The organism is Persicobacter diffluens (genome assembly GCF_036244895.1).
Taxonomy (GTDB): domain Bacteria; phylum Bacteroidota; class Bacteroidia; order Cytophagales; family Cyclobacteriaceae; genus Persicobacter; species Persicobacter diffluens.
On the sequence record NZ_BQKE01000001.1, the window covers coordinates 2,883,572 to 2,941,242 of the forward strand.

53 protein-coding genes and 1 pseudogene (1 of these 54 cut by a window edge) are annotated in these 57,671 nt (G+C 42.9%); 19 read left to right on the forward strand and 35 right to left on the reverse strand.

Going from position 1 to position 57,671, the window contains the following annotated elements:
* Positions 1-937 precede the first annotated feature (937 nt).
* Positions 938-1,816: an RDD family protein gene (locus AAA970_RS11620; RefSeq protein WP_338237240.1), complete on the forward strand. Its 879-nt coding sequence runs from the start codon at positions 938-940 to the stop codon at positions 1,814-1,816.
* Between the two features lie 175 nt (positions 1,817-1,991).
* Here AAA970_RS11620 and AAA970_RS11625 read toward each other — a convergent pair whose 3' ends face one another.
* From AAA970_RS11625 to AAA970_RS11680, 12 genes are all read right to left on the reverse strand, one after another.
* On the reverse strand, positions 1,992-3,263 hold the full coding sequence (locus tag AAA970_RS11625; protein ID WP_338237241.1) for a sensor histidine kinase: 1,272 nt from the start codon (positions 3,261-3,263) through the stop codon (positions 1,992-1,994).
* Complete coding sequence (locus AAA970_RS11630; protein WP_053405779.1) at positions 3,260-3,937, reverse strand: response regulator transcription factor; 678 nt, start codon at positions 3,935-3,937, stop codon at positions 3,260-3,262. The genes AAA970_RS11625 and AAA970_RS11630 overlap by 4 nt, the downstream gene beginning before the upstream one ends.
* A gap of 1,107 nt (positions 3,938-5,044) precedes the next feature.
* Positions 5,045-5,227, reverse strand: a complete 183-nt coding sequence (locus AAA970_RS11635; protein WP_338237243.1) for a DUF6952 family protein — start codon at positions 5,225-5,227, stop codon at positions 5,045-5,047.
* A 52-nt stretch (positions 5,228-5,279) separates the two neighbouring features.
* A complete protein-coding gene (locus AAA970_RS11640) occupies positions 5,280-5,594 on the reverse strand; it encodes a thioredoxin family protein (RefSeq protein ID WP_338237244.1) in 315 nt (104 codons plus the stop codon).
* Between the two features lie 90 nt (positions 5,595-5,684).
* Positions 5,685-6,323, reverse strand: coding sequence for a peroxiredoxin (locus AAA970_RS11645; protein WP_053405781.1), 639 nt, complete (start codon positions 6,321-6,323; stop codon positions 5,685-5,687).
* Between the two features lie 457 nt (positions 6,324-6,780).
* Positions 6,781-7,035 carry a DUF6952 family protein gene (locus tag AAA970_RS11650; protein WP_053405786.1) on the reverse strand — a complete coding sequence of 85 codons (255 nt, stop codon included), beginning with the start codon at positions 7,033-7,035 and terminating at the stop codon, positions 6,781-6,783.
* Positions 7,016-7,330 (reverse strand): thioredoxin family protein, encoded by a 315-nt coding sequence (locus tag AAA970_RS11655; RefSeq protein ID WP_338237245.1) that lies wholly within the window; start codon positions 7,328-7,330, stop codon positions 7,016-7,018. The genes AAA970_RS11650 and AAA970_RS11655 overlap by 20 nt, the downstream gene beginning before the upstream one ends.
* Before the next feature lie 90 nt (positions 7,331-7,420).
* Complete coding sequence (locus AAA970_RS11660) at positions 7,421-8,059, reverse strand: peroxiredoxin (protein WP_338237246.1); 639 nt, start codon at positions 8,057-8,059, stop codon at positions 7,421-7,423.
* A gap of 110 nt (positions 8,060-8,169) precedes the next feature.
* On the reverse strand, positions 8,170-8,409 hold the full coding sequence (locus AAA970_RS11665) for a hypothetical protein (RefSeq protein ID WP_338237247.1): 240 nt from the start codon (positions 8,407-8,409) through the stop codon (positions 8,170-8,172).
* Between the two features lie 122 nt (positions 8,410-8,531).
* Positions 8,532-8,786, reverse strand: coding sequence for a DUF6952 family protein (locus tag AAA970_RS11670; RefSeq protein ID WP_053405786.1), 255 nt, complete (start codon positions 8,784-8,786; stop codon positions 8,532-8,534).
* Positions 8,767-9,081 carry a thioredoxin family protein gene (locus AAA970_RS11675; RefSeq protein ID WP_338237245.1) on the reverse strand — a complete coding sequence of 105 codons (315 nt, stop codon included), beginning with the start codon at positions 9,079-9,081 and terminating at the stop codon, positions 8,767-8,769. The genes AAA970_RS11670 and AAA970_RS11675 overlap by 20 nt, the downstream gene beginning before the upstream one ends.
* A 90-nt stretch (positions 9,082-9,171) precedes the next feature.
* Complete coding sequence (locus AAA970_RS11680; protein WP_338237248.1) at positions 9,172-9,810, reverse strand: peroxiredoxin; 639 nt, start codon at positions 9,808-9,810, stop codon at positions 9,172-9,174.
* 191 nt (positions 9,811-10,001) lie between these two features.
* Between AAA970_RS11680 and AAA970_RS11685 the strand changes: the two genes are divergently transcribed.
* From AAA970_RS11685 to AAA970_RS11695, 3 genes are all read left to right on the forward strand, one after another.
* Entirely contained in the window at positions 10,002-10,940 is a 939-nt protein-coding gene (locus AAA970_RS11685) for a hydrogen peroxide-inducible genes activator (protein ID WP_053405789.1), read from the forward strand.
* Positions 10,941-11,421: 481 nt separating this feature from the next.
* Positions 11,422-11,637 (forward strand): hypothetical protein, encoded by a 216-nt coding sequence (locus AAA970_RS11690; RefSeq protein WP_053405790.1) that lies wholly within the window; start codon positions 11,422-11,424, stop codon positions 11,635-11,637.
* Between the two features lie 868 nt (positions 11,638-12,505).
* Entirely contained in the window at positions 12,506-14,032 is a 1,527-nt protein-coding gene (locus AAA970_RS11695) for a Dabb family protein (protein WP_338237249.1), read from the forward strand.
* A gap of 645 nt (positions 14,033-14,677) precedes the next feature.
* On the opposite strand, the gene AAA970_RS11700 is transcribed toward AAA970_RS11695, so the two are convergent.
* From AAA970_RS11700 to AAA970_RS11710, 3 genes are all read right to left on the reverse strand, one after another.
* A complete protein-coding gene (locus tag AAA970_RS11700) occupies positions 14,678-15,115 on the reverse strand; it encodes an Hsp20 family protein (protein ID WP_338237250.1) in 438 nt (145 codons plus the stop codon).
* A gap of 41 nt (positions 15,116-15,156) precedes the next feature.
* The gene (locus tag AAA970_RS11705) at positions 15,157-15,591 is read right to left on the reverse strand and encodes an Hsp20/alpha crystallin family protein (protein ID WP_338237251.1); all 435 of its coding nucleotides are present in this window, start codon (positions 15,589-15,591) and stop codon (positions 15,157-15,159) included.
* Between the two features lie 631 nt (positions 15,592-16,222).
* Entirely contained in the window at positions 16,223-16,594 is a 372-nt protein-coding gene (locus AAA970_RS11710) for a DUF805 domain-containing protein (protein ID WP_338237252.1), read from the reverse strand.
* Positions 16,595-16,818: 224 nt separating this feature from the next.
* Between AAA970_RS11710 and AAA970_RS11715 the strand changes: the two genes are divergently transcribed.
* Positions 16,819-17,433, forward strand: coding sequence for a fumarylacetoacetate hydrolase family protein (locus AAA970_RS11715; RefSeq protein WP_053405796.1), 615 nt, complete (start codon positions 16,819-16,821; stop codon positions 17,431-17,433).
* 428 nt (positions 17,434-17,861) lie between these two features.
* Here AAA970_RS11715 and AAA970_RS11720 read toward each other — a convergent pair whose 3' ends face one another.
* Together AAA970_RS11720 and AAA970_RS27820 are read right to left on the reverse strand one after the other, a co-directional pair.
* Positions 17,862-18,260, reverse strand: coding sequence for a helix-turn-helix domain-containing protein (locus AAA970_RS11720; protein ID WP_338237253.1), 399 nt, complete (start codon positions 18,258-18,260; stop codon positions 17,862-17,864).
* Between the two features lie 149 nt (positions 18,261-18,409).
* Positions 18,410-18,460: pseudogene (locus AAA970_RS27820) on the reverse strand (hypothetical protein); the annotation flags it as partial.
* 323 nt (positions 18,461-18,783) lie between these two features.
* Here AAA970_RS27820 and AAA970_RS11725 point away from each other — a divergent pair.
* On the forward strand, positions 18,784-19,083 hold the full coding sequence (locus tag AAA970_RS11725) for a putative quinol monooxygenase (protein WP_338237720.1): 300 nt from the start codon (positions 18,784-18,786) through the stop codon (positions 19,081-19,083).
* Between the two features lie 39 nt (positions 19,084-19,122).
* On the opposite strand, the gene AAA970_RS11730 is transcribed toward AAA970_RS11725, so the two are convergent.
* A complete protein-coding gene (locus AAA970_RS11730) occupies positions 19,123-20,220 on the reverse strand; it encodes an ISAs1 family transposase (RefSeq protein ID WP_053404476.1) in 1,098 nt (365 codons plus the stop codon).
* A gap of 443 nt (positions 20,221-20,663) precedes the next feature.
* On the opposite strand from AAA970_RS11730, the gene AAA970_RS11735 reads away from it, so the two are divergent.
* A complete protein-coding gene (locus AAA970_RS11735; protein ID WP_338237254.1) occupies positions 20,664-21,485 on the forward strand; it encodes an SDR family NAD(P)-dependent oxidoreductase in 822 nt (273 codons plus the stop codon).
* Between the two features lie 8 nt (positions 21,486-21,493).
* On the opposite strand, the gene AAA970_RS11740 is transcribed toward AAA970_RS11735, so the two are convergent.
* From AAA970_RS11740 to AAA970_RS11795, 12 genes are all read right to left on the reverse strand, one after another.
* On the reverse strand, positions 21,494-22,300 hold the full coding sequence (locus AAA970_RS11740; protein WP_338237256.1) for a hypothetical protein: 807 nt from the start codon (positions 22,298-22,300) through the stop codon (positions 21,494-21,496).
* Positions 22,301-22,382: 82 nt separating this feature from the next.
* Positions 22,383-23,333: a DUF4249 family protein gene (locus AAA970_RS11745; RefSeq protein WP_338237257.1), complete on the reverse strand. Its 951-nt coding sequence runs from the start codon at positions 23,331-23,333 to the stop codon at positions 22,383-22,385.
* A 2-nt stretch (positions 23,334-23,335) separates the two neighbouring features.
* On the reverse strand, positions 23,336-25,648 hold the full coding sequence (locus tag AAA970_RS11750) for a TonB-dependent receptor (protein WP_338237258.1): 2,313 nt from the start codon (positions 25,646-25,648) through the stop codon (positions 23,336-23,338).
* Between the two features lie 986 nt (positions 25,649-26,634).
* Entirely contained in the window at positions 26,635-27,501 is an 867-nt protein-coding gene (locus AAA970_RS11755; RefSeq protein ID WP_053405803.1) for an RnfABCDGE type electron transport complex subunit B, read from the reverse strand.
* A 67-nt stretch (positions 27,502-27,568) separates the two neighbouring features.
* Positions 27,569-28,426 carry a ferredoxin reductase domain-containing protein gene (locus AAA970_RS11760; RefSeq protein ID WP_338237260.1) on the reverse strand — a complete coding sequence of 286 codons (858 nt, stop codon included), beginning with the start codon at positions 28,424-28,426 and terminating at the stop codon, positions 27,569-27,571.
* A 12-nt stretch (positions 28,427-28,438) separates the two neighbouring features.
* Positions 28,439-28,633: a hypothetical protein gene (locus AAA970_RS11765; protein ID WP_157601020.1), complete on the reverse strand. Its 195-nt coding sequence runs from the start codon at positions 28,631-28,633 to the stop codon at positions 28,439-28,441.
* Between the two features lie 12 nt (positions 28,634-28,645).
* Positions 28,646-29,218 (reverse strand): electron transport complex protein RnfA, encoded by a 573-nt coding sequence (locus tag AAA970_RS11770; protein ID WP_053405805.1) that lies wholly within the window; start codon positions 29,216-29,218, stop codon positions 28,646-28,648.
* On the reverse strand, positions 29,215-29,868 hold the full coding sequence (locus AAA970_RS11775) for an electron transport complex subunit RsxE (RefSeq protein ID WP_338237261.1): 654 nt from the start codon (positions 29,866-29,868) through the stop codon (positions 29,215-29,217). Before AAA970_RS11775 ends, AAA970_RS11770 begins: the two co-directional genes overlap by 4 nt.
* A gap of 9 nt (positions 29,869-29,877) precedes the next feature.
* Positions 29,878-30,591, reverse strand: a complete 714-nt coding sequence (locus tag AAA970_RS11780; RefSeq protein WP_338237263.1) for an RnfABCDGE type electron transport complex subunit G — start codon at positions 30,589-30,591, stop codon at positions 29,878-29,880.
* Between the two features lie 8 nt (positions 30,592-30,599).
* Positions 30,600-31,613, reverse strand: coding sequence for an RnfABCDGE type electron transport complex subunit D (locus tag AAA970_RS11785; protein ID WP_053405806.1), 1,014 nt, complete (start codon positions 31,611-31,613; stop codon positions 30,600-30,602).
* Positions 31,603-32,964 (reverse strand): electron transport complex subunit RsxC, encoded by a 1,362-nt coding sequence (gene rsxC, locus AAA970_RS11790; protein WP_053405807.1) that lies wholly within the window; start codon positions 32,962-32,964, stop codon positions 31,603-31,605. Before rsxC ends, AAA970_RS11785 begins: the two co-directional genes overlap by 11 nt.
* 10 nt (positions 32,965-32,974) lie before the next feature.
* Complete coding sequence (locus tag AAA970_RS11795; protein WP_338237266.1) at positions 32,975-37,861, reverse strand: 2-oxoacid:acceptor oxidoreductase family protein; 4,887 nt, start codon at positions 37,859-37,861, stop codon at positions 32,975-32,977.
* A 970-nt stretch (positions 37,862-38,831) separates the two neighbouring features.
* Here AAA970_RS11795 and AAA970_RS11800 point away from each other — a divergent pair.
* The 12 genes from AAA970_RS11800 to AAA970_RS11855 all read left to right on the forward strand — a co-directional run bounded on the left by AAA970_RS11800 (position 38,832) and on the right by AAA970_RS11855 (position 52,417).
* Positions 38,832-39,134 carry a hypothetical protein gene (locus AAA970_RS11800; protein WP_338237267.1) on the forward strand — a complete coding sequence of 101 codons (303 nt, stop codon included), beginning with the start codon at positions 38,832-38,834 and terminating at the stop codon, positions 39,132-39,134.
* A 41-nt stretch (positions 39,135-39,175) separates the two neighbouring features.
* Positions 39,176-39,625 carry a hypothetical protein gene (locus tag AAA970_RS11805; protein WP_338237268.1) on the forward strand — a complete coding sequence of 150 codons (450 nt, stop codon included), beginning with the start codon at positions 39,176-39,178 and terminating at the stop codon, positions 39,623-39,625.
* Positions 39,626-39,823: 198 nt separating this feature from the next.
* Complete coding sequence (locus AAA970_RS11810; RefSeq protein WP_338237269.1) at positions 39,824-40,162, forward strand: hypothetical protein; 339 nt, start codon at positions 39,824-39,826, stop codon at positions 40,160-40,162.
* Between the two features lie 509 nt (positions 40,163-40,671).
* Positions 40,672-41,220, forward strand: coding sequence for a GNAT family N-acetyltransferase (locus AAA970_RS11815; protein ID WP_338237270.1), 549 nt, complete (start codon positions 40,672-40,674; stop codon positions 41,218-41,220).
* Between the two features lie 148 nt (positions 41,221-41,368).
* Entirely contained in the window at positions 41,369-42,229 is an 861-nt protein-coding gene (locus AAA970_RS11820; RefSeq protein WP_338237271.1) for a helix-turn-helix domain-containing protein, read from the forward strand.
* A gap of 86 nt (positions 42,230-42,315) precedes the next feature.
* Complete coding sequence (locus AAA970_RS11825) at positions 42,316-42,513, forward strand: hypothetical protein (protein ID WP_338237272.1); 198 nt, start codon at positions 42,316-42,318, stop codon at positions 42,511-42,513.
* Between the two features lies 1 nt (position 42,514).
* On the forward strand, positions 42,515-43,153 hold the full coding sequence (locus AAA970_RS11830) for a ferric reductase (RefSeq protein WP_338237273.1): 639 nt from the start codon (positions 42,515-42,517) through the stop codon (positions 43,151-43,153).
* 6 nt (positions 43,154-43,159) lie between these two features.
* Positions 43,160-44,008 (forward strand): SDR family oxidoreductase, encoded by an 849-nt coding sequence (locus AAA970_RS11835; protein ID WP_338237274.1) that lies wholly within the window; start codon positions 43,160-43,162, stop codon positions 44,006-44,008.
* Positions 44,009-44,470: 462 nt separating this feature from the next.
* A complete protein-coding gene (locus AAA970_RS11840; RefSeq protein WP_338237275.1) occupies positions 44,471-45,265 on the forward strand; it encodes a cation efflux transmembrane domain-containing protein in 795 nt (264 codons plus the stop codon).
* 419 nt (positions 45,266-45,684) lie between these two features.
* Positions 45,685-48,108: a T9SS type A sorting domain-containing protein gene (locus tag AAA970_RS11845; protein WP_338237276.1), complete on the forward strand. Its 2,424-nt coding sequence runs from the start codon at positions 45,685-45,687 to the stop codon at positions 48,106-48,108.
* A 428-nt stretch (positions 48,109-48,536) separates the two neighbouring features.
* The gene (locus AAA970_RS11850; RefSeq protein WP_338237047.1) at positions 48,537-49,592 is read left to right on the forward strand and encodes an IS110 family RNA-guided transposase; all 1,056 of its coding nucleotides are present in this window, start codon (positions 48,537-48,539) and stop codon (positions 49,590-49,592) included.
* Between the two features lie 761 nt (positions 49,593-50,353).
* A complete protein-coding gene (locus AAA970_RS11855) occupies positions 50,354-52,417 on the forward strand; it encodes a right-handed parallel beta-helix repeat-containing protein (protein ID WP_338237277.1) in 2,064 nt (687 codons plus the stop codon).
* Between the two features lie 240 nt (positions 52,418-52,657).
* On the opposite strand, the gene AAA970_RS11860 is transcribed toward AAA970_RS11855, so the two are convergent.
* The 5 genes from AAA970_RS11860 to AAA970_RS11880 form a co-directional block, all read right to left on the reverse strand.
* The gene (locus AAA970_RS11860; RefSeq protein ID WP_338237278.1) at positions 52,658-53,023 is read right to left on the reverse strand and encodes a DUF6678 family protein; all 366 of its coding nucleotides are present in this window, start codon (positions 53,021-53,023) and stop codon (positions 52,658-52,660) included.
* A gap of 39 nt (positions 53,024-53,062) precedes the next feature.
* Positions 53,063-53,332, reverse strand: a complete 270-nt coding sequence (locus AAA970_RS11865; RefSeq protein WP_338237279.1) for a hypothetical protein — start codon at positions 53,330-53,332, stop codon at positions 53,063-53,065.
* A 74-nt stretch (positions 53,333-53,406) separates the two neighbouring features.
* On the reverse strand, positions 53,407-53,940 hold the full coding sequence (locus tag AAA970_RS11870) for a GNAT family N-acetyltransferase (protein ID WP_338237280.1): 534 nt from the start codon (positions 53,938-53,940) through the stop codon (positions 53,407-53,409).
* A gap of 105 nt (positions 53,941-54,045) precedes the next feature.
* A complete protein-coding gene (locus tag AAA970_RS11875; RefSeq protein ID WP_338237282.1) occupies positions 54,046-55,077 on the reverse strand; it encodes a tyrosine-protein phosphatase in 1,032 nt (343 codons plus the stop codon).
* A gap of 124 nt (positions 55,078-55,201) precedes the next feature.
* Positions 55,202-57,671: the 3' portion of a TonB-dependent receptor gene (locus tag AAA970_RS11880; protein WP_338237283.1), read on the reverse strand. The gene runs 386 nt beyond the window's last position; only the last 2,470 of its 2,856 coding nucleotides appear in the window; the start codon falls outside the window, past its right edge; the stop codon is at positions 55,202-55,204.

Consider the following 57,671-nt stretch of genomic DNA (forward strand, 5'->3'; position numbering starts at 1 on the left):
ACTTTGTCTATCCTTCCTCTTCCTGGCTGCCTGCAATTCCACCCCTAAGCAGCCAGAACACAGTCTCCTGCTAGGTCAGAGCCAACAGCTCAACGGAACTTTTAAGTTAAATAATCCGGGAGCCCCTACCCTATTGTTCCACTTTTACAGTGAAAATCAACTCGCGCAAATCATGATAACGCCAACGGAAAGGGACACCCTGTATAAAAGGTATAAGATAATTGGGAACAAACTATTTATACAGCATGATATGGAACATATTAACTCGGCGATCAAACAAGAAAGGGAAATGGGCAACGAAATTAATGCCTTATGGGCTGAAAAGTTAACCTCGAAAAATCAGACTTCAGATGTTTATGAAGTCATATCCCTCCAAAATGACTCAATTATTCTTAAAAAAAAGAACCGACCTTACATCTTTTTCAAAACCCACAAATCAGCAAAAAATCAACCCAATCTCTAATAATAATTAATGACTTTCTCAAAGCCCTATAAAACCCTCGCTTGGCTACAAAACGGACAAAATGAAGGAATATCCCAATCTTGGGCCATTTTTTAAGGAAGTAGAAGAATGAAAAGAAAACAAGTCTAGCCCCATTTGGGCAATTAGAAAATCAGCTAAATTAACCTCATTGATCTGCCCACATAGTGAATCACACTACATCTAGCGGGGAATAAATTCGTGCTATATTTGGGTTATTTAAATCGCTGAAACAACCTAATAACAAACCCCTTGCTTGGACATATTGAAGCTGACAGGCCATCATTCGGCTGTTATAAAAGCAGAAAGGTTTTCCCTTTTCTCTTGTGATTTAGGTACATTCCTATTATTTATGTACCACCAAAATAGACCACAAAACTTACATACTATACTTTCACAAGCAGAGCAACCCCTATCCATATTTTGGATAATTGTTTTTTTTGTTCCTTGATAATTATGGGAAAGGTTATTTCACTTCTTAATAAAAGGCTTAGCTGGAAACTTGAGGAAATCAGTGGCATTCCGGTCCCTACTGCCGACATATGGCTCAGACTCATCAACTTTGGCATTGACGCCTTTGTTGTACAGTCTTCTTTATCCCTTTTCAGTTATTTTTACAAACTAGAAACCGGTTGGTTTTTAAACATCACGCTTTTCCTGTTTTATTACATCTTCTTTGAATACCATTTTCAATGGACCCTCGGCAAATTCATTACCGAAACCAGGGTAGTGGATCAACATGGAGACGCTCCTAGCTTGGAAATGATAACCATTAGAAACCTGGCACGATGGATCCCCATTGGCTGGCTTCGAATTTTTCAAAAAGACAATCGCTGTTGGCATGACACCAAAAGCCAAACCTACATTGTTAAGAAAGTAGATGCCCTGAAGCTCAAAGCTCAACATCAAAACAGTATGGAGGATGAATCCTACATTTCCTTCGGTTGGCCCGGCAGTCTGATGATCCTTTTCTTATTTCTTTCCTACGAAATGGATTATTTGGTACGGGCGCATTTCATCCCAAAACCTGAGGCGCCATTGAGTGAAAAAGTTATTCAAAATGACCTACTCATCCAAAATACCCTGATCGGTGACTGGCGATTTGATCAGGAGGGAACACCAATCCTTTTTACCTTTGAAAATGATTCCATTGCCAAACAGCATTCCGAAGCAGGACAGGTGCAGGAATTCAAATATGTGGTCAGAGACGGGAATTTAAAGCTCCGGAACGCGAACCGTCCCGAGACGAAATATCAGGTATTATACCGTTCAGATTCCGTTTTAAAGCTGTATTCCTTTCAAAAGGGCAAAACCATCCGGGCAAGGAAATATTAAAAAAAGCCTCTTGAAGTTTATTATCAGGAGGCTTTTTTCTAATTCAGTCCTTGCCTCCATAATTTAGCAAAGGATGGCTCCATAAGCCGCTGAAGATTAAAAAAACGAAGAAAGCCATCTGCTCTTATATTGCTTACTTTTGTTAGGCAGCCTCCCTGAAGAGATAAATGGACACTTACTTCCTCCCAATAAAAAAACCATGCAATCCGCATTCGTATCGATACTCAATTTTCAATTGATTCAAATCACAAATGCGCTTTACCAAAGCCAAACCTAAGCCCAAAGAATTCTTGGTCTGATTACCGGAAGCAAAACGCTTGAAAATATTCTCCGGGCTCACCTTTGGCGCAGGGCCGGCATTTCGAATACCAAAGCTATTCTCCGTGGTTTCAATTTCGATAATGGTCCCTTTGGAGGCATAGGAAATGGCATTCCGAAAAAGGTTTTTCAGAATAATCTCAAACAGGAACGGGTCCATCATCAGATAATGTGTTTCCGATAAAACTGCGTTTATCTGAAGGTCTTTCAGGCCTGCCAGCTCGGACACACTGTCAATATGGTTTTCAATAAATGGCTTAGTAAATAACTTTTCTGTATTGCGGTATTCGTGGTTTTCAATCTTAGTCAAAAGATTGAGGGTTGATCCCAGACGCGTTAAATGGTTGGTCTCATCAAAGATCGTTTTCACTACCTCGGCCTGCGCTTCCAGTACTCTTTCATCAGCAATCAGTCGTTCGGTTTTATTGCGGATAATAGCCAGAGGCGTCTTAATTTCATGAGACATATTTTCCGTATACTCCTTCAGATTGCGATAATCTTCCTCAATCCGGTCCACCATGGCGATGAATAATTCCTGCATACGGGCAAACTCCTGAGTGGATGTCTTCACCGGCTTGATCTCCGCTTTATCCCCCAGCTTAAAATCCTCCATCTTCCGCATAATGGAATAAAAAGGACGAAAGACCACCCCCGAAAGGAAAATACTGAATATTAGCACAATACCTGCCAGCAAAATAAAGGAAGGTATCAGCGTATTCCGCACATCGGCTTTCAAGCTGGCAAAATCATCAATATTCCGATTCAACACCAGATGATATTGCACACTATCTACCCAAATATTGGTTTCCTTTATCCGGAAAAGATAAATTTCATCAAAATATTTAGAGAACATCAGCGTATCGTAAGTGGCCTCCCGCAAGCCGGATTCCGGCAAACTATCCGCATAAGCCACCCAGGCTCCCCGCACCAGTGCCGGATCCTTCCCCTCTTTCAGGTGCTCAATGATTTGTTTTTCGCGTAATTTAAAGGCATAACTCACATTACCTTCAATATGCTTTTTGGTCTGATTAATCAAATACTGTCCATTGATAAAAAAGGCAATGACCACGAAAAACAAAAAAAGCACCGCAATTTTGGGCATCAGGTGCATGGACCGCTTTTTACTCATCCCTCCGTTAGTTTATAACCCATGCCGTAGACGGATTTGATGGAGTTTTCCCCTCCGGCCGCAGTGATCTTCTTGCGAACGTTTTTGATGTGGTTATAAATGAAATCGAAGTTTTCGGCCTGATCAATATGATCTCCCCAAAGGTGTTCTGCTATCCCTTCCTTGGTCAGGACGCGATTTTTGTTGTACATGAAATACAGAAGCAATTCATACTCCTTGCGAGTAAGGTCCAAAGTTTTCCCGCCCACCTTTACCTCTCCGGCAACGGTATTCACCATCAAATCACCTACCCGTAATTCATTATTGCCCTGGGCATTTTTTCTCCGGATTAAAGATTTGATACGGGCATTCAATTCTGCCTGATGGAAAGGTTTGGTAATATAATCATCTGCGCCCAACTCCAGACCTTTCACCTTATCCTCAACAGTGTCATTGGCCGTTACGATCAGAATACCGGTCTTACTTTCCTTCTCCTTCAATACTCGGATTACATCCAGGCCATTACCATCCGGCAATCCCAAATCCAGAATAATGACCTCATAACTATAAACCCCAATTTTCTCTTTGGCGTCCGCAACAGTGGCAGCCCTTTCAATCAGGTATCCATTTTCCATGAGATGGTCTTGCATGTCTGCAGCCAAAAGGTCATTATCCTCTACAATTAATAACTTCATAAAAATATCTTTATTGAGATTCCTTTTTGGGATATCGGATTTAATTCCAATTCAAAGATTGTTCCGTTGATTCAAAAATCCACCACCAAAGCTCAATTCTAATTCAATTCTCATTTCAGGGATGATCTCAAAACCTTTAGCCGGTGAGGAATTTCTCCCTGCCGAGCCATAAACCTGCAAAATGCTTATCAAATCTGTTTAAAATCTGTAGGCATTCCCCATAAACATAAAGCCTCCAATAAAAGAAAAGAAAGCCCCTAAAACCATCCTCTTCCCCTCTGAATACCAGCCATTTTCAAAAAAAGAAAATTTTCAAATGACGATATGACAAAAAACCACTTTAAAATCAGCTTTACACTATCCGTCATAGCGGCCATAGGTGGCTTTCTTTCCTAAATAAATGAACCCATTCATTTCCATATTTTAGAAATCAAGATAGGAAAACGTATAATAGCGCAGCATCCGGAACAAATTCGAATTACTGGAAGTGGAATTGGATAATTCCTCAACGATAGCGATACTACTCGCTCAAAATAATCGACCATCGCTTCTGCCCTTACCAAATTTTGGTTACGAATTTTAGCGTTTAAACACGTCTTTACAAATACGGCACACTCAGGAACGTAAGCCTTAAACTGGTTTAGTCCTACTTAAATCCTCGTTTTGCTGCAAGGCAGGAAACAGGAAGGAATGTTTCCATTTGGAGTTTTCTACAAGGAAGCAGATGAATGAGGAAAAAGCAAGCTTGCCAAATTTGGGCTATTAAAAAATCAGCCAACCAGCATGTAACGCTATGATAATAATTCAGTTATAGTAAATCACTTAACCTGACTGTGAATAATTTGGGCTAAGCGGATAACTTCAATCCGGTTCTCCTCGCAAAAAAAGCACCGCCATCTTATCATAAGGAATGATAATAAACAAAAAAAACCGAAGTGATGGGTTTCACTTCGGCCTCCAATTTATTGATTGTTGATTATTATATCAGGCATTGCAGCCTTGGGTTTTAGTCTAGCGACAAAATTTTCCGGTTATTGTCTGCTATTGTTTGTTTTGGGTACTGTTGATTTAGGGTTCCGGTTATGGTTTGGTACTGATTTGTTTGATTTAGCTGATGGATTCCATCATGCGTTTCATAAATTCATTCAGGGCTTCCTTTTCAGTCTTCCCCTCCTCGGTTAACTTTTTAACGGCTAAAGCACCTGACATGTTACTAATTAATTCTCCAATGACATCCAGTTCTTCATCTTTTAAATTTTCACTCTCGGTAAGGTGTTCTAAAACCTCCAATGCTTCTAAGACAAAGTCCTAATCATTCTCCTTGATAAAGGAGTGAATGTGCTTAATTATTGGTAATCTCATGGATGAAGGATTGTAAAGATTCTGCTTTATTCGTCTGAATTTGGTTCACCAGGGCGCCATTTCTAAAAGCGGCGAAAGTTGGTAAGTTATTCACATTGGCCAGCTTTCTGGATTCCGGGAATTTTTCCGCATCTACCATCACGAAAGGGGTACCATCATGCTCTCCGGCGAACCTTTTAAATTTTGGCTTCATAATGCGACAGTTACCACACCAACCGGCAGAGAATTGAACAAATACGGTATCATTAGTGGAGACTACTTCAGCTAATTTATCTTCTTTTAATTCTTCAAACATGATCTTTCTAATTAAGGAAATATATAAAAATGGTGAATACACTGGGGAATCTATTGGAGCACCGACTCCCCGGTGGAAAGCTCAGGAGGATTAGTGAGCGGCTAAATATTCTGCTACGCCATCACGGTTAGCAGACATCGCTTCTTTTCCTTCTTCCCAGTTTGCAGGGCAAACTTCACCATGCTGCTGAACGTGCGCATAAGCATCGATCATTCTTAGGAACTCCTGTACATTACGCCCCAACGGCATGTGGTTGATGCCTTCATGGAATACAGTACCTTCCTCATCGATCAGGTAAGTGGCACGGTAGGTCACATTGTCTCCTACTAATAAGTCCACACCTAACTCTTCGTGGTGTACGGTTTCCTGTGCATCCAAAATTCCTAATACAGAAGAAAGATTACGATTACTATCAGCTAAGATATTGTAAGTCACACCTTCAATACCACCTTGATCTTTTGGCGTATTCAACCATGCAAAGTGAACTTCAGCAGTATCTACGGATGCACCGATAACCACGGTATTACGTTTTTCAAACTCTGCTAAAGCTTCCTGAAAAGCATGTAGCTCTGTTGGGCACACAAAGGTGAAATCCTTAGGGTACCAGAACAACAACACTTTTTTATTATTCTTTACTGCTTCCTCCAAAACGTTGATCTGAATGGTCTCACCCATTTCGTTCATAGCGTTAACAGCAATAGAAGGGAATTTTTTACCAGTGAATGACATATCGTATAATTTTTTATTGTTTCTGATTGATTACATGACAAAAGTAGGGGGGATTTTTGTTAGATGAAAACTGATTAATTCTATCATTGCATTAGATAAAATCTATCAGTTAAAATCCACTGATAACCAACAACTTACCACAAGCCAACCCAAAAACGATGAAACGACTCACTTCTTTATTTTCAACAAGTACGTTTTAGCACTACCTCCGCAGCAAGCAAAGGGTGAAAAATAAGGGGTATTCCTCGACGCCCAAACCAAATACTTTAGCGCCGCCTCTTCAAACAAAAAAACCGAAGCGATGGGTTTCGCTTCGGTCTCTAAAAGATGTTTGATTATTCATTTGGGATGGTCATCCCTGGTTTTAGTTTGACGGCAACATTTTTCAGGTATTGCCCGGTATTGTTTGTTTAGGTATTCTGAGGTCAGGTTTGATTTTTGCTCTTGCTTTGTTTGATTAGTTGATGGATCCCATCACGCGTTTCATAAATTCATTCAGGGCTTCCTTCTCACTTTTCCCTTCCTGAACCATATCTCTTACGGCTAATGCACCGGACATATTACTAATTAATTCACCAATGACATCCAGTTCTTCATCCTTCAGGTTTTCACTTTCTGTCAAATGCTCCAGCACTTCCATTGCTTCAATGACAAAGTCCTGATCATTCTCCTTGATAAAGGAGTGAATGTGCTTAATTATTGGTAATCTCATGGATGAAGGATTGTAAAGATTCTGCTTTATTCGTCTGAATTTGGTTCACCAGGGCGCCATTTCTAAAAGCGGCGAAAGTTGGTAAGTTATTCACATTGGCCAGCTTTCTGGATTCCGGGAATTTTTCCGCATCTACCATCACGAAAGGGGTACCATCATGCTCTCCGGCGAACCTTTTAAATTTTGGCTTCATAATGCGGCAGTTACCACACCAACCGGCAGAGAATTGAACAAATACGGTATCATTAGTGGATACTACTTCAGCTAATCTATCTTCTTTTAATTCTTCAAACATGATCTTTCTAATTAAGGGAATATATAAAAATGGTGAATACACAGGGGAATCTATTGGAGCACCGACTCCCCGGTGGAAAGCTCAGGAGGATTAGTGAGCGGCTAAATATTCTGCTACGCCATCACGGTTAGCTGACATCGCTTCTTTTCCTTCTTCCCAGTTTGCAGGGCAAACTTCACCATGCTGCTGAACGTGCGCATAAGCATCGATCATTCTTAGGAACTCCTGTACATTACGCCCCAACGGCATGTGGTTGATGCCTTCATGGAATACAGTACCTTCCTCATCGATCAGGTAAGTGGCACGGTAGGTCACATTGTCTCCTACTAATAATTCCACACCTAACTCTTCGTGGTGTACGGTTTCCTGTGCATCCAAAATTCCTAATACAGAAGAAAGATTACGATTACTATCTGCTAAGATATTGTAAGTCACACCTTCAATACCACCCTGATCTTTTGGCGTATTCAACCAGGCGAAGTGAACTTCAGCGGTATCTACGGATGCTCCGATAACAATGGTATTACGTTTTTCAAACTCCGCTAAAGCTTCCTGAAAAGCATGTAGCTCTGTTGGGCACACAAAGGTGAAATCCTTAGGGTACCAGAACAACAACACTTTCTTATTTTGCTGTACCGCTTCTTCCAAAACGTTGATCTGAATGGTCTCGCCCATTTCGTTCATGGCGTTTACAGCAATAGAAGGGAATTTTTTACCAGTGAATGACATATCGTATAATTTTTTATTGTTTCTGATTGATTACATGACAAAAGTAGGGGGGATTTTCGTTAGATAAAAACTGATTAATTCTATCGTTGTGTTAGATAAAACCTATCGAATTACAACACGCTAACACACAGGAGCTTACGTTTGCTTCTAGGATTTAACTCCGGAAAAATCGCCATTTCTTTCTTCCACATCGCAATCAATACTTCCGATTCTCTTTCTGAAACGAAAGCAAAAACCCTTAGCTCCTCAGAAAAAATAAAGCTAAAAATGAAAGAAATAAAAAAAACCGAAGTGATGATCCTCACTTCGGCCTCTAATCGTTGATTGATGATAACTTCTGAAGGAATCATTTTCCTTCGCTAATGCAGCAGTTATAATTTCCGGTTATAGCCTGCTAGGGTTCGTCGGTTATTGTTACTTTAGGTTTGATTTTTTATCGAATGTTTGATGTTTCGGAGCCGTTTACTGCCCCTTAGTTGATGGATCCCATCACGCGTTTCATAAATTCATTCAGGGCTTCCTTCTCACTTTTCCCTTCCTGAACCATATCTCTCACGGCTAATGCACCGGACATATTACTAATTAATTCACCAATGACATCCAGTTCTTCATCCTTCAGGTTTTCACTTTCTGTCAAATGCTCCAGCACTTCCATTGCTTCAATGACAAAGTCCTGATCATTCTCCTTGATAAAGGAGTGAATGTGCTTAATTATTGGTAATCTCATGGATGAAGGATTGTAAAGATTCTGCTTTATTCGTCTGAATTTGGTTCACCAGGGCGCCATTTCTAAAAGCGGCGAAAGTTGGTAAGTTATTCACATTGGCCAGCTTTCTGGACTCCGGGAATTTTTCCGCATCTACCATCACGAAAGGGGTACCATCATGCTCTCCGGCGAACCTTTTAAATTTTGGCTTCATAATGCGGCAGTTACCACACCAACCGGCAGAGAATTGAACAAATACGGTATCATTAGTGGATACTACTTCAGCTAATCTATCTTCTTTTAATTCTTCAAACATGATCTTTCTAATTAAGGGAATATATAAAAATGGTGAATACACTGGGGAATCTATTTGCGCACCGACTCCCCGGTGGAAAACTTAGGAGGATTAGTGAGCGGCTAAATATTCTGCTACGCCATCACGGTTAGCAGACATCGCTTCTTTTCCTTCTTCCCAGTTTGCAGGGCAAACTTCACCATGCTGCTGAACGTGCGCATAAGCATCGATCATTCTTAGGAACTCCTGTACATTACGCCCCAACGGCATGTGGTTGATGCCTTCATGGAATACAGTACCTTCCTCATCGATCAGGTAAGTGGCACGGTAGGTCACATTGTCTCCTACTAATAATTCCACACCTAACTCTTCGTGGTGTACGGTTTCCTGTGCATCCAAAATTCCTAATACAGAAGAAAGATTACGATTACTATCAGCTAAGATATTGTAAGTCACACCTTCAATACCACCTTGATCTTTTGGCGTATTCAACCAGGCGAAGTGAACTTCAGCGGTATCTACGGATGCTCCGATAACAATGGTATTACGTTTTTCAAACTCCGCTAAAGCTTCCTGAAAAGCATGTAGCTCTGTTGGGCACACAAAGGTGAAATCCTTAGGGTACCAGAACAACAACACTTTTTTATTATTCTTTACTGCTTCCTCCAAAACGTTGATCTGAATGGTCTCGCCCATTTCGTTCATGGCGTTAACAGCAATAGAAGGGAATTTTTTACCAGTGAATGACATATCGTATAATTTTTTATTGTTTCTGATTGATTACATGACAAAAGTAGGGGGGATTTTTGTTAGATGAAAACTGATTAATTCTATCGTTGCATTAGATAAAATCTATAATTAACTTTACCGACTGATTATCAAGAATAAAAGTGAGCAACAGCCGACATTCCCGGCCTGATCTCCCCCCTAAAATATTTTCAATGAACTTTCAACAACTAGAATATATCATTGCCATTGACCAATTGGGCAACTTTGGAAAGGCTGCGGAAAGCTGCCATATTACCCAAGCCACCTTAAGTGCAATGGTCAAAAAGCTGGAAAACGAATTAAACACGGTATTATTTGATCGAAGCCGGCAGCCGGTACAAACCACCGATAGTGGCAAGGCGATCATTAAAGTTGCCAAAAGAATCCTTAAAGACCGCAGAGAGATTGTTGAACTGTGCGATCAGCAATCGGAAGAAGTAAAAGGAAAAATACGACTAGGCATTATTCCGACCATTGCCAGCTCTTTGCTACCCGTCATGCTTCCCCACTTTATGAAAGACTTTCCGGAACTGGAATTGGAGATTCATGAGATTACCACGGAAAACATCATCAAGCAATTGCATGAAGAAAAAATTGACATGGGCATTATGGCCACGCCGGTAGAGGGAGCGGTGCTGGAAGAAAACCTACTCTATTATGAAGCGATGATGGTTTATGGTATAGAGGGCAACAACAAGCAATATATTTCCCCACAAGAAATGCTCAATCAGAAAATCTGGTTATTAGAGGAGGGAAATTGCTTTCGCAATCAAACCATCACCCTTTGTGATTTAAAAGAGAAACCTTTGGAATCTGAAAGCCTTCAGTTTGAAGCCACCTCATTTGATACCTTACTCCATTTAACCGATCAATTTGGCGGCATCACCCTAGTTCCCGAATTATACCATCAACTGATGACTAAAGACCGACAGGTAAAAACCAAACGCTTCGAATCGCCTTTTCCGGTTAGAGAAGTCAGTATGGTTTACCTGCGTCCTTTTTTGAAAAAGCGCGCAATTGATCTGCTTTCGCAACGCATCAGTGACTTAGTACAGCCACAATTAACCACCTCCAACTTCAAGGCATCCGATATGCAGATCATCGGAATATAAACGACCTCCAACGATAAGTCAACAACAGCTGAGCAGTCCATCAATACTCAACTTTCCATGGTTTTCTCCGGTACCCCTCTACTGAGAGACCACCATGGAAACTTCACCGCCTTCCACTATTAGCCCCTCCATAAATTTATTCTCCAAATAATACAAATAAACCCATCTAACAGGACCTTATTTACTATGGGTAATCCATCATTAAACATCCGAATGCAACTTCCAATCTACCGATAAATTATAGCGCTTCTATTACGAGCAAACAATGCCTGCGCTGCAATCTTATTTTAAGCCCCTGATCAAAATTGAATTATTCAATTCTTAATTAAAACATGAAAAAGAAAGTAGTGGATAATTCAGACTTTTGAATAAAATTGAGCTTAAAATCCTCTAAAAACAGCCATATTTGAGCAAATCAAAAGCCATATCAATATTAGCCAAAGCAAGGTAATTTTTAGACACTCTTTACGCTCTCAGTAGTATGACTAAAGCATCAGATCAAAAAGACAAGCTTTTTAACAGTCTTAACTCAACACTTTTACTTTCCATTTTGGAAGAAAATCAAAATCTGCATTATGAAAAACGTAAGCTGATCAAAGAGATTCAATTCCTTAGCCATCAGAATGAACAACTACAAGAATCCATTAAAATAATACAAAAAGAAAAGAAGCAAACCACCGGTAGTAACAGTGTCTAAAATCGCAATCGGAAACCAATGACCAATCCATTGATTTATAAAAACATCTATTATTGTTTTAATTATAAAGGTGTAATAGAAGTTCAAAAAAACGACGAATAAGCATATCAGGTGGTAAATTCCCTCCTTTGCTTATACACAATATAAAGCTGGTCTTAACGGGCATCCCACCAAGTTGAGCGGTCTTTACTTTAGGGTCCCATACTTTCCTCAATAAACTCCACTTCACCACGTCTTTTGTATCGGCTCCACCCTCTGCGCTCCATATTAACCGTGATCACTTGGTTTAGCATAAATTTTAGAGAGTATTATTATGGCTCATAGCTATGTCCTTCCTTCTCAAGATTGAAAGACTTTACAACGAAGTCCGGAACATTATTTAGTCATTGCAATCTATACCCATTAATCAGAAGTGAATTATATAATTTCACTCAAAACAATCTTTTTGTTAATTATAGTTTTCAATATTCTAATTTCAAGCCCATTCCTTTACCTGAAAAGGCCGTATTTCCCTAAAAATACGGTTGATTCATCAACAAAGAAAATCAACCCAATACCCCCTTCCCTCCTTCACTCAGATTAGTTTCACTTGCTTCCAATTTCCAGCTTGAAAATACTCGATGGATATTGTTGATCGAAATGAATACTCAATGATTAAAAACCACCCACAAAATGTTTTTATCATCTTACGATTTAATGACTATTTCGGAAAGTATAAATTACATTTCGAATATGAACTAACTGCAATCGCCTAACAGATAAAACGATTACGAATTGGTAGCATTCCAACAATCATCTTATTTTGCGTATCTTTCCAAGACCGAGGCAATAGTCCTATTTTTTATTCATCTGCTTACGATTCATCAACATGAAAAACTACTTTTTTTTGATCTTATTATGCCTGTGCTTTTCCAGCATGGCGCAGACGCCCGATCAAATTTCCCTTTACCGAACAGACACCAAAGACATCTCCGGAAAGAACACCGTTTCTATCACCAGCTATGAAAAGAATGGAGCACACTATGTCTATGCGGGTGGATTTGAGGACATTGATGTATTCCGGCTTGATGCCCAAGGAAAGCTGACACATATTGAAAAGCAGGAGCAATACAAAAAGAAAGGCCCCGCCCGAGGGATGGTCGCGGATAATATCAAGGGCACTGATTTCTTGTTTGTGGCCAATAAATTGGGGGATGCGATTGAGGTGTATAAAATCCTCGACGACGGCGCATTAGAATCGGTATTTATTATTCACGACACCGAAGAAACACATATCGGTATCGGCATTACCCTGCAGGTGATTCATATGAAAAATGATGCCTACCTTTTCGCCGGAGGACTGGAAGAGACCCCGGGCTTGAGCTGTTTTAAAATCCATACCGATGGCCAACTCAGCCACGTGCAGTCCATGAAAGATACGGAGGAAATCCACACCGATGGTATCATCGGCATGTTCGTGCATCAAATAAAAGGCAAGACTTATTTGTTCACCGGTGGCTTTCAGGACAATGGCATCAGCGGATTTCAGGTATTTGAAAATGGTCATTTCAAACATGTCAACAGCATCAGCGACAATACCACCGACCGCTATCTGACCGGTACCTATCCGGTGACCGGTGCCAGCTTCGGGGATCAGCACTACCTGATCGTCGGACACCGACACCACCAGTATTATAAAAGAAAAGGCTTTATCAAAAACACTGACTTTGTCTATCATGGAGATGCCGTTTCCATTTTTAAGATCAATAAGAAAGGTGAGCTCGCCCCTCACAGCATTTTCAAAGACAATGAAAACACCAAACTCCAAGGACAAACCAGAATTGAAGTCGTTTCGGTCAATCAACAGGAAGCCATTATAGCGGTAGGAACGCGTGATGATGCGGCCATTCAATTATGCCGACTGGATGGACAAGGGCAGCTCAGCGCCATTACTTATTTGGAGACTGGTTTTCCTGTTTACTACGGATTGAATGCCCTGGAAATTGAAGGCACCTCCTTTCTCATTGCAGGTTCATTTGATTTCGGTACCCGAAAAATAGCGGCCTACCGAATAGGCCCTACAACTCCTGAAATGCAAGGCAGCTCCTTGAAACAGATTATCCACTTAAAGTTCAAAAAAGAGGCGGACCCCAATCGTATTCAGGAAGCCTTGGCCGAATTTGCCCATCAGCAGGAAGCCATCCCGCAAATCAGGGAATTGCAATGGGGAAAAAACAGTAGCACAGAAGGTTTGGACAAGGGCTTTGAATACTGCTTTTCGCTTTCCTTTGAAGATGTGCATGCCCGGGAAATCTACCAATTCCACAAGGTTCATCTCGCTGCAATGCGGAAAATATCCCCTTTATTAGAAGATCAGTTAGTAATGGATTATTGGGTGCAGGGTAAAATCCAATAATGCTGATGAGCACTAAAAAACACGGCCTTCCTTTCTTTAACCCGGATAATTCATGCTTTAATCCTCGTTTAGCTCTAAGGCGGAAAAAATGAGGGAATTTTTCCTATTTCGTTTTTTTTCCAACGAAACAAATGAATGAGGAGAAAGCAAGCTTGCCCAAATTTGGGCTATTATAATTCAATGAAAATAAGTTTTAAGGAATTTAAAATAAACCACTTACGATTGATTGACAAATATAGCGGTGAATAATTCGGCTTAAAATCAGAAGACAAAGAACTTGTTCTATATGTTGAATAAGGGAGCTACCTCCATCCAAAATGATTGATCAGCCCGTTTGATTTGCCTCTAATTTTATCTTGTCCTGCCGAAATGGCCATATGCTCTTAGTTCCCCTTCTACATATACTTGGAATATTACAAAACCATGCAAAGGCATTGGGCTCAAAAGATCACTCCACCTTATATTCTGAAAAACAAAAAAGAGGCCGTCTCAAAAGTAAAACCCAGGCTCGAAGAATCGCATATTTGAAAACGCTCCTGTGGGAGGGTACTTGCATTTTTGACAAAAAAAGAGGCTATCTCAAATTATGAGACAGCCTCTTTTTCATTTAGTAAATCCCCCTGACAGAAAAAAGGAAGTATCCAATCAGGCGATTTCTACCTTTTCTGCTTTGGACTGCGTCAAAGACTTAGCTCCCACGGCAACCTTTAAAATACCATTTTTAAGCTTGGCCTTCACCTTTTCGGAATCTGCATTTTCCGGCAAAGCAAAACGCTGCTGAAAGGCTGCATAAGAAGCATGATGTACTTGCCACACGCCCTCATTCTTTTGGGAAGCGATTCGCTTCATTGCCTTTACCACTAAATCATTCCCTTCTACCAACACCTCAATTTCGTCTCGCTTCAAATCTCCAACAGCCAATTCAATCTTAAATGCTGCCGGCACCAAAGCCTCCCGTACCCGGTTTGTGAATAAGGGTACCTCACGGTTCAAGGCACTTAGATCAATATCAGAAGTCCAAAAATCACGAACAGATTTTCCCACAACCTTCAGGAAACCTTTTATTTTTTCAAGCCATTTCATGGATACCTCCTTTCTTTAAGGGAACACCCCTCTACTTCATTTTACGAAATTTCAATTCGCTTCGCTTCAGGATTTTCGCCTTTATTTTTTTTGGGAAGCATTATTTTCAAAATACCATCTACATAATTAGCCTGAACCTCTTCCGCCAACACATTAGGATCTAATCGGAAGGTTCTGGTAAAGGAATGATAAGAATATTCCTTCCGGTGCACTTTTTCATTTTCCTCCTGCTTTTCTTCCTTTTCGGCGTGAACAGTTAACAGACCATTCTCCAATTTAAGGTTAAAATCCTCCTTGTCTAATCCCGGAGCAGCAAACTCCAGATGATAGGCCTCATCGGTTTCTTTAATGTTGACCTGAGGCATTTGCTGAGTGTTTGCTGGGAAACGCCCAAAGAAATCATTTTGGAAGAAATCATCCATCCAATTTCCAAAAATGGATGGGAAAGCGGTTTGATTTGATTTTACAAGTGTCATCTTTCCATTGATTTAGGTGAAACCATCCATACACTAAAAAATGATCAAATCCCGTTCCGTTTCGGTTTTCAGACGAAATGACTCAGAAATCCACCACACCTCCAAAAAACACAGACTATTTGACACATTACCAGTGACTTAACATCAAAAACAAGAAAAAACGACATCTTTTAATGTGTCAAAATTTCAGCTGATTCGCCTGCCATTTACCCTCTCTTTCTATTCTTCCTAATCCCGGATTATTCACCAACCCATAACGACGCTACAATTCAATTCATTACTGGTGATTTCTTCAGTTTTTAATTCCCCAAATTTGGGCAAATTGCCGTCTCCTCATTCACTTGCTTCCTAAGAAAAGCTTGGAGCGGGGAACTAATCCTTCATTTTTCCTGCCTGGCAGCTAAACGGGGATTTAAGCAGGAATATTCTGGCTTAATTTTAAATACCCTATAAAGCCATATAAAAAAAACCGACTTTTGGTCGGTTTTTCTTTTAGATCGAGAATGATGCAGAACATCATCATATAAATTCAAATTACTGGAAACCAAACAGGCTAATGCCAATAAAAGCAACCTAAATCTCGGCTGTAATAGTCAAATTTTCATAAGGATTCCAGCTTTTATACACGGACTTATTCTGCGGAGAACGCTTCGATCTCATTTCTCAAATTCATTTCCGGATTTTTTGGATCATCTCCATAGTCATTCGGTCCTTTATCCCCCTCCTTACACAATAGGTATAAGTTATAAAATGGAACAAATATAAATGCGCCACTTTTTCCTACATCATGCATTCTACGAAAGCCAACCGCAAAGGTAGGCACTAAAACTAATAGCCCGTAAACCAAGCTCAGGCCTGTTTCTAGGTTCAAAACCGCCACATCAAAAACATTAAGTAGGATTCTAATGACCATATTAATCAGGAAAAACATCCAATATTCCTGTCGCCTTGCACGTCCCTCAAAAACCGCATACTTTTTAAGTACCTCTAAATACCAATTCATCCACAATAAATTTAAATAAAAACAAGTTTAAATATAAAAAATAAATTAAATATTACTAGACCTTCAAGGTGAAATAATTGTACCTTACTCATGGAAAGGCTTCATGCTAATGACAAAAAGTAATGTGGCTCCAATTTGCCCCCCTGTTTTCACAATGAAAATCGCTATGGATGCATCTGCATTCTAATATTTTTGACTCATTAAAACATTAAACAGAAATCAAGATGAAGATTTTAGCAATTGGTAAAAATTACGTTAACAAAGCGGAAGAGAAACAAGCGGTTAAAACAGGTAAGCAGGTCATTTTCTCTAAACCCTCCTCAAGTTTAGTGAAAGAAAATCAGGATGTTGTGTTCCCGGCATTTACGCAAGACTTACGCTATGAAGTGGAGTTGGTCATCAAAATAGGAAAAAGTGGAAAAGATATTTCTTTAGATGATGCTCCTGCTCATATTGAAGCTTTAGCGGTGGGCATTGACTATACTGCCAAAGACATTCTAGATGATTGCCGTGCAGGAAAAGGCCCTTGGGATTTGGCCAAGGGATTTGATGGTGCAGCCCCGATCTCTTCCTTTAAGCCTATTGCCAATTTCCCGGACTTGAATGATATTAACTTCAGTCTGAAAATCAACGGAGAGGAAAAGCAAACCGGCAACACCGCGTTGATGATTTACAATATGGCGGAAATTATCGCTTATACTTCTCGTTTTATGACCCTGGAAGAAGGCGATATCATTTTCACCGGAACTCCGGCCTCTGGCGCCGGACAGATTCACCAAGGCGACCAACTACAAGCCTATGTGGAGGGGGAACTTTGGCTGGATTTTAAAATGGTATAAATAATTCCATGAACAGGCTACCCGATCAAGAAGAACAAGGATGAGCGGGTAGCCCGTTTTCCTACAAAAGTCAAAGCACTTGAACCCAAATGAGGCATACTCAAATCCTTGTTTAACTGCAAGTGGCGAAAAATGAAGGAATTTTCCCTATTTCCAGTGTTTTCCAACGAAACAGATGAATGAGGAGAAAGCAGGCTTATCCAAATCTGAGTAAATAAAGCCTACAAAAACGACTCAACAAGCTAAAAATAACCAGATTAAAGAAAACCAATCCCTATAGCGGCACTTCATTTGGGTTAAAATTCTTCGCAATTCACTTGGCCGGCTCCCCTCACTTCCATAATCGTTTTTCCATAAGCTTTCTTGAATGCTTTGGACAAATGAATACTATCCGTAAAATTCAGCTGCCAGGCCATCTCCTTTACGCATTAGTCCGTATGAATGGCATTCATCTGCACGATTCTCAACTTCGCCCGCATGGTATTTTCTGCCAAAGTTAGGCCTGTATGCTTTTTAAAATATTCGGAAAAATAGGTTTTCGAAATCCCGAAAAGATCCGCGATCAAGGTTAATTTCAACTGGTCATTATCGTGAAGGTGACCATTAATATACCGCAATATTTCCCAAAATTTTTCCTCTCGGTCATTCGCTGAATCTACATATTTTTTCTCAATACTCCGGGCCATCACATTCAAAACCGAGGCCAGTGCTCCGGATATAATCGCATCAGAAAAACCATCATTTTCATTGGCCTCCTGGTAGATAGACTTAATATTCTGAATAATAAATTCGCGTTCCCATACTGTTGGGATAATATCTCCCGGCACCTATTATAATTCGCTTCAATATAGGCGATTCGGTCAAACCACGCTTTGTAATCTGGCAGTACACCTTCCTTTAAAAAATAATGATCGGTGAACCAGACAAAGTAAAAACAATTGGGCTCCATTACCTTAAAAAAATGGTAATCCCTCGGGGGCAATAAAAATACATTCCCTTCCCGATAATCAAACTCACGCTCATTGATACATTGCCGCCCTCTTCCCCTTGCTACCTACACAATTTCAAAAAATTATGCTGATGAGATCTTTTCTCTCAGCTGCTGAGTTCCTCCCTGTGGATTTCAAATAACTACCCTGTTGATTCTCTAAGCATGGCATTTTTATTGGCTTATCCCCTGTAATTTAAGCAAAAGGAGTAAAAATCATCCGGATTACAAAGGGGCATTCTGGTAATCGATGGCATCTTTCCTTTCCTATTCCCATCAAACCTTTTTTCATTCCGCAGGACTGACTAGGAGTTCACTAAACTTTGTGATCAACAATACACTGATAAAATGATCAATTAAAAATTAACTATTGTAGTGCGAATCCGAGTAAAAGGGGTCAAAGAGCATTTATAAAAGAAGAGTTATTAAAATTAATTGAGGTGACCAGAGCTGAAAAAGCTTGTATCAATTACGACCTCCATCAGGACAATGAAAATCCGGATTTATTCCTCTTTTTTGAAAACCGGGAAAATAGGGAGCTATGTCAGACGCAAATGCAAAACGAACATCTTATAAGATATATGGAAGTTACTGAAGGTGCCGTGGAAGAGTTTGTTTTGCATGAAATGATGCACATAGCACAGACAAAATCTTTACTTTAATAGGATACTCAAATCCCAAATCCTTTTAGGGCAAACGCATCAGGAGATGATGGATATAAGGTAGTTATGATCCATTGAAGCCTTGTATCTCCTCTTTTTCTTACTGAGTTTATCATCCATTCTAGAAATTCTCTGCAGTGCGATTTTTCGGAGGATATTTAAGTTTTCAGCGGAATGATCCTTTCTGGCTCTACAAGCATCCTCATTAAATGTCACATCCAAATGCCAGTGCAGTTGATTCTCTATGCTCCAATGTCCTCTTGCCAATAAATTGTAGTATTTTGGATCTGAAATTTCTTCAGAACTCATGTAGAATCTAACCTGCTTACTTTCCTTCCCTTTAACATTTCGATTACTCTCAATCTTAACAATAGTTTTTAGCCCTTCCCAACCAGTTAATTGCTCCTCTTCCGGCAAAGATGCCATTGAAATTATAGTGCATTTACGTTCTTCTTTTCTTCCATGCCCTTCTTCAATCATTAAGTCAAATTTGCTAGGATTGTGGAAGCGGAATGCATCTTCAACAATCTGATAACTGTTCCTCTGGTTTTTTTTAAGCGAAAGAAAGTATTGAGCATCACAATCTTGTGTTATTTTTTGAGCAATCTCCCTTTGACACCCTATCGCATCAATACTCACCGTAGCGCCGGCCAATTCTATGCTATCAAGTAATTCAGGAATGGCTGTAATTTCGTTGCTTTTATTTTTAACCTTTTGTTGGCCTATGCAAATATTATTTTCACCAACCCAAGCACTTAATATGTATAAACCTTTATTCCCTTTTTGATTTGGAGAAACTCCCCTTAATTTTTTCCCATCTAAAATCACCTGCTTTTCATTTACAACGTCCAGTAATTGTTGCCCATCTTCTTTGAGACTATTCAGCAATGAGTCTGGTCGTAATCTTTGTAGAACTCGATTAAAGGTATCATGAGAGGGGATACCATTCGATAAATCAAGGCACTCGGCTAGCCATTCATAATTTTGCTCTCCGAAAATTACCATATCTTCAAAATCTTCGCCATTACAAATCATTGTTGCTAAGGCGATAAAAAGGATATTTTCTAATGGATGAAGACATCTCCACTCTTGGCGAGGGTCTTCTACTCCTGAAAAAATAGTCGTGGGTGTATTCATAGGGCAAAAATAAACCAATTTCTCAATAGTTTTTAACTTGATGCGTTTGCCCTAAAATCCTTTTGGCTATGTTTAATTATTCGGCATTGGATATTTCCTCATCAAGGAAGGCTGGCTTCCTACCGATTTTCCTCCTTCTAAAAAATTAGTGACTAAATATGGAGAAAAGCAGGTATCAGGGACAGCAGTCACGAACAAATTGATGGAAATTCTGAAGATATGGGCTTATGAATCATCATTTTGAGGCCTTCCATACAAACAGCCCTTGATTTCAGGAATAATCGGGATAATGATCCCTCATTGAAAAAAATGATTTGGCAGCAGCGATCACGGTTTTATTGAAGTCAAAAGTGAATAGGCTAAGCAAAATTTAAGGACAACCGAATACTTTATGAAAGATATTTGGTTATGTTTTTAATCAATACCTAAAAGGTGAAAAATTAATGAGCAAGACGATATTCATTACAGGAAGTACAGATGGCATTGGTAAAATGACGGCGGAACAATTGGCCCCAAAAGGGCATGAATTAATTATTCACGGGCGCAATGACCAAAAAGTGCAGGCTACGGTTGAATCCATTAAAACGACTAGCGGAAATGAAAATATCCACGGTGTTGTTGGAGATTTATCTGAATTTTCTACTATTCAAAACCTGATTTCAGATATCAAAAGTCGCTTTTCCAAAATAGATATTCTGATCAATAATGCCGGGGTTTTTAAGTCAATCAATCCGACCAATCACACGGGACAGGAATTACGCTTTATGGTAAATTATCTGGCTCCATATGCTTTAACCTATGGCCTGATGCCCTTACTGAAAAACGGAGAAGATGCCCGAATTATTAACCTCAGTTCTGCCGCTCAGGCACCGGTATCGCTGAAGGCGCTGGAGGGAAAAAGTCATCTTTCCCAAAAGGAAACTTATGCACAAAGTAAATTGGCCCTGACCATGTGGAGTTTTTATCTGGCGCAGCAGGAACCGGAACTCAATATAATTGCCGTAAATCCTGGTTCTTTGTTGAATACCAGAATGGCGCGGGAAGCTTATGAAACCTTCTGGTCCCCGGCAAATAAAGGAGCCGACATCCTTTATCAGCTTGCGCTTTCTACGGAAGTGAATGGTGCCAGTGGTCAGTATTTTGATAATGATATGGGAAATTTTAATCGAGCACATGGAGATGCTTATGCCTCAGAAAAAATCCGATTGCTTATAGACAGTACTCAAAAAATCATCAAGGAGTATATTCCCTCTCTTTCCTATTAGCAAGAATTTTACTGGATCCTTGGTTCAAGCAAAACATGTAAAACATGAACATAAGCATTCTGCCTCCCCGATAAATTGGCTTCATTAATTCTTAATAAATGATAAGCCCCCTGATGTTGAAAAAAATGCGTCATGCGATTGTCCACATGAAATAAATCTTTGGAGAAGTGATCAGAGTCAAAGATTACTTCTCCCTTATTTTCATTACGGATGATGTACTTTGTGCCTCCTTTATCATCCATAATCTCCAGCTTGAAAGGGGATAAATATTGTCCCTTATAGGTCCATGAGTCCTCACTTTTTCCTTTTTGCCATTTAATATATTGATGATGGCGGAAGGAAGATATCTGTTCTTCGTTTTTTATCACATTAAACAAGCCCAAAGCCTCCAGCTCTGCTGCCGAAAAACTCGCCAGAATTTCCCCTTTAATATTTTTCACCTTTAAACTCCCCTGCTCTAAACCCAACACCAGCCCCTTAAAAGCCTGCAACTGTTCATTCCCCAGGATCTCCCGATATTCTTTTTCCTCAAACTTGACACTCACTTCCGGCTGCACCAAACCTCCTTTTTCATCCAAGGCCACCCAATTCTCCACCGAGCAATTTAATATTGGCTTTGCCGGAGATTCGCCTGTGAAATTATTTTTAAACAGTAATAAAATTACAGCGACTACCTCCAGTATTAGCGCCGTAAAAATGCGCTTCCGGTACCATTCGTCCATTTTGGGCACCCAGCCCACAATGCTTAGCAAGCCAATAACGGCAGTCAGAAAAAAGATGACTAAAAATCCATATTGAAGAATAAGCAGGAACATCACAATTGGTTAAATGAATATCAAAAAACTTCACTAATGTAGTAATAATATTCATAAGCTCCATTTCCTGAATCACCCCTCATTATTCCCAAAAATCAGGTCCCCAGTAGTCAGGTTCTTCAGGATATTCCGGGGCTTCGGGAAGATTTTCAATTTCATAAATATCAATGACCGATCCTGTGAGAATTCCCGCCCCGCCCGGTACATTCGAATAAACATTCACAGGCTCTGCCAGGATATTATCTTTAGAGAAACTATAATTACGGAAAGACAAATCATAACGATAATGCGCTTCAGTGGTGGTGCGCAAAGCCAGACGGGTTTCTTCCTTAAAATGAGCCCCGGAGATCAATTGTTTAATCTCCAGGGTCACAATATCCTCCTCCCACATTTCCCGGGAAAAAACCGTGGCATGGTCCCGGTAGTCATCCACTCCAAACTCAAAGCCCGCCTGCCAATAAGCCGCCTTTGTCGTATATTTTCGTCTGGAACAAAATGGGGTTTCCCAAACTAGCTTTTCATCAGAACTCAAATTATGAAGAATTATTTCAAAATAAGCCGAGGTCTGGGGCAGCTGCATTTTAACGAAAAGGGAGCGCTCATTAGTTTCGGGAAATTCCTCTACCCAGGCCCTTAACACTTCCAGATTCCGCTCAGGCAACTCAAAAGGAATACGCAAAGACTTAAAGCCCTCCGCTGACACCTCTGCCTCATACCTTTCTCCTTCCTTAAGCAAGCTTTCTTCCAAACCTAAAAAAGAATACTCATTATAATATCCATCCGAATGACACCGGTCGCCCATTGGTAAGGCCCTGCCTTCATGAAATATTCGAACCTGTGGATTTTTCAAGTCCGGATAATCATTTTCCTGGGGGCGTTTAGATCCACTCACATTGATGACAAAAGGGTCACGATCCGACAAAACCCCGTTCACCACCAAAAGTGGCTCCATGGAGGAAATATCAATATGAATGACGGATTCACAGGCGACCATCATCACAGCCCCAAGTATAAAAAACAATATCTTTTTCATGATCAGAACTTAAAGTTATAGGAAATGGACGGAATGATTGGAAAAAGAGTCACGGCATCATATCCACCGGACCAGCTACTGTAAAAAGGGTCCACAAAAAACACATTTTTCCTATTGTAAACATTATAGACAGAGATCACCCAAGAACGCTCTCCCCACCTCTTCTGTTTGGTATGAGTCAAGGATAAATCCATTCGGTGATAAGCCGGCATTCTAAAACTGTTTCTACCCCCATATTCATTTATTTCACCACCGTAACCGGCATCTGCCGGAGGTTGCAACTGCCGAACGGGCAATGAAATCGCATTGCCGGTACCATAAACAAAGGTCCCGCTCAGGCTCCATTTCTTCCCCAGCTCATGATTTACCACCAGGGAAATATCGTGCCTGCGGTCATATTTATAAGGAAAAGCATCTCCGAGATTAATATCATCAAACTGCCGCATAGATTTGGACCAGGTATAGCCCAACCAGCCTGTCGTTTTTCCTACCTTCTTCTGAATTAAAAGCTCTAAACCGTAACTCCAAGCCTGACCGGAGGTCACTAAATCTTCCCAATTGCCATTAAAATTAAAAAAAGAAGCGCCCTCTCTGTACTCCACCACATTGTTCATTTTTTTATAATATCCTTCCAGAGAATATTCAAGTTTGCCTTTGGAAAAGGCGGTACCCAAAGCCCATTGGTGCCCCTCCTGTGGCTTTACCCGCTGGGTAACCGGCACCCACAAATCAGTAGGCAGGCCAAATGCTGAAGAGGTTAATAAATGAAGATTTTGATTCATTTGCGCATAAGAAGCCTTCCAGGACCAATCACGATTCACCAAATAGCGCGCAGAGACACGGGGCTGAATACTTGGGTACCAATGATCCTGTACATAATTGAAGGTGGCGTTTACTCCAAAATTTGCTGAAAATCGCTCATGAATCTTCCATTCGTCTTCCACATAAGCCGTATATTCCATGGAATTGACCTGATCACTGCCCTTAATATTAATTTCAGCAAGATCCTCATCCCCATCCAGATCAAACACGCCCGGACGAAACCGATGAAAGACAGACTGCATCCCAAAGCGGATGTAATGCTGAGGGGAAGGAATAAAATCAAAATCATATCGTAAAGTATAATCCTGTATTCCGGATAAATAAACCAAATTCATCTCTTGCTCTTCCCCACCATAACGGTCTTTGAGGAAAAAGCCCACCCGAAATTGATAGTCACTGACATTAAAAGATAAATTACTAAACAATCGATCATTGAACAGGTGATTCCAGCGCACCGTCCCTAAAACATTTCCCCAATAAAGTCCTAGATCAAAATCTTCATAGTCTGATTTCGTTCCTCCAAATCCTTTATCGCGACCAAAATAACCGGAAAAGTAAAGTCGATCTTTATCGCCCAGTTTAAAATTAAACTTCGCATTGGTATCGTAGAAATAATAACCCGCCTTATTATTCTTAGGCATAAAAGGTCTGGCAACCAGGTCCAAATAAGTTCTCCGACCGGAAATAATAAAACTGGATTGTTCTTTTTTGAGCGGGCCTTCCAAAGAGAATTTGGAGGAGATCAAGCCTACCGCTCCGGCTCCCTGAAACTCCTGGTCATTCCCTTCTTTCATTTTCACATCAATCACCGAAGAAATCCGACCTCCGTATCTTGCCGGAAAACCGCCTTTAATCAGGTCCACCTTATTGATCGCATCAGCATTGAAAACGCTGAAAAAGCCCAGCAAGTGAGAGGCATTATACAACGGAACACCATCCAGTAATATCAGATTCTGATCCGGCCCGCCGCCCCGAACATACAATCCCGAAGTCCCCTCTGTTCCGGATTGCACCCCGGGTAACAACTGAATCACTTTTAAAACATCCACCTCTCCGAAAAGCGCCGGCACCTGTTTGATATCCGCCAATGGTAATTCAATCGTACTCATTTGTACCTGACTGGGTAAATCTTCCCTTGGTGCTTCCACCGTTATCTCTTTCAACAATAAATCGCTGGATAGCCTTAAATTTAGGCGTTTACTTTCATTCGCAAGAAAATGCCTACGCTCATTCTGATAGCCCACATAGGAGAAATACAGATCTACAGAATCAGGAGCGATGGTCAGGCTGTAAAAGCCATAGGCGTTCGTTACGGCGCCATTTCCTGATTTCTGATCGTAGACCGAAGCCCCAATCAAATGTTCCCCGGTACGGGCATCTGACAGGTAACCACTAATCGTAATTTTAGATTGCGCAAAAACCCCTTTAAACAGGATAAAAAACGCAATAATAAAAACAAAAGAAAATCGAGCTATTAGAGGTGGTCTTAACATTATAAATTGCAGTAGGTAGATAGGACTCCCTGCTAAAATAACTCAAAATAATATAAATAATACCACTAAAAATATAGTTTAACTGAAATTAACGACAAATACGCAATAAATGCTATTCCAAACAAAAGACATTGAAATCACTATAATAAAACCAAGCCAAGGCTTAATATTATAAAAAACATAATCAACCGATTAAAACAAAAAATCCCCACTTGGTTAAAGTGAGGATTCTTATGAAAAGTATTTTTAAAATTCTAATCGAAAATTAGACTATTGCAGAAGTGATCCAGTATTAACCCGAATTATTCACCGCTAAATTTAGTAACTTATATTAACTGACTCATTATCCAATCTTTACATTCACGCCTGCAGTTTTTTTATAGCCCAAATTTGGGCAAGCTTGTTTTCTCCTCATTCATCTGCTTCGTTGGAAAAAACTCGAAATAGGAGACTATTCCATCATTTTTCCCGCCTTGCAACTAAAAAAGGATTGAAGCATGAATCATCTGGGTCAAAAAGCATCACCATCATTTAGAACATTGTTGTCATTACCCCCATTACTTCAAATCTATAGCCAGAGGGACTAAATTAAACCGAATATGGCACCACCAGATGCTCTACCTTAAGAGCATGTTTAGAAGCGCACCACAGGCTGCAAATTCGAATTATTGGAAGTGATTTTGGACAATTGCTCAACAGTTGCGCTGCTATTCTCTCAAAATAATCGGGTATCATTTCTGCAATAATCAAATTTTCGCTGCGAATTTCGGTTTTTGAACGCACTCTTAATTAAAGACAAACTGATTTGAAGGGTCTCTTCCAAATACCGGGCGAAAACGGACCGAAGCATTGGAGAAGCTTTCGCACTACCTGAAGCTTTTCTCTGTGAAGAATACGGCCCTTTTCTATTTTTCAGGCTTGTAATATGATCCCATAAAAAATCCCCGACCACAATGGCAGGGGATTTTTCATTATGAAATTTTTGCTTAACTCAAACCTACTCTCTTCTCTCCCTTTCGGATAATCTTCCGACTCTCCTTCCCTCTCTGCGGACCTTTGTCCTTATCCCACCAGACGATGGCTCCGGATGCACAACGGTCAATCGCTTCCCGGTTTTGAACCGCCTTGCCATATTGGATCACCGGCAACTGATGCTCCATGGCAATTAAACCATCACTGGCATCAACAGCACATTTACCACAAGCGGTACAGCCTACCTCGCAATCTTCCAACACCTGATCGCCAAATTCCAGATTCTTGCAGGCCACCCATAAATGGTGACTTAGCGGCTGAATACTTAGCAGTGCTTTCGGACAAGCCTCCACGCAATCCCCACAGGCCGTACATTTATCCACATCAATGACCGGTAAGCCATGTTCATTCAGGTGAATCGCATCAAAATCACAGACGACTTTACAATCTCCATGTCCCAGACATCCATAAAAACAACCCTTCTCTCCTCCAGAGATTAAAGCCGCTCCACGGCAGCTGTCCAAGCCATGATAATTTGCCCGATTGATGGCCACATTTTTCCCTCCGGCACAAGCCAGTCGGGCTACCTGCTTCTCCTCTGCCCCCAAACTAACGCCCAGATATTCTGCAATGGCCACTTGCCCTTCTTCCGAATTCACCGAACATTTACCTGGAAGGAGTTCTCCTGATACCAAAGCCTCTGCGAAGGGCCGACAACCCGGTTTCCCACAGGCCCCGCAATTGGCTTGCGGCAGTAAATCATTCACCACATCGATTCGTGGGTCTTCAAAAACATATAGCTTTTTATTGGCGACAATCAACATGATCACCAACAACAGCGTCAGGCCTCCCAATGCCGATAAAGCAATTATTATAGACATAAAAAAATGATTTTCTTTTCAAAAGATAGAAAGGCCGTGGACTGCTCCCGACCTTTCATGAATTGAGCTAGTAAATGACTTCAGCCCACTTGCCACCAGCCACCAGCTCGGCTTTTCTTGACTCCCAGGCTTCTTTACTGCCCAAAATTTCCGCAAAAGCTCTATTAAGATTATCCCTTACCTTCTCAAATCCCGCCACATATACATAAGTATTGTTCATCGACAGCATCTCCAGAATTTCTTCCGCCTGCTCCACCATGGCCGCATCTAAGGCTACGGGATCAGCCCAATGTGGGCGTGGACTAATGGCCTGAAAAGCTTTGAAGGTTTCCTCATCATAATAGTTTTTCAAGTCCCCGTTCTCCTCATTCATATAAGGCATTTCCAAGCCGGTTTTTGCCCCATAGAAAAGTCTTACTTTTCCTCTCCATCCCGTACGGGTATTGTAAATATGCTTAATAAACGCACGGAAAGGGGCTATTCCGGTTCCCATTCCAATGAGAATCATATTGGCACTATTGTCTTTGGGCACATTGAAAGCCAAATCAAATGGGCCGGTAATGGTAATTACTTCACCTTCTTTACGGTCGCAAAGGTAATTGGAACAAATCCCATTATACTCCTCACCACTGAACTCATCCAAGAATTTACAACGCTTCACCAACATGGTAATTCTCGTTTTGCCATTTTCCTTGGAAGGTAAATCCGAGACCGAATATAAGCGGTGATGAAAAGTGTTACCAAACATACCGGCACTGTTGACCAGCACTCCAAAGCTATTGTTAATGGCGCAGGTAAATTCATCATCCAAAACTTCGAGAATCAACTCCCGAATTTCATCCGTTCCTTCCGGAGTTAAACGCTGGCTGCTGATCACTTCAGCCTGATATTTCTGATCGGTGGGATAGTCTATAATATGTGTCATGCTTGTATGATTTTAGATTGATAAAAGGTTTTCATTTTTCTTCTTGCAAACTTTCTTACATCGGCAGCCAGCACATCGCCCTCTGGCTTCCAGCGCATCGGCCGTCTCCGGAGTGGCGAAAAATCGCTTCCAAAAATGCTGAATGGCGAGCCAGCAAAACATCATCCCAATGATGGCAGCACTGCTAATGATAAATGAAGTGAACATATTGACGTTTACTTAAAGTCCTGAAAATCCCATAAATGACAGAGACAAAATCCCTGCAATAAAAAGCGTGAGTACCGTGCCTTTGACCACCTTGGGCACATCGGCAAAGTCCAGTTGCTCTCTTAATCCGGCCATCAGCATCAGGGCGATGGTAAATCCGGCCCCTGCGCCTAAGGCATATACCAAGCTCTGCACAAAACTGTAATTCTTGGCAGTTTGGAAGAGCACCAAACCCAGAATCGCACAGTTGGTCGTGATCAGCGGCAGGAAAATCCCTAGGGCCTGAAAGAGGGCCGGGCTCATTTTCTTGATGAACATTTCCACCAATTGAACGGTGGAGGCTATTACCACAATAAAGCTGATCAGCTGCAGATAAGGCGCATTCAGCGCCGTGAGCAACATATTGATGCCAAAGCCACAAGCCGAGGCGATCAACATCACGAAGGTCACCGCCGCCCCCATCTTGGAGGCGGTCTCCAGCTTACCTGAAACCCCTAAAAACGGACAAATCCCGAGAAAGTAAGCCAACACAAAGTTGTTGATCAGGCAGGCGTTGATGAATATATTCCAAAGTGATTCATTCATGATTTCGCACGTTTTTCTTTAAAAATATTAAAGGCCAAAAGCCAAAGCGCCAGGGTGAAGAATCCGCCTGCAGGCAAGATCATCACAATCCAGTTCTCAAAACCTTCCGGGAAGAGGGCATAACCAAATACGCCGCCGTCGCCCAGAATTTCTCTCACTACTCCCAGGCACAGCAGCGCAAAGGTGAAGCCTATTCCCATTCCCAGCGCATCCATGATGGATTTACCGAGATTGTTCTTAGAAGCAAAAGCTTCTGCCCGGCTCAATATCAAACAGTTCACCACGATCAGGGAAATAAATGCCCCCAGGCTTTTGTGTAATTCTACACTAATGGCCTGAATGGTGTAGTCCGTCACCGTCACGAAGGTGGCTATGATCAGAATGTAGGAAGATATCCGCACCTGCTTGGGAATAAAATTCCGCAACAGAGAAATCAGGATATTGGACATCAGCAATACAAATGCAGTCGCCAGCCCCATGGCCAAGGCATTTCCCGCCGTATTGGTCACCGCCAGTACCGGGCACATCCCGAGCACCTGCACAAATACCGGATTCTCCCGCCAGAGTCCTTTAATGAACTCATCGGTGGTCGGTGTTTCCTTTTTTGGAATGACCGCCTTTTCCTCTTTTTTAGCTATCGTTGTTTCCATTCCAATGTATTAAGGTTGTGCCTGCTGACTGAATACCTGCTGATGCTTCACCAGCTGTGGTGCTAAAGTCGCGGTGCTTTTTGCTAATATATCTCCTATGGCTCTGGAGGAAATGGTGGCACCGGTGATGCCATCAATCTCCCAGGCATTTACTTTCTCCCCACTTTTCACAGTCAAGATGGGGTTGGTGACTGCAAGCCCGTCTGCAGTCAAACCAACCTCCAGTGCCTCGAAATTGGCAACAAAGTCTTCATCCTTCTCGATTTTATCTCCCAGTCCTGGTGTCTCCTTACTTTCCAGCACGTACATGCCGACGATCTTGGAGTCCGCCAGTCGGTAGCCATACAAAATCCGGATGATGTCCGCATAGCCCTGGCCAGCAGCTTCCACCGCCACACCAACCAGCTTTCCGGCATCATCATATCCGGCATAGACGACTGACTTCCCTTTGGCATCCCCTTCCAGTAGCTGAAAGCCACCGTCGGCCAATTGCTCAAAAGTTTTCGTCTGAGAAATGCCCGGCAACACTTTGAATATCGCCTGTTGCAAGGCTTCCGCCTTCAATCGCTCAATTCTGGGTGCTGTTCCTTCATAGACCGAAACAATCAGTAAGGCACAGGCCAGGCCGATGCCCACCATGGCGATCAACATTTTAGTGCTGCTCGCCTCATTGGCTTGTTCGGGAGCTGTCGCTTTCGCCTTTGGTTGTGCTATCTTTTCCATCGTCTCCATTAGCTTTTGCGTTTTACAGTTCCGTACACTCGGTTTTTAAAGATGCGATCCAGCTGTGGTGCCAAAGCATTGGCCAGTAGAATTGCATACATCACCCCTTCGGGCAATCCACCCCAAATCCGGACCACAACGACCATAATTCCAATAAAGGCGCCATACACCCAAATCGCTTTAGGATTGAGCGGAGAACCGACCATGTCCGTGGCCATAAAGAAAGCACCGAGCATCAGTCCGCCTGAAAGCAGCATGAATACCGGTGATGGATAGTTGGTCGCATCTAGCAGGTAGAGGGCGCCACTGAACAAGAATACAGTCCCCAGTATGGATACCGGAATTCGCCAGTTAATCATCCGGCGTGCGTACAAATACAGTCCTCCAAGGATAATCAGTATCGCGCAGGTTTCACCCGCTGAGCCACTCACCTGCCCGAAGGCCAGTTCAGCAGCAGGAGCAGTGATATGGTCGAACTTAAATGCGGAAAGCGGAGTGGCTCCGGAGACCCCATCAAATACCGGTGACATAAAAGGCATGGCTTTTAATGAGGTCGGGATGGTGGTAAACCGGTCCGGACGGAAAGCTTCCTGCCAGGTGGTAATGGCCACCGGGAAGGCGGCCTGCAAAACGGCACGTCCTACCAATGCAGGGTTGAAAACATTCATCCCCAAACCACCAAACACAAATTTTCCCAGCGCAATGGCAATTACCCCTCCACAGAAAGTCATCCATAAAGGAAATATCGGTGGGAGGGTCAAGCCTAACAGCAATCCGGTTATCACTGCGGACCAATCCGAAAGGCTACTTTCCTTTCCGGAGAGTTTACAGAGTACATATTCGGTCAAAAGACAGGACACCAGTGCGGTGAAAATCACCCAAAAGGCAGCCGTCCCGAAAGCGTAAATCGAAAAGAGGACCATTGGCATAATGGCATACACCACATTGCGCATGATCACCTCCGTACTCATGCCCCGCTGAATATGCGGCGAAGTACTAATATCTAAAGTCTTAGTTAGCATGGGCCTTGGATTTACGTTTTCTCACCATTGATTTCGCAATGCGGAATTGCTGCACCAGTGGAATGTGCGATGGACATTCGTAGGAACAGGAACCGCATTCAAAGCAATCCATCAGATTATGATGATCTGCCATTTCCTGATAGGCTTCATTTTTGGCTAAAATGCCCAGCTGACTCGGGTTCAAAAACATCGGACAAGCCTCCACACAAGCACCGCATTTGATGCAAGGGTATACTTTCTGTTGTTTTTTCACTTCCTTATCCGTGAAAACCAGAATCCCGGAAGTCCCCTTGGTAATGGAAATATCCAGATTGGATACCGCCATCCCCATCATCGGGCCACCCAGATAAACTTCGGAAATATTATCCTCCACCCCGACTTCCTCCAGTACATAGCGTAATGGTGTGCCGATTGGAATCAAATAATTACCTTTCTTTTTCACGCCAGGCCCCGTAATGGTCACTACCCTTTCCTGAATCCCCTGCCCATGGGGCAACAAACGGCCTATTTCGGCGGTGGTGGCCACATTGACCACCACTACGCCTACATCAATAGGTAATCCGCCTGAGGGAACCTCCAGACCTAAAGTGGAAGTGATCAACATCTTCTCTGAGCCTTGCGGGTATTTCACCGGCACCACCTTGACTTCCAAAGGTAAATCCTTCGGCAGGTGGGCGTTCAGGTGATCCGCCGCATTTTGCTTATTCGCCTCAATGCCGATGATGGCACGCTTCGCTCCTGTCGCCTTCAACAGATAGCGGACGCCCATATAAATATCCTCGGCCTGCTCCAGCATTACCCGATGGTCGGTGGTGAGAAAAGGCTCACATTCCACCCCATTGAGGAGTAATACCTCACAGTGTTTATCGTCTGGCACCTTCAACTTGACATGGGTGGGAAAGGCGGCTCCGCCCAATCCCACGATTCCTGCATCCTGCACGCCCTTCAGAATTTCTTCAGGGCTGGCAGTATCCAAATCCACCGGAGTACCTTCCATCACCTCCTGACCGGAGAAGGGAAAGGCTTCCAGGAAAATGCCGGGTACCATTTTGCCCGAGGCAGAGGGTACATTGGCAATTTTCCGAATGGTACCGGAAACCGGTGCATGCACTGGTACGGAAACATAGCCGCCGGCCGTTGCAAGCAACTGACCACGACTCACTTCCTGACCTTCCCGTACTACTGCCTGGGAAGGCGCACCAATGTGCTGCACTAGTGGCAGGACAACCACCGGAGCAAAGGAAAATTGCCGAATGGCCATATCCCTTGTATCCTCCTTATGCTCCGGCGGATGAATCCCATGTTGAAAGGTGTCATGATGTCGGTTAAATAATAAATTCAACAACTGCATAACGCCTCCTTTAATTTAGTCTTTCACCACGCTCAATCCATTTATCAATATCCTTATCGGAGCGGTCTGATGGCAGTCCAGGGTGAATCACCCCGGCGGTACATTTTTCCGCGGCCTTCACCAAGTCCTTGTAAGAACCAGCTTTGGCCTCCTTGATAAAGGCTTTCTTATCTGCGTTATATTCAAAAAGTTTATTATTGATTTTAATGCATTCGTCGCAACCGGAGCAGTCTTCGGTTTCGATCCATGGGGCAATGTATTCTCCGCTGGCGGCTACTTCTTCCGTCGCTTCCACCGCTTCGCCATTGGCCATGGCTGAAATGTCCAGGCTGCCACCGCCGGCCAGTTTCATCAAGCCTTGTGCGATGTTCCCCACCACTTCCTGACGGATGCGGTCTTCCATATTTTCCTCAGGGGTAGGTTCCCATCCGGCGATGTCTCTCAACATCATCCAGAAGTCACGACGCTCCTCGCAGGACAGTACAATGGGCTCCGCCACCAATACTCTGCTCAGGCGATCTTTATGATCCACTGCCCAGATGTATGGGAATTTACCTTCGCGATCATCGGCATCCATTTCCAGGAATTCGGTCAGCAAGACCATATTGTCGTTCCAGGCATCACGCGGTACTTTGCGGAAATGCTTACGGAAACGGCCTTCAGTCACGGCGAAGTCAGCGAAAGTCATATCGATGTCCATCACTTTCTCTTCCCCATTCTCTTTATATCTCAACTTATAGCTTGGCCAGATTTTGTCCATATCCGGGTTACCGTCCAGGTCAAAGTTTTCCTTGGCCGTAGTTCCCATATCCGGATTGTATTTGAAGACCGGATAAGTACGGGACTCTACTGCAAGCTTTGCCTGATGTGCTCCCAAATCATCGGCCACACCGTGCTCCGGCTGACAAGTGGTATAAATGTTGAACAAGGCCGGACGCTTGGTCATCAGACCGTCGATAAATCCTTCCAGTACATGAGAGGTATTCGACAGCGTACCCTGCAACACATAAGTATTGCGGTGCGCCATAGCGATCAAGCCCATTTCCTTACGTGGCTCACTCTTACCTTTCCACACTTTACCGTACTGCGCCATATCCGATACCTGACCGATAAAGCCGGAAGTACAAGCCTGACCACCAGTGTTGGAATAAACTTGCGTATCCACTACCACCACTTTGATCGGCTTACCGGAAGCCATCATGCGGCTCAGGTTCTGGAATCCGATGTCATACATGGAACCATCACCACCCAGCGCCACTACCGGAGGACACAGGTGCCACTCTTCATCGGTGAACTGCTCCCAGGTAAAGTAAGTGAAGAAATCTTTATGCTCAGCGGCATTGTATTTACCTTCCAACTCCAGCTCTGCACGGCGAATTAATTTAAAGCCATCCGCCATCTTGGCCATATGTCCTTCAAAGATACCCATTGCCAGGGAAGTAGAATCCTGGAACAGGTGGTTCGCCCATGGGAACGGATAAGGGTTAAACGGATAGGTGGATCCCCAAACGGAGGTACAGCCTGTCGCATTGGTCATCCCCATTCTGGAGCGTCCTTTGCCGGTAGTACCGTTGGTATATTTCCATTTCAGATTTTTCAGCTTGGCAATCAGCTGGGTCATTTCTCTTAACCAGTCCTGATCAATCGGCTCACCGCCTTTTTCCTGCTCAATCTTAGCCGTGATATCAGCCATGGTCAGGTCGCTGTCCTTCATTTCTTCCAACACGCGGGACATCATGGCCGGATCCGTCATATCCACGGTATCCATCAGTTTATCCTGCATATGTTTTTCCAGCTTGGCGATCAGCTCCTCAATATAGGTGACATGCTTTTTCACGCGTGGAATCATCAGTGACTCCACCGTAGCGGTGAACAAATGCATCACCGTTTTTTCAGAACAACCCAGGCAGGCACCGTCTCCGGAAGCGAAATTCAGATAAGCATCCTTATTCAACAATAAAGTCTCCAAAGGACCGATCTTCTCTTCCAGGTCATCAATGCGGTTGTATTTCTCCGGCGTTGTCGGCAAGTCAGACCACAGATCCCACTCATCGCGCAATTTCGCGACACTATCTTCGGTTTGGGTTACAATCTTCAGCGCATCATCATCACACACATTCACACACTCCATACAACCTTTACAGGTTACCGGATTCAATGTGATACTGAACAAGCCACCGCTACCTTTTTCTTTCTTCTCTTTCAGATCATAATATGGACGAGTCAAAGCAAATTTGAAATCGCCCAGCTCATTACGGAACCACTCCAGCTCCTGAATCAATTCCGGATGCGTACCCTCGGTATTGATGGTTTCCTGAATGATGGTTTTAATGTGTTCGTTAACGGTAGTATCACGATCTTCCTCAAAACGCTGACGAATCTTGCCAGCCATCTGACGCACTGCTTTTGGTAAATGATCGATCTTACCGTAATTCTTGCGTACACGTCTGACTACCGTATCCAAAACGTCGGTCAACTCACTCACCAAACCAGGCAATGCGGTGTCCGGACATACAGTATAACAGTTACCACAGGCCGTACAATTTTCGGGTACCCATTCCGGATGCTCGAAACGAATACCGGTCATATCACGGAATAGGGAAGAACCTGCCGGCATCACAGAAAGTCCAATAAATGGATCCGTCAGGTTATCATTTCCCATTCCGCGTAGGTAAAAGTTGCCCGTTTGCTCCCAGAAGCGATGAATATCACTCAATGCTGATTCGCTTTTAGGAGTCTCCTTCAACATGGTAGGGATTGCTGGAAGGGCTTGGGTATTTTTCTTGGCCTGAGCGCCAGTGGTGACTTCCATGCGAGGCAATTCATACACCTCGTCGAAACCACGCTTCACTACGCGCATGTTATCGTCTACTACACGCTGGCCTTTGCTACCAAATTTATATTGAAGCTGATCATTGATCGCTTTCAGTAAAGTCTCATCCGTAAGGCCTGTTTTTTCCATTAAAGGAGAGGCATTAAAGAAGGCCCCCTGGAAGGCGATACCCTGCATTCTCAACTGCAATTCCGGATCGGTCGCTTCCTCACGGGCGATCTTGAAACCATCGATATAGAACACGCGGATTTCCTGATCAACGATCATTTTCTGATAATGCGTTGGGATGTCGGCCCAAACTTCCTCCGCCGTAGTTTTATCGGACTGGATGATGAAGCTTCCGCCTTTTTTCAAACCAGCCAAAGCGTTGGTGTGCTTGAATACATTCGGGTCGGGCGACAATACCACATCCACAAAATAGTATTCGCAGTTAATGCGGATAGGTTCCGGCGCCGCTGCCAGATAATAAGTAGTCGGCTGACCTTTTTTCTCCGATCCGTATTTTGGATTGGCTTTAATGTCATAGCCCAGCAAATCGAATAGCGTCATTGCCAGGTTTTTACCAGTGGTGATGGCTCCCCAACCTCCCACGGAGTGGAAACGAACGGTCACCGCCCCTTTTGGCATCAGGTTCGGGTTCTCTGAACCACGTACCGACAATTCTTTTACTTTCGGATAGCCCTCTTCTATGCTTTCCTGATAAGCGCGTTGCTTAGGCGTGAAGGCATTCTCACGAATGAAGTCAATCGACAGATAGAAAAGCTTTTTATTGGCACCTGTTGGCAACATGTTTTCTACCGCACCAATGATACCTTCCGGTTGCAAGTCACGGCTACCTAAACCGAAAGCACCGGAATACAGCGCAGGCATATCTTTGGCCGAATAAGCAGGCAGGTGATCATATACCTTTTGCTTGCTCGCACCATTTTCCAAACACTTACTCAATACCGCACGAAGCTCTCGCATGATCGGAGAATCTTCTGCCAATGGCTGATCCAAACGTTCCAAAACGGTAACGCCCTTCTTGCCTTTTAATATATGTCCCAAAAGATCTGCAGGGAATGGACGGAACATGACCAAATCCACTACCCCCACTTTCAATCCGCGGGTTTCTCTTAAATAATCTGCGACTACTTCCGCACTGGACACCACCGATCCCTGACCTAGTATCAGATAATCTGCATCCTCCACCTTATAAGTCATCACACGCTTATACTGACGACCAGTAAGCTTATAGAACTCATCAAAAGCCTGATCGGTCAGCTCCTTAATATGGTCAAAGAAGAAAGGACGCTGCGCCGCAACAGACTGCATATAAGAGTCCTGATTCTGTACGATACCCGCCATGATCGGATTATCCACATCCCAGATCTCCGGAATACGACGTCGGGTATCACCGTAAATCAATCGCTGTGCATGTGTTGGCGTTTCGATGATATCATCTGGTAAGCCCAGATATTCTTTGATCAAATCACGCTCCGGCAACTTCAGTGACTCGATCAGGTGAGTGGTCAGGAATCCATCCTGCGCAATCACACCCGGCGTCAAAGCAAGCTCCGCGATTCGGTGGGAAATAATGTTCAAATCGGCGACGTGCTGTGCCTTTTTGGCAAACAGCTGGAAGAAGCCGGTATCATCAATGGCATGGTAATCATCATGACCTGCGTGCACATTCAGCGTACTCTTGGTCATCGCCCGTGCCCCAATGTTCAGGACATAGGTCAGGCGCTTACCTACCGCAGCATAAAGGGATTCGTGCATATAGGCAATCCCCTGCCCGGAACTAAAGTTGGCAGCCCGTTGTCCGGTCATGGAAAGACCAGCGGTAACAGCAGCGGCAGCATGCTCGCCCTCGGGCTCTATAAAAATTAAAGGTCGGTCTGATATATTAAGGTGTCCTTTGGCGGCCTCTTCCGCCCAATATTCCCCCATTTGCGTACTCGGCGTAATTGGATACGCACCAGCGGCATCTGAAGATTCTCTTTCACACATGATGGCGGCAGTGTTACCGTCCATCGCTACCCGAACGCCCGGGTACTTAAATTCGGATTTTTTAGGGTCCATAAAACCGGTTGCTTTTGCTTATATAAAAATTATTTTCTGCTTTGGCTTTTTAAGCGAAAAGTCCACCGAATAAATCCACCGTTAAGAATGAAAAGGGTATAGCATTCCCGGGATGATTATTTAACTCTTTAAAAAAGAGGGTATAATCTTCCTTATCGAATAATATTACCCGATCAATTCAATCTTGAAAGTTTAGTCGTGCCCTATGGTTCGGGGGGGAGTCTGGTTAAAGTATTAGGGACCTTTGGGTATATGTTATTTGACTAAACGGCAAATATGATTTTAATCATCGGTTGGTTTTAAATTGGTGTTCTTCTCAAAAATTTCCTTCTCAACCTGAAGGGTTCCAAATTATCTTCATCTCAAAAAAATGATTAGCGTAAAAAATCGCCACTCACCAACTCCTTCATATCCTTAAGGTACCCAATTCCCTTCAAGACAAGACTGACAATTATCAGCTCACTGAATGAACATTATCAAACACAACTCAAAAATCACCTTTTAAAGCCCGTAAACATAAAAAATGATGAAGATCATGATTGATTAAACTCAACCATCCGGGTAATTGTATTTAAATTGAATAAAAATAATGTGATTAACGCATATTAACGCAGCAATAATGTGAAACATCCATATCGTGATTAAACTATATCTTCCCCCTATTTATTAAATACTTTCAGCTGCTTTACATTCTCCTTTTACCGCCCATTACGAAAGGACGAAAGCTTCTAGCTGAAATTACCCTTTGCCTCCCTGGATCCAATCGCTGCGGATCATAACCTGGTTGTATTAGGAGAACCCTTTCATGCTAGTGAAGCGGTAATTCACGCATAACCAAAAATTATTCAATACCAGCATAAACATCACCAGTTCGATATTATTCTTTTCGAAAGCGATTTTATTAACCCCTAGTTAAAGGGGACGGTAGCAGCTTAACGACATAACTAACACCAGGGGCGATATTGCAGAAATGGAATCCTTTTTTCGATATCCGGCACAAAGACAACAAACCGGACAATGCCTGTATTTTGGTATAGACCCGCAAATCACTTTTGAAGATAATTCCCCTCTGATTGAATATTTAAACCAAAATGCCCCAGTAGATTTCGATCCCTACCTACCCGCTCTCAATAAACGCAGAGCTCATCAATTTGAGGTCAGCCGGGAAGATTCCTGCTATCTGGACTTTCTCGGGCATTTTCAAAGCAATCCCCCGGCAAAAGAAGACCTCATTTACCAAAACCTGAACTTCAGTTATACCTTAAAAACATAACAACCGACTGGTTTTCGAAATGGAACCTCAGGGATAAATTAATGGCCCAAAATATCCGGGACATTCAGCAAAAAAAATATCCCGACAAAAAAATAGTGCAATGGTCCGCAGCTATCCATAATGCCAAAAAACTCCCGCTTCTCAAAGCTGATTCGGGTACCGATTATCAACACTTTGTCACCATGGGCCAAAATTTAGCGGAAGCTCGAATCAAACATTGTCATATTGCCATTACCACCATAAAAGGGGAAAGCCGGTATATAGGAATCGGGGAAGCCACACCCTTTGATCTCAGTCTGAATTTGACGCATTTTGAGCACAAAATAAAGGAGACCTGCCTGATGGCGGCCGAAGGGATCGGGAAATTCAAACTTGGCGTTTTTGGTTACCAACCCCATTCCTCCAACAATTGGAAACAGCATTTAGATTACGTTTTATTTCTACCCGAAACCAAAGGCGTGAATGCCTTCCCCTTACCGGAACAGCAATAATCGTTTTTACGCCTGCATCTACTCCAAAAATATCCCCTCTAAATCCATCAACAAACAAATCAAAAAGCCCCTAACGATCAAAAAAGACTCCTACTCTGAGAAGACCCTCCGATATTTTTGTATCTCAAAATTTCTCTCACCATCTTATCGGACCAACATCGTTCCTCTATTTTTTTCTCATTAATAAACATTCTTTTTATGAAAAAAATTATTCAATTCCCCCTATTCGCATTACTGTTTATTAGTACGGTAGTCTTTGCTGACATCAAACCCAAAAAATTACAGCAATTGGAAAAAGACGTCGCGACCATGACGGATGTAATGGGTTTAAATGCAGATCAGCAAGCGAAAATTTTAGAAGCTAAAAAAACTGTTTTTCTGGAAAACCAGGACGTGCTGAAAAATCACGAAAAAGGTTCTGAGGAATTTAAAGCAGCAAAAAAAGCCAACAACCAAAAATACAGCAAAGCGCTTCGTTCTATCGCCAGCAAAGATCAAATGAAGGCTTGGCAAGAATACCGAAAAAACAATAAATAATGATCAAAGGCCTGTCCTCTTCCAGGACAGGCTTAACTGGAACTTTTCACCGTAAGATCTATCGGAAATCACGCTCTAAAAAGTTGTTGAGGTTAGATCTACCTATTTTTCAGCAGCCCAAATTTGGGCAAAATTGCTTTCTCCTCCCTTTTCTGTTTCTGTGGAAAAACTCGAAATAAGAAACTATTCCTTCTATTTTCCCCGCCCTGCAGCTAATCGTGGATCTATTAACCACACGACAATTAAATGACACAAACCTGACTAGTATAGCGCTACGTATTAGCTTTTTACTAATTTTATTCCTGTGAAAAAATTTGCCGCCGGATTAATAAGCATGATATTCCGACTTCTGTATTTCCAACTTTCTTCCGGCCAATCAAATCGTATTCCGTTACGACAGATCACCTTACTTTCCCGTAAGCAGGGTAAGCGCTAATCGATCGGGGCTTACCAAAACAAATCCCTGCATAAATATTTTTTACAAGTAACAGCACTAAAGAAAAAAGTCAATGCCTTCTGAAACTCTGGAATCGAATTGCCATTTCAACACCCTCCACCTTTCTGTTCACCATTGGAAAGAACTGGTGCATAGCCCGAAAGAGGAAGAGGCATTAACCCGAACGATCATAGAGATTTTGTCTCCGGAAGTAACCAAAAACCTGCCTCCGGGCTGGCAGGAAATCAACACCTTATCGGAAGCCCGGAATTGGATGAAAGAAAGAGCTTCGGAAAGCCTGTTCCTGACGGTCCATCTGAAGGACCGCCAAAAAATCATCGGCTTTATTTTTCTTTACGAATCTTCAGCAGAAAAAAAACAGTACGAACTACGGTTTGGCTATTTACTGGCAGAGGAGGTGTGGGGGAAAGGGTTCGGTACAGAACTAATTTCCGGATTAATTGCGTGGTGTAAGGCCATGGGGAACATCAAAAGCCTGTCTGGTGGTGTGGAAAAAAGCAATCTTGGTTCCATTAGGGTGATGGAAAAAAACGGTTTCCACATTTCTGAAAGCGAGGGACCTACTGAAGAAGTGGTGTTTTATGAATATGTCTTTAGGTGAAAAAGGGCCTGCAGCGCTTAACAGTTTTCATAGATTTATCAAAGCAGGCACCGTTTACAGCATATACCCGACCGCTATTTTTCTCTTGATTTCATGCTTTAATGTTCAAGACAATAAATATATTTAGCATGGCATCAATAGCAGACTCTTGGAAAACATCCCCAACATATCCTTCAAAAGCGAGCAAGAGACTTCCGATATCGAAATCATTCCATTAAAGGAATTATTTGCAAAGATAGAACACGTCTCCGATCACAATCCCCGTAAACTGCACCGGCTGAATTTTTTCGCCCTTATGATCATATCGGAGGGAGAAGGCGTCCATCAGGTAGACCTGAATCGCTATCCTATTCAAAAAGGAGATGTGGTCAAAATTGCCAAAGGACAAGTACATGCCTTTCAGGAGCCGTTTACCTATAAAGGCTTTATGGTCATCTTCAAGGAAGATTTGGTATTGAAATATTTTTCAAAATCCTCTGTTAACTATATCTCCCACCTCTACAATTACCATATTTCTGCACCGGTAGTTAAAGGAAACCTGTACAATGATTTCTTTATTAGCCAACTCAAAAAGGAATTTCAAAATGAAAATCGCTATGTAAAAAAAGAGATCATGGCCAAAATGCTGGAACTCTATCTACTCCGCCTGGAGCAACAGGCCCACCACGAGCGCGAGCCGGATCTGAACCACAGCCACCAGCAACTATTCTTTGCCTTTAAGCACTTAGTGGAACAACATTTTCATGAAAACAGAAATGTGAACTACTATGCAGATCTACTGTCCATCTCGCCAAAGCACCTCAATGTGATCGTCCGATCCATTACCTTAAATACGGCCAAAAATTTTATTGATCAGTTCATAATTCTGGAAATCAAGCGTTCCATCCTCAGTAGTGATAAAAGACTCAAGACCATTGCCTATGAGATGGGCTTTGATGAGGTGACCAATTTCACTAAATTTTTCAAGAAACACACGGGCCAAACCCCCAAAACCTTCCAAGCCTCCTAATAAACCCCAGTTCCACATTTACCATTTTTTACAAGAAATTAACCTTTATCTGAAAGAGGAGGTAAGCGATCTTTGTAAGAAAAAAAATGAGCGAAATAGCAAAATGCCCGACTTGTGGCAGTACCTCCCGAATAAAAACGACCCATGGCGAAATACACTATCAGGCCGTGCAGGATGACGATGCCCTGAAAAAAATCGGTCAGATGAAAAAAGCCCTCGAAAAGTACAAGAGCAGAATTGAAGAACTGGAAGCGGAGGTCGCGACCCTAAAATCAGAGCATTAAAATGTGTTTTTTAAAAAGAAATTATGGTTGGATGATCGTGGCGATATTGGCCGTATTGCCCTTGATTCCACTGAGCAAAATGATACAGGCAGACTTCAGCAACGGCCTCCAACTGTCATTGGTAGAAAATATTGGTGCCCGCGGTAAAACCACACTGGAAATGATGTACCATGTTTCGGGAGAATTTGCCATTCGCTGGCTCACCGCCGTATTAACTTGCACGCCCTTCTACATTCTATTTGGGGTTCGCAATTTATTCGTCCGGCAAGCCATGGGGATTGCCTCCGCAATATGGAGCATATTGCATTTTATCATTTTCATTTGGGCAGAAGGGCTGATAACAACTTTTAGCCAGTTCAATTATGTTGCAGGTTTACTTGCGGTCCTGATCATGATTCCTTTAATGCTGACTTCTAATCGCAAGTCCATGAGCAGGCTCAAGCAAAAGTGGAAAACCTTACAGCAATTCGCCTGGGCTGCCATAGTGCTAAGCCTCTTACATGTGGCCATATTGGAAAAAACCTGGCTGATCTATGCCATCGTGGTGGGAATTGGGTTAATCCTTAGAATCCCGACCATCAAAGACCGGATCATCTCGCTCCGAAAGAAGAAAAAACAAATTACAACAGTCAAAATCTAAATCAATATGAAAGTAGCCGTCACCCTTGCCAGTGGACAATTAGGTTCCGCTATCATCAAAGCCCTTATTGCCAAAATCGGAAAAAATCAGGTGTTGGGTATCGCCCGCACTCCGGAAAAAGCCGAACACTTAGGCATTGAAATCCGAAAAGGAGATTATAATAATCGAAGTGATTTCGATGTCGCACTTCAGGGAGTAGATCAGCTCGTGATCGTCTCCGGTATGGATGATCCACAACGAAGAATTCAGCAGCACCGCAATGTGATTGAAGCGGCTAAACAAAATGGGGTAAAAAAGATTATCTACACCAGTATCATTGGAGATGAAGAAGGCACGGGCTTTAATCCGGTCGTTAAAAGCAACCGGCAAACCGAAGAAGATGTGCAGTCCTCCGGACTGGAATGGGTGATTGGCCGGAATGGTATTTATATTGAACCGGATCTGGAATATTTAGATAATTATATTCAGGCAGGTAAAATCAGTAACTGTGCCGGTAATGGAAAAGTGGGCTATACCAGCAGAGCGGAACTCGCTATGGCCTATGCTAATATGTTGCTGGAAGAAAAGCATAACGGCCAAACCTATAATTTAAATGGACAAGCCATTACACAAAGCCAATTGGCCGACTATATCAATCAGGCTTTCGGAACCAACCTGACCTTTAAGGATTTGAGTGTTACGGATTATCAAAAAGAACGGCAGGCTGCCTTGGGAGATTTCCTGGGCACCATCATCGCCGGTATTTACGAAGGCATCCGGAAAGGCGTTAATGAGGTGCCCTCTGATTTCGAAAAAGCCGCGGGAAGGCCTCACCTTAGTCCTCTGGAAATGATGAAGCATTTTCAGCAAAATTGATTGAAATGATGAGCAAAAGAGCATGAGCGTAATTGAAAACAAGTCATTTAAGAGAAACCATTAAATCTAGCGGTGAATAATTTGGGGTGAACCCTTCTGGAATCAGGAAAAGCGGGGTCTGGAATAATCTCAGCCCGCTTTTACGCTTAAGCAAGATTATTCGTGCTTAAACCCTCCTTTAGCTGCCAGATTGAAAAAATGAAGGAGTAGTTTCCTATTTCGAATTTTTTCCAACAAAGCAGATGAATGAGGAGAAAACAAGCCTACCCAAATTCGGGCTATTTGAAAATTAGAAAAATCAATCAATGTGCATTGATAATAAACCCATTAGGATGTACTCATAAATCTATCGGTGAATATTTCGGGTTAATTCCTGAATGCTGCTTATTTCATTTGAATTTGGTAATGGTTGAGGGCTGAAGTATTTTAAGCTTAGAACGTGATTAAAACCTCAGATCCGAAATGCAAAAATCGTCATTTATCATCAGCAAAATGGATTGTCCTTCGGAAGAAAACTTGATTCGGATGAAACTCGCCGAAATTGAAGATATTCAACATTTGGATTTCGATATTCCTGAACGGAAGCTGACCGTCTTTCATCTAGGTGCACACTCTCGCATTGATGAGGCTATTGCCTCCTTAAAACTGGGGGAAAGCCGGATATCCACCGAAGCCACGGATCAGGAAGTATTTGATGAAAATACCCGGCAACGAAAATTACTATGGTCGGTGCTGATCATCAACTTTTCCTTTTTCGTGATCGAAATGGCCACCGGGTGGCTCTCCCAATCCATGGGGCTCGTGGCCGATAGCCTGGATATGCTGGCAGATGCTTTTGTTTATGGCATCAGCATTTTTGCTGTGGGGGGCACCCTCATTCGAAAGAAACAAATCGCTCGTCTGGCAGGGTATTTCCAGATCTTGTTGGCGGTGATCGGCTTTGGGGAAGTCATTCGCAGATTTATCAATATGGAGGCATTGCCAAATTTCTCGACGATGATGATCGTTTCAACTCTGGCCTTGCTGGCCAATGGCATCTGTCTTTATCTTTTGCAACAATCCAAAAGCAAAGGGGAAGCACATATGCAGGCGAGCATGATTTTCACCTCCAATGATGTCATTATCAATCTGGGAGTTATCCTCGCCGGTGCTTTAGTGCATGTGTTACAATCCAACAAGCCGGATTTGATTATCGGCAGTATTGTTTTTGTACTGGTCATTCAGGGGGCGATTCGGATTTTAAAACTGGGAAGATAATCCCATACCCAGCCTGCTAACTCTCGCTGACCTGTCGCCAATAGTCTGCTGGCCTTTTCCTTCCAGCACGCTCCACTGCGGAGTGCTGAAGCAGGTTGGTCTGAGCTTATTTTTGCAGCGTAAAAGCGCATCCACTCGCTAAAAATAGCTTAAAAAAACGGCTCCGCCTCCATCCCTTCGCCGGAACCCCCAACACGAGCCACATCCTGTGGAACTGCAAAATGCCGCGAAAAATCCACCGAATCCCCCCTTTTTCAAAATTATTCAGTATGCTTGGCCCCGCTCAAATAATGATCAGCAGCTTGCAGCGCAACGGGTAATTAACCTCCTTAAACCAACCTCCTTTATCCCTCATTTTCTCCCCCTGCAGATCCCGCATTGATTGTAATTTCAATCACTGATTTTTTTATTTATAGAAAATGATACGAAGAATTTCAATCAACCTGCTATTCCTGCTGTGCAGCCTGCCCTTATGGGCACAGCAGACTATTGACGTTTATTCCTCCGAAATTCCCTGGAGTGAAGAAGAAGTCACCACTGATCCGGACAAAATTTACAGCATTAATGAAGCCATCGCAATGGCCGATGCCGGAGACCTCATCCTAGTGCATGAAGGAATTTACCGGGAAAAAATTACCGTGAACAAAAATAATATTGAAATAAGAAACCATGAGGACGACTATGTACTCGTAAGTGGAAATGAATTGGTTTCCGGCTGGACCAAAGCGAATAATATGGCTGCCGGAATTATGGAAGCTGATATTTCACAATACCCCATCGAAACGGATTTCACCCAGCTTTTTGCGGAAGGTCGGGCGCAAATGATGGCCCGCCACCCCAACAACACTACGGGTGATATGATGGAACCGCTGGACCTTAACAGCGGATATGCCTTGTTGTCCAATGTTTATAAAGATGCCGGCGCCAATGCGAATGGCTATGCGACGCTGGAAGGCACCACCCTCCAAAAAGTAGATTTGACCGGAGGAATATTCCGTGGGCTGACCGGTAAAATGCGGAATTATGTTTATGGCAACATCACGGCCTCCTCCGGAAATTCGGTTACCTTCAAAGCGATCAATAAAGGCGTTTGGAAAAATGAGGGCGCGATCAAAAACACCCAGCATAAATTCAGCTGGGGATTTGTGATGCATAAAAATCTAATTGACAGCCCGGGAGAATGGTTTGCCGAAGACGGTAAACTCTGGTATATGCCGGAAGCAGATACAGACCTGGAAAATGCCCGTATTGAAATTCAGGTGCGCGAGCGTGTATTAGTGCTGAATAATACCACCGGCGTAAGGATCCGTGGCATTCATTTTATCGGGGGAAATGTGGACATGCAAAAAACGACGGACGCCGTAATTGAAGGTTGCAGCATGCGTTATCTTTACCCCTTCTGGACACCGATCAATTACGGACAGAATGAAACCGAGAAGAAAGGCATTTATCTGTCTAACAGCTCCAATAATCTTTTCAAAGACACCTATATCGCCCATAGCTGGGGAAATATGGTGGCCATGAAAGACGGACAGCATAACCGCTTTGAAAACTGTGTGATCAAAGACTTTGGCTGGATCGGGGTGTTCACCTCCGCCATTTACAATGTCCGCAGTGATAACGCCAGCGTAAAGGAATGTACCTTTGGGGATGGTGGCCGTTTCCATATTCGCGTCAGTGGCGGAGATGCTAAAATGGACATCCTGGATTCCGACTTTTACGGAGCCATGAAAATGGGGGAAGATGCCGGCCCGATCGAAGCCACCAGTACCGGAAGTATTGGTGCTTTGGATATGAAAGGAAGCGAGATTGCTTACAACAAAGTAAGGGATACCCATGGACTACCCGTATCAGATGGTGGTTATAACAAGCAAAAAATTGTGGCTTTCTATATGGAGGACACCGAGAATTATACCGCCCACCATAACCTGATTTACAATATCCGGGCAAATAATTATAAAGGAGGGCAGCCCAATCAGGAATACGGAGAATTTTTATACCTCGGCCCTCGTTACAATGCCATGAGAAAACCTGTCCACTATTATAACAATACAGTATGGGATGTAGATGCCGGCATCAGTATCTGGAATATCGAAATTGATAATTGGAAAGCATTGGGCATAGCCCCCGAAGACTCCACCGGCATGATGACCGAGGGGCATTTTGCCAATAATATCTTCATGCAGGGAGCTGACTATAAGTTAAGTTATGTCCGCCAAAAACTCACGCCCACGGGTGGAAACCTGGGGTATGTGCCTTTAAATCCAAGTCCGAGCTTTGGCACCCTCGATTTTGATGCTTTTACCAGTTACTGTTCCGATTATGGCTATCAGTTCAATCCGGAAGCCAACCATTCCTTTGAATTGGAGGAGGCCTCCGTTCATTTCACCGATGCCTCAAAAGGTAATTTTTCTTTATTGCCTGCTTCTCCGGCCAAAGGGCAGGGCGTGGTACTGGAAGGAATTACCAGTAGTGAGCAGCCGGACTGCGGCGCATTTGAAGGGGGGAACAGGGTGATGAATGCCGGAGCAAAAATATCCACCCCGGATTTTAAAGAGGTAAAACCAAAGCCTGAAGAACCAGATGTTAAACCACCTCTAACTGTTTCACCGAAAATTAGTGAATTAACCATTTATCCAAACCCGGCAAACAACACCTTATATTTCGATAATTATCCAAATGAGCCGAAGGAAATCATTATCTATTCTCTATCGGGAAAAAAAATAATACAAGAAACAATTACTGAGAATAAAATAAGTGTTCAAAAGCTTCCGGTTGGCGTCTATTTGATCAAAATCATCAAAGGCTCAGAAGTTTCAGTTAGCCGTTTTGTCAAACAATAGGCTATACTGAAACAGCCCTCCTTGGCTGTAGTCTTCGCAGGGCATTAGCCGCAAATTCGGTAGTGAAGACTATGGTCCCGGATGAGGGGGGCAATTGGTTTTTCCAATAATTGTTCAACCGCCCCTGGTCGTAGTGTTACAGCGAGCCGTGCGAGCATCACTCATACCTTTGTAATTAATGGAAGGGGCCAAAAATAATGCAATTTTATTATATTAAGTAATGATCATCAAAAAGGAGGAAGGGGCTAGCGCATCAAAGGATGTGATTCGTTGCAATCCAGTGTCGTAGGAACTCCTCTTTTTGACCAAACTTTAGAGTTAGAACAGTACCTAAGGGAGTCGCTTTAATTGCTTCTACCCAGCGTCAAATATGAGACAAAACGAAGAAGGATGGGGATCAAAAAAATGTTAATAAAACCGCAGGAACCATGAAAATCAAGTACGTTGTAGGCATCGACATTAGTAAAGATAAGTTTGATGTTGCTTTTGTTTTGAGTCAATTGGACAAAACACCAAAGGTCATTGCTTCCCGTAAGTTCGACAATAGTAAAAAAGGGCATTTGGAGTTTAAAGATTGGTGTCTGAAGAAACAGAAGGAGGATCTTCCCGTGGAGTTTGTGATGGAAGCCACTGGCGTTTACCATGAAAAATTGGCTTGGTTTCTTTCGGATAATGAGGTGCCGGTGAGCATTGTTTTACCCAATCGTGCAAAGGCCTATATGAAAAGCCTGGGGATTAAAACAAAGAATGATAAGGTGGATGCCAAAGGTTTAGCATTCATGGGAGCTTGTCAGTCGTTGGCTAAATGGAAGCCTATTAGCAAGGCTTTTTACACCTTGAGGGAGCTAACCCGCTTTTTGGAAGACCTTCAAAAAGATCGTACATCGATGGTAAGCAGACTAAAAGGGCTTAAACACAAAGCAATTGTGTCTGAAAAGGTGATGGAGGGTCTGAAGGCAGTAATTGAAGGGCTTGATGAGCAGATTAGAATATGTGAACAAGAAATAGCCTTAGCGGTAGCAAAGGATCCGGAGTTGAAGAAAAGAATCGGACATATGATGTCAATCAAAGGGGTTGGTTTGCTTACAGCTGTTACGGTGGCGGCTGAAACTAATGGCTTCGCACTAATAGAAAATGAAAGACAATTGGTCAGTTATGCTGGATATGATGTGCGCCAGAATCAGTCAGGAAGTAGAGAGGGTAAAACATCAATTACCAAGAAGGGAAATGCGCACATTCGACGAATAATGTTTATGGCGGCCTTCAATATGGTAACTTACGAGCAGGGGCAATTCAAGCCTTTTTATGAAAGGATCCATAATAGGACAAAACAAAGCATGAAGGGTTATGTGGCTGTGCAGTCCAAATTGTTAAGAATTATGTATGCCCTCTGGAAAAATGAAACAGATTTTGACAATAATTATGGGCTAAGAGACAAATCTAATCAATCAAAAAATCAGCTTAAAACAGTGGTAGCTGCCTAAAATTAGACAGCTACGCGAGGTAGGCAAAGCCTCCTCTTTAGGCTTGCAATATATTAAAATATTTCAATCAATAAAATTGCTTTTTATGACAGTACCTACGACCAATCACTGAATTTTTTAATCCCACCACTGTTGCTTAAGAGTAGACGTTTCAAAAGTTGGTGGGGGTAGCAAGATGCTAAGACCTGTTTAGTGTAACATCAGGATCCGCGGACTCGGTCGTAGTCGCCGCTTGAATTCCCGCACTAATCCGGTGAATTCAGTGCGCGAAGACTACAACCAGTGTCTGTCTTGCCCAACTCAAAAAGGTCCCAGGTCGTAATGTTACACAGCGAGCCGTGCAAGCATCACTAAGACCAATCCTTAAATTTTTTAATCCCACCACTGGGCTTAAAGGTAGTCGTTTCAAAATTTGGAGTCGTAGCACCATGCTACGACCAGTATTAGACGTTATGCAGAAACGAAAAAATTCTATAAAGGAGTCTCTAGCCAAGGAACTACGTTCCTCAAAATTTTAATCTCTACATCTTCCAAAAAAGAGGGCGCTCCCCACCTCCGCATTACACCATTCTATATTTAACTACTAGAATTTTCCTGTCCTTATTATTTTTTCGGATTTACCACCCCTTTTCAAATCACTCTATGGCGGTTACTGCACTTGAAAAGTCTTAACTTTCATCTATTAAATACTTATTCCATAGCTATAGTTGATCTAAAAATTCACCTTAAGCTGAATCATTTTTTCATTTTAGAGAAACCACATGAAAGCAATTTTCCTCAAAATAAGCATAATGCTCTGTTGCTTACCCCTCAGCCTGCAGGCGCAGGTACAGTTGGAGAGCGCAATGAAAGACGCTGCTTCGGCACCGATATATGATGATATTCCCGTCGCACCAAATGGTTTCGTGTTCGAAAAGCCGGTGACGAACAATGAAATTAAATATCAATCGAAAGAAAAATTCAAACGCACCATTTATGTGGATGCAGAAAAAGGGAAAGACAAAAACAACGGTCTTTCCGAAGGAAAAGCCATCAAGTCGTTAGCGAAGCTGGCTAAAATGAATCCCACTTTCGGAGATCAGATTCTTCTAAAAGGTAAGCAAACACACCAGGGAACCATCGAATTGATCAACCTGAACAAGGCAGGTAAAAGCAAGAAAAAAATCCATATCGGTAGTTACGGTTCCGGAAAAGCCACTATCGATTTCAAAGGCTATCCGGCCGGAATTTGGGTTCAAAATACCTCCAACGTCATCATCACCGACCTGAAAATGACCGGAGATGGTGGACCGGACAAAAACACCCTGATGATCCGCAAGAATGAAAAGAACGGGCAACAACGCTATGCTATCCGCATTCAGTCTGATAACACCCACCCGAATAGCCTGATGGAAAACTTCCTGATCTATAATGTGGATATTTTTGATGTCTTCTTGTTGAATGATGCCGAGCAGTCGCGTGCTTGTCGTCAGTGGAACATGAATGATAACGCTGGCTGGGGCTGGGGAATCTTCGGTCAGGTATTGAAAAAAGGACAGGGCATAAGCAATGTTGCCGTGCAGCACGTCACGGTGAGCAATGTCAGCCAAATGGGTCTTCGCTTCAAGGGAGCCGGTAAAATCGACGGTTCTGCCCCACGAAATGTGAGTGATGTGCGCATTGAGCACTGTACGGTTTACCAGTCTGGCGGACCGGGCATGCAATTCAACCGATGCAATGACAGTCACTTGAAATACAGCCGAATCACGGAATCCGGCAACCGCAATGACAAAAGAAAGTGGGGTCGTGGCAGTGGCATGTGGACCTGGGGATTGCAGAACTTCCTTTTCGAATATAATACTTTCGAAGGCGCACAGGGAATTGCCGATTGTTGCGGAGCACATATCGATTTCAACTGCAAAAACGTGGTGATCCAGAAATGTCTGAGCCGTTATAATGCCGGTGGATTCATTGAGGTATTGGGTTTAAACTATAACTGTTCCTACCGATACAATGTCAGCATTAACGATGGCTGGAGAAACCTGAAGGACCCCGCGCAGAAGTTCTGGGGCAAGGTAGGTACGCCGGGTTGTATTGTCACTGTAAACGGTCATAATCACGATAAGCAGTATAAAGGTCCTTATCAAACTTATATCTACAATAACACTATAATCAATACCATAGAAGGAAATAAGCCATATCAGAATCCAAATGTATTCAATATCTCCACTTCCAATGAAGGATTGGTGATGATGAATAATATTTTATGGATGGAAGAGAAGGCGAATAATGGTTGGTCTATGCACCGTTGGAAAGATGGGGCCGCTTACGATGCCGCTTTTGACTTTAAGGTTTCCGATGGTCCTCGTAAAAATGGAAAAATAAGTAAAGGAATGGGACAGTCCTATCCTGCGACCGTGCGTCGGATGAATGAGGCCGAACTGGCCAAAATGGAGCTGATCATGCGTGGTAACCTTTACCGCCTGTACAATGAAAACGGCACTGATAAGTATAGTAAAGTATCTAATGCACTGGCAGAGGGCTATTGGGATGAAAATGCCCACGGTGGGTCTCCGGAATTCGTAAACGAAAATGGATCTGAAGCAGCGGACTTTGTTCCACAAAACAAAGTGCTAATCTCCTCAGGAGAAGCGATTCCAAAGCTGAAATCCGACAAAACCTCCTATGGCATTTATTTCGACGGACTGGAAATGAAGACTGACTTCTTCGGTAACCCGATCAAAGGCAATATCATCGGAGCGATTGTTCCGAATGCTAAAATCAGAGACTGGACGAAAGTCTATGAGCAAAATGACCAGGTAGACGATAAAAAAATGTCGAAATAATATCTAAATATTAACGAACACCTTTTTCATAGTCATATAAATCAGAAAGCCCTTACGGAATGATAGGGGCTTTTCTTTTGTATGACTGGCCGTCGCGGGATAAATGCATTGACATTACCATTGCATTATCAGTGATCAATATCCACTACTTATCAACTAAATATATGATTTAAACGCAATTTACTTTTTAATTATCAACCCCACTCCGCATCAGGTTTATAATTTACTGGAAACAGCACCTTATTTGTATCCGTATATTTTGAGTTCAAATTCATCTGTATCATATTCAAACCTGCCTAACAACTCCATAACTTTTTCAATCTCTCCTATCGGTTGTGATATTATCCTGGAGTTAAGTATTTCATCTCTATTCTTTCTTTCAAATTCAGGTTTTCCCGGAATAGAAATCCATTCAATCTCCTTGTAATCAAATGGTCCACTTCCAAAATCACCGAATCCATTTTCATCAAATGAATCAATATCAAAACGGTCAAACCTGAAACTGATTGCAGACTCTGAAATGAGGAACTTAATCTGAGCAACACTAAAAAAGAGTTCTTCCTTTTTAAGTTGATTAAATAACTTCAACCATTTTGCATTACTCATATAACTGGTTCGTATTGCAATCTCTTTGTCCAATTTTTGTCAATAAATTCCTAACCGATCTAATTCCAAGTCCGACTTTTTTATCACTAGAGAATTCTTAACCGGCTTGTGGTTTGATAAATGGAAATGTTCGAAATCTTTATCGAACAACACCAACACTCTATCTTTGTCTGCAAGATTATCATCAATAACGACACCACTTTGACCTATTAATTTCCAATAATCATCCAATTCTTCAATTTCCTGTGTCGGGTTATGGGTTCCCTGAAATGTTTTCAGTCTTATAGGTGTGTTTTTTCTAATTTTCATTTGCCTTGTAACTTTCCCTATTGTTGACTACTCCTACCTGATTTTTCCGGAATAATTCTTTGCAATATAATTTACTATTGAGCTAACCACTCCTCCCGCTTCAGATTGTACCAATGATGCGGTTCGCTATCATACTCAAAAGTATCGACAAATTGAAGCCCGGCTTTTTGCAGCACGTGATTGGAGACTTCATGCCGAATATCTGCCGCCCCACCAATGGCCTCATATCCTAAAGTCTCAAATCCATAATCGACGGACATCCGGGCGGTGAGCGTAGCTATGCCTCTGCCCCAGAATTTGGGGCGCAGGCGGTATCCCAAATCATAATAAGGTTGGCCCGGACGTAAAACGTCTTCATACTTCAGGCCCGTCCAGCCGACAAATTCCTGACTGGCTTTTTCTATAATGGCCCAGCGGCCAACGCCAAATTGTTCATACTGCCCCATGATATAGGCCACGACCTTCTCCGCTTCGGCCATGCTTTTTATTGGATTATTACCAAGGAATTTATGTACTTCCGGATCGGAATCCAGCAGGAAAATACCTTCAGCATCGGCAGGCTGAAGCAGTCGAATTTCATATAAAGGCGTTTCGAAGATGGTACTCATTTTACAAAAAGAATTAAAAGCCAAAAAAGCCTCCCGGAGAGGGAAGCCTTTTGTGAATATACCATTTTTCCCGAAGAAAAACAGCTTTGAAAAATCAGTACTTGTTTAGTATAAATATTTATCTTTCAGAGCAGCGATATCCTCCTCCGAAACCTCCAGGGCTTCCGCCATAAACTGGTCCACGCTACCATACTCCACTGCCATTTGATCAAAAGCTGCCGCGAGGCAATCTCTTCTCACGCCCATCATGCTGCGCATCAAATCCTGAGAAACACCTGTAAATGCAAATCGCTTTATCAATTCTTCATTCTTCCCATGACGATAGTGATTGGACATTTCGTACTCATCCAAAATGGTTTCCATATCCACACCCAAAGCATAAAGCGTAAGCGCGGAGCAAAGTCCGGTGCGGTCTTTTCCGGCAGTACAGTGGAAGACCAATGGTTCCTCGGTATTCTTTAATATCTGAAAATATTCCTTATAGCGATAGGCCCACTCCCTGACAAACAAACGGTTCATATCTGCCAGCATTTGAAAACCGTCTTCAGCGGTTAATGAATTATCTTTCAACATCGCTTTAAATTCGTCCATATTCCCAGGATCGATCCAAAGGTTATACTCGGTGGCGCCCAATTTAGCAGGAAAAGCATCCGGACTTTCCTCGCGCTCTTGCGAACCTCGGAAGTCCACCTTGGTGGCAATATTCAAAGAGGAAAGCTTTTGCCAGCCCTTCTTGTCCACATTCTTTAACTCACCGCAACGATAGATTGCCCCCCATTTCACCTGGCGACCATCCTTGGTTTTTATGCCCCCAATATCACGAAAATTGGGCTCTCCACTTACTGCCAAATTACGCTCGGAAACCCACAGGGAATCATTGCCGGATACTGCTAAAAAAACAGCCCTTTTTTCTGCTGGGTATGCATAATCCTTTTGGTCCTTTAATGCCCCAATAGGCTTACCCTCCAGGAACAATTGCCAGTCTTTCTTTCCAAAATTCTCAAAACGATAGGCACCATCTGCTGTTCTGCTCACATAAACCTCTTCAAAAAGTGTTCGTTCCGGAGTCTGCTCTTCAGTATACCCTCCACAAGCCATCATCGTCAAGGCAGTGATTGCCAATAAAATCTTTTTCATTATAAATTAAACCAGGGATAAAAATTCAGGTTATAGCACCTGCGCATCAACGCAGAACGAAAAGGCAGGTGAGGTGCCGGACGGAAGCATGCTCCATCCGGAGTGACCATTAAATATGGTAGGATTAGAATAAATTGAATCTCATACCGAGCTGACCACGAATACCGTAATACTCCACTTTCTCAGGACGATCGGACACCCCATGGAAATACACCAAAGGAGAGTTGGTCAAGTTATTCAGCTCTGCATAAATCTTCACGCGATCGCTCACCGAATAGGCGGCGGAGAAGTCCAGCATAAAGTTTTTATCATACCACTGGTAATGCGCCGCTCCGGCTTCCAGGCGATATTCTGAAATAAAGGCACCCTTATAGTTGGCGGCCATACGCAACATCAAGCCATTGCGCTCATAATAAAGAGAGGCATTGTAAATGTGTTTGGGTTGGTTTTTCAATGGCTCATACACCATGGTACCATCTGCCAATGGCATCTCCAGCTCCGAAGCCGTATAGGTATAATTCATATCAATGCCAAAGCCGCTGGCCCAGCCCGGAAGGAAGGTCAGGCGCTTGGAAAAGGCCAGCTCCAGACCGGCCAACCAGCCGCCGTTGGAGTTCTCCGGGCGATGGAAAGTGGTCAGGGTACCATCGACCATTTCCTGAGATGCATTGGTATAAATCACATCATCCAATTGCTTGAAGAAAACACCTGCCGACATCAGCCCAATATCCTGAAAGAAATGCTCCACCATCAGATCAAAATTATGGGCATAAGTAGGACGCAAATTCATATTTCCACCAGAGACCATCGGCAAGCCATTCTGCCCCATATTCGTGGCGGTGGAAGGATTCAGCTGTGAGAAGTTCGGACGGGCAAAGGTGCGGGTGTAGGCGGCTCGAAGATTCGTTTGCTCATTGGCGGCATATTTCAAATGGCCCATCGGTAACAAAGAATGATAGGTATTTTTCGGGCTTACCGCCGTCAGTTGTCCTTCTTCATCCATATCGTAGCCATCCATCTGAACGGCTGTGTGCTCATAGCGCATGCCTCCAACAAAGTCTAACTTGGAATTGATATGCCATTCTCCCATCATATAACCTGCCGTCACCTGCTCGCGGGCAATCGTATTGGAAAGTAATAAATTATCCGTATTCGTCAGATCCATAAATGCTGCCTGACCTTCAGGGCTATTGACCCAGTTGGCCGTTTGATCAAGCTCTCCCATCGTCATATGTGGCAACAAAACATCGCCATATGGAGAACCCATTTCTCTGAGGTAACTATTGCGTTGCGGCAGAGCCTCCGTCTCAAATCCGGACAGCGGATACACCGGCATACCTGGGATTCCCAATCCTGCCATGGAAAGGTAAAGCGCCTGACCGGTGGTCATCTCATGCTCCTTGACTCTGTACTTACCGCCAAATTTAATCTTGAAGTTCTCCGTTAATTGATTCTGTAAATTCATTTGGAAAACCTGATCTGCCTCGCGCCCTTCAACGCCCATCAGGATCAGCATATTCAAATTCATCAATTTAGGATCCAGCGCCACTTCATTATGCGGTAAAATACTTCCGGCACGGTCACCCACACCATTCGGAGAATCCATCGCCAAGTATTTGAAACCATCATTGGAACGCCCACCATAGCTCACATCATTCTGACGGAAATAAGTAAAAGGCAATCCGTAATCCATATACTCATTATCCAAAGGCGTCCCCATCAATGAACCTGTTTCGTAGTAGGAACCTTTCCAGTCCAGCTTCCAGCCCTTGCCCAATTGGTGCTCTCCTTCAACCTCCCCACCAAACAAATCCGTATAGGCATCATTGCGACGGGTCAGCATCTCTGCATAGTCCCGGTCAAAATGGAAAGTATACTGACGCGTTTTATAGTCCTCTGCCATTCGGTTAAAGGTTCCGCGAGCATACAAATGATGATCTTCATTGATTTCATAATCCGTTGCCAAATAGGCGCCCGTAGTGGCGCGCTGCCCGCGATACTGACGCAATTCCATATTACTGATCGAGTAAGTCGGTGCTTCCTCCACCATATAATTGTAGTTGATATTCTGGTTATCCTGTGTTACCCCGCGGCTCCAGGAGGAGGCCGAGGCAATCAAACCCAGCTTACCATCCAAATAACGATCCTGATAAACCGCCGAAAAGTTATAGCCCGGCTGTTGTCCTTTTTCATTATAACCTGCGCCCAAACTGATGTCCAGACTCTTTTCCGCCGCCATTCTTCTGGTTTGCAAATTAATGCTTCCGCCAATGGCATCGCCCTCCATATCTGGCGTCAAAGCTTTGGTCACGGAAGCAAATTCAATCAATTCCGAAGGAAACACATCCAGACCTGTAGAACGGGTACCTCCACTGTAAGTAGAGCCGGCCGGCAACCTGCTACCATTAATCAACATCGCATTCCATTCCATCGGCGTTCCCCTTACAATGGCCATTTGCCCTTCACCACGATAACGGGTAATGGAAACACCAGGCACACGTTGTACCGCCTCTGCCGCATTTCTGTCCGGTAGCTTCCCGACCGCATCTGCCGCCAAAACGTTACCGATCGCCAACCCTTTCTTTTGCATACTC

Coding starts and splice junctions, on each gene's coding strand:
- AAA970_RS11755 (WP_053405803.1), bottom strand. CDS start 27,501: ATGTCTATAATAATTGCTTTATCGGCATTGGGAGGCCTGACGCTGTTG.
- AAA970_RS11695 (WP_338237249.1), top strand. CDS start 12,506: ATGAAAAACTACTTTTTTTTGATCTTATTATGCCTGTGCTTTTCCAGC.
- AAA970_RS11630 (WP_053405779.1), bottom strand. CDS start 3,937: ATGAAGTTATTAATTGTAGAGGATAATGACCTTTTGGCTGCAGACATG.
- AAA970_RS11815 (WP_338237270.1), top strand. CDS start 40,672: ATGCCTTCTGAAACTCTGGAATCGAATTGCCATTTCAACACCCTCCAC.
- AAA970_RS11845 (WP_338237276.1), top strand. CDS start 45,685: ATGATACGAAGAATTTCAATCAACCTGCTATTCCTGCTGTGCAGCCTG.
- AAA970_RS11765 (WP_157601020.1), bottom strand. CDS start 28,633: ATGTTCACTTCATTTATCATTAGCAGTGCTGCCATCATTGGGATGATG.
- AAA970_RS11665 (WP_338237247.1), bottom strand. CDS start 8,409: ATGATTCCTTCAGAAGTTATCATCAATCAACGATTAGAGGCCGAAGTG.
- AAA970_RS11675 (WP_338237245.1), bottom strand. CDS start 9,081: ATGTTTGAAGAATTAAAAGAAGATAGATTAGCTGAAGTAGTATCCACT.
- AAA970_RS11705 (WP_338237251.1), bottom strand. CDS start 15,591: ATGACACTTGTAAAATCAAATCAAACCGCTTTCCCATCCATTTTTGGA.
- AAA970_RS11875 (WP_338237282.1), bottom strand. CDS start 55,077: ATGAAAAAGATTTTATTGGCAATCACTGCCTTGACGATGATGGCTTGT.
- AAA970_RS11810 (WP_338237269.1), top strand. CDS start 39,824: ATGAAAAAAATTATTCAATTCCCCCTATTCGCATTACTGTTTATTAGT.
- AAA970_RS11770 (WP_053405805.1), bottom strand. CDS start 29,218: ATGAATGAATCACTTTGGAATATATTCATCAACGCCTGCCTGATCAAC.
- AAA970_RS11785 (WP_053405806.1), bottom strand. CDS start 31,613: ATGCTAACTAAGACTTTAGATATTAGTACTTCGCCGCATATTCAGCGG.
- AAA970_RS11735 (WP_338237254.1), top strand. CDS start 20,664: ATGAGCAAGACGATATTCATTACAGGAAGTACAGATGGCATTGGTAAA.
- AAA970_RS11715 (WP_053405796.1), top strand. CDS start 16,819: ATGAAGATTTTAGCAATTGGTAAAAATTACGTTAACAAAGCGGAAGAG.
- AAA970_RS11655 (WP_338237245.1), bottom strand. CDS start 7,330: ATGTTTGAAGAATTAAAAGAAGATAGATTAGCTGAAGTAGTATCCACT.
- AAA970_RS11860 (WP_338237278.1), bottom strand. CDS start 53,023: ATGAGTAATGCAAAATGGTTGAAGTTATTTAATCAACTTAAAAAGGAA.
- AAA970_RS11870 (WP_338237280.1), bottom strand. CDS start 53,940: ATGAGTACCATCTTCGAAACGCCTTTATATGAAATTCGACTGCTTCAG.
- rsxC (WP_053405807.1), bottom strand. CDS start 32,964: ATGCAGTTGTTGAATTTATTATTTAACCGACATCATGACACCTTTCAA.
- AAA970_RS11780 (WP_338237263.1), bottom strand. CDS start 30,591: ATGGAAAAGATAGCACAACCAAAGGCGAAAGCGACAGCTCCCGAACAA.
- AAA970_RS11710 (WP_338237252.1), bottom strand. CDS start 16,594: ATGAATTGGTATTTAGAGGTACTTAAAAAGTATGCGGTTTTTGAGGGA.
- AAA970_RS11795 (WP_338237266.1), bottom strand. CDS start 37,861: ATGGACCCTAAAAAATCCGAATTTAAGTACCCGGGCGTTCGGGTAGCG.
- AAA970_RS11690 (WP_053405790.1), top strand. CDS start 11,422: ATGACTAAAGCATCAGATCAAAAAGACAAGCTTTTTAACAGTCTTAAC.
- AAA970_RS11865 (WP_338237279.1), bottom strand. CDS start 53,332: ATGAAAATTAGAAAAAACACACCTATAAGACTGAAAACATTTCAGGGA.
- AAA970_RS11825 (WP_338237272.1), top strand. CDS start 42,316: ATGAGCGAAATAGCAAAATGCCCGACTTGTGGCAGTACCTCCCGAATA.
- AAA970_RS11840 (WP_338237275.1), top strand. CDS start 44,471: ATGCAAAAATCGTCATTTATCATCAGCAAAATGGATTGTCCTTCGGAA.
- AAA970_RS11685 (WP_053405789.1), top strand. CDS start 10,002: ATGAACTTTCAACAACTAGAATATATCATTGCCATTGACCAATTGGGC.
- AAA970_RS11800 (WP_338237267.1), top strand. CDS start 38,832: ATGGAATCCTTTTTTCGATATCCGGCACAAAGACAACAAACCGGACAA.
- AAA970_RS11730 (WP_053404476.1), bottom strand. CDS start 20,220: ATGAATACACCCACGACTATTTTTTCAGGAGTAGAAGACCCTCGCCAA.
- AAA970_RS11835 (WP_338237274.1), top strand. CDS start 43,160: ATGAAAGTAGCCGTCACCCTTGCCAGTGGACAATTAGGTTCCGCTATC.
- AAA970_RS11680 (WP_338237248.1), bottom strand. CDS start 9,810: ATGTCATTCACTGGTAAAAAATTCCCTTCTATTGCTGTTAACGCCATG.
- AAA970_RS11640 (WP_338237244.1), bottom strand. CDS start 5,594: ATGTTTGAAGAATTAAAAGAAGATAAATTAGCTGAAGTAGTCTCCACT.
- AAA970_RS11750 (WP_338237258.1), bottom strand. CDS start 25,648: ATGTTAAGACCACCTCTAATAGCTCGATTTTCTTTTGTTTTTATTATT.
- AAA970_RS11660 (WP_338237246.1), bottom strand. CDS start 8,059: ATGTCATTCACTGGTAAAAAATTCCCTTCTATTGCTGTAAACGCCATG.
- AAA970_RS11740 (WP_338237256.1), bottom strand. CDS start 22,300: ATGTTCCTGCTTATTCTTCAATATGGATTTTTAGTCATCTTTTTTCTG.
- AAA970_RS11625 (WP_338237241.1), bottom strand. CDS start 3,263: ATGAGTAAAAAGCGGTCCATGCACCTGATGCCCAAAATTGCGGTGCTT.
- AAA970_RS11670 (WP_053405786.1), bottom strand. CDS start 8,786: ATGAGATTACCAATAATTAAGCACATTCACTCCTTTATCAAGGAGAAT.
- AAA970_RS11700 (WP_338237250.1), bottom strand. CDS start 15,115: ATGAAATGGCTTGAAAAAATAAAAGGTTTCCTGAAGGTTGTGGGAAAA.
- AAA970_RS11775 (WP_338237261.1), bottom strand. CDS start 29,868: ATGGAAACAACGATAGCTAAAAAAGAGGAAAAGGCGGTCATTCCAAAA.
- AAA970_RS11650 (WP_053405786.1), bottom strand. CDS start 7,035: ATGAGATTACCAATAATTAAGCACATTCACTCCTTTATCAAGGAGAAT.
- AAA970_RS11745 (WP_338237257.1), bottom strand. CDS start 23,333: ATGAAAAAGATATTGTTTTTTATACTTGGGGCTGTGATGATGGTCGCC.
- AAA970_RS11855 (WP_338237277.1), top strand. CDS start 50,354: ATGAAAGCAATTTTCCTCAAAATAAGCATAATGCTCTGTTGCTTACCC.
- AAA970_RS11805 (WP_338237268.1), top strand. CDS start 39,176: ATGGCCCAAAATATCCGGGACATTCAGCAAAAAAAATATCCCGACAAA.
- AAA970_RS11760 (WP_338237260.1), bottom strand. CDS start 28,426: ATGACACATATTATAGACTATCCCACCGATCAGAAATATCAGGCTGAA.
- AAA970_RS11620 (WP_338237240.1), top strand. CDS start 938: ATGGGAAAGGTTATTTCACTTCTTAATAAAAGGCTTAGCTGGAAACTT.
- AAA970_RS11850 (WP_338237047.1), top strand. CDS start 48,537: ATGAAAATCAAGTACGTTGTAGGCATCGACATTAGTAAAGATAAGTTT.
- AAA970_RS11645 (WP_053405781.1), bottom strand. CDS start 6,323: ATGTCATTCACTGGTAAAAAATTCCCTTCTATTGCTGTTAACGCTATG.
- AAA970_RS11830 (WP_338237273.1), top strand. CDS start 42,515: ATGTGTTTTTTAAAAAGAAATTATGGTTGGATGATCGTGGCGATATTG.